Below are 56,687 nucleotides of genomic sequence, written 5' to 3'. Positions count from 1 at the left end.
TCGGTGATGTGCGGCAGGGTCAGCACCCGGTCGCGGTAGACCTGCTGGTAATGCGGCATGTCCCGCGCGATCACCGACAGGCGCACATCGACCTGGCCCAGGAAGGTCTGGATCTCGATCACTTCGGGCACCGCGCGCGCGCCTTCGATGAAATCGTCGAAGGCGCGGCCCTGGGTCTTGTCGAGCGTGATGCGCAAGGACACCTCGACCTCGTAGCCGAGCGCGGGCCAGTTGATCACCCCGCGCACCCCGCGCAGGACACCCGCAGAGCGCATCCGGTCCAGCCGCCGCGCCAGGGTCGACGACGTGACCCCGGCCCGTTCGGCCAGGTCCGCCGCAGGCATCTCGGGTTCCGCCTGCATGTGCCGCAGAATGCGCCTGTCGCTGTCATCGAGCATGAAATTTTCCTTCTTTCGGCTCTGAGCGAATGATTTCACCGCAATTAGCCGAAATATCCTGAAGAACGCAAACATTCTCCGGATGCTGCGGCTATGGTGCCGCCAGAACAAGAACCCAAGGAAGGATCCGACCATGCGCGTGTATTACGACCGCGATTGCGACATCAACCTCATCAAGGACAAGAAGGTGGCCATCCTCGGCTACGGCAGCCAGGGCCATGCCCATGCGCTGAACCTGCGCGACTCCGGCGCCAAGAACGTCGTCGTGGCGCTGCGCGACGGCTCCCCCTCTGCCGCCAAGGCCGAAGGCGAGGGCCTCAAGGTCATGGGCATCGCCGAAGCGGCGGCCTGGTGCGACCTGATCATGTTCACCATGCCCGACGAGTTGCAGGCCGAGACCTACAAGAAATACGTGCACGACAACCTGCGCGAAGGGTCGGCCATCGCCTTTGCCCACGGTCTCAACGTGCACTTCGGCCTGATCGAGCCCAAGCCCGGCGTCGACGTGCTGATGATGGCGCCCAAGGGTCCGGGCCACACCGTGCGCGGCGAATACACCAAGGGCGGCGGCGTGCCCTGCCTCGTGGCGGTCGAGAACGACGCGTCGGGCAAGGCGCTGGAAATCGGCCTGTCCTACTGCTCCGCCATCGGCGGCGGCCGCTCGGGCATCATCAAGACCAACTTCCGTCAGGAATGTGAAACCGACCTCTTCGGCGAACAGGCCGTGCTCTGCGGCGGTCTCGTCGAACTCATCCGCATGGGCTTCGAAACCCTGGTCGAGGCCGGCTACGAGCCCGAGATGGCCTATTTCGAATGCCTTCACGAGGTGAAGCTGATCGTGGACCTGATCTACGAAGGCGGCATCGCGAACATGAACTACTCGATCTCGAACACCGCCGAATACGGCGAATACGTCAGCGGCCCGCGCATCCTGCCCTACGACGAAACCAAGAAGCGCATGAAAGAAGTGCTGTCGGACATCCAGACCGGCAAGTTCGTGCGCGATTTCATGCAGGAAAACGCCGTCGGCCAGCCGATGTTCAAGGCCACACGCCGTCTGAACGACGAGCACCAGATCGAGCAGGTCGGGGAAAAGCTGCGCGGCATGATGCCGTGGATCTCGGCCGGCAAGATGGTCGACAAAGCAAAGAACTGAGCCAAAAAGAAGGACCCCGGCGCTGCGCCGGGGTCCTTTGCATTTCCAACATCACTTACTTCGAAGGGCCGTCCGCAGCCAGGCTGCTTTTCGGTGCCTCGGCGCTCGCCAGACGCTTTTCGGTGTCGTGCTTGCTTTTGATCGCCATCACGATGACGGCGAACATGGTCATGAGTGCCAGAACCGGCACGATGAAAAAGAAATCCATGGGTGTCTCCTCTCGCGTTTCAGCAACGGAAACACCCCGCGAGAGCCCCGGTTCCCCAAGGTCACGCGAACGTGGTCAAAGACGCAGGCGTTACATGTCGTCCTTGAGTTGCAGCACGCACCATGCGAGCAGGGCCAGAAGAATGACGATCGGCAGAATATAGAACATCGGAAGCTCTCCCTTATTATGAAATCAAATCTAGCGGAAAGCCCCGGCGGCGCAAGTCGCGGTGCCGCTTGTGAAGCCCGCCGTTTCGGCATCTGCCGAATGTCTGCTGAATGACCGGGCAAACAGCACCCGAGATCACGGCCCGCAGCTGGCTGATGGTGCTCACCCTCGGGCTTGTCTGGGGGGCGACCTTTCTCGTCATCGAACTGGCGCTTGCGGGCGTGACGCCGCTCTGGCTTGCGGCCTTCCGCATCACCTTTGCCATGCTGTTGACGCTGGCGATCTGGGGGCTGCGCGGCTTTCGCCTCTTTCTGACCGACGCCCGCCCCTGGGGCACGCTTGCGGCCATCGGCGCGCTCAGTTCTGCGGTGCCGTTCATGGCACTGAGCTGGGGGCAGCAATACGTGACCAGCGGTTTCGCCGGGGTGTCCATGGCGGCGGTGGCGCTGATGGTGCTGCCGCTTGCGCATTTTTTCGTGCCAGGGGAGCGGATGCACCTGCGCCGCGCTGTGGGGTTCGCCATCGGCTTTGTTGGCGTGGTGGTGCTGATCGGCGGCCAGGCCTTCGTGTCCTCGGGCGCGGTGCAGGAGCCGTTGGGCCGTCTGGCCTGCCTGTCTGCGGCGGCCTGCTACGCGGTGAGCTCTGTAACCATGCGCCGCCTGCCGCCCATCGACCCGATCGGCCTTGCCGCAATGCCACTGATTTTCGGCGCGGCGATCGTGCTCCCTGCCGCCTGGGCAGTCGAAGGTCCGCCGCCCCTGCCCGGCCCGCAGACACTGGCGGTGCTGGCATTTCTCGGGCTGGTCCCCACGGCGGGTGCGAACCTGTTGCGGGTGCTGGTGATCCGGTCAGCGGGGCCGGTGTTCATGTCGCTGACAAATTACCAGGTGCCGCTCTGGTCGGTGCTGCTGGGCGTGGTGTTCCTGGGCGAACCGGCGGGCGCGAGCCTGCTGGTCGCGCTGGTGCTGATTCTGGCGGGCGTCCTGCTCAGCCAGTGGGGCGCGCTGATGCGGCTCTTCGGCCGCGGTTGACGCGCCGCGGTCTCCCGCGGCGCGCCGCCGCGCTTATTCCCAGCAGCTCACCAGCACCGTCATGCCGGAGGCCACCGCGGTCAGGTCCTCGGGTGCCATGACGCCGATGCTTTCGGTGGCATCCGCCGTGATCCCCGCCCGGCTCAGCACCGCGCGGATATCCTCGGCCTTGGCGGCAAAGCTGACCTCTTCGGGCAGTTGCCGTCCGCCCTCTTCACGCGGCAGCAGCATCCCCAGCACGGCGCCACCGGCATCCAAAACCGGTCCGCCAGCATCGCCGGGCAAGGAGGCCAGCGCCAGCCGCTTGACGTTCTCTTCACCGCCGAGGCCACGCAGATCCTCCAGCGTGCCGAAGGTCATGCTCGGCTTGCTGAGCACGCCGCCGAAGGAATAACCCGCGACCGCCACTTCGGACTGCAGGCGCGGACGCCCGTTGCGGAAGGCCGCCACCGATTGCGGCGCCAGCCGGGTCGTGGGCCGCAGCACCGCGATGCCCGAGGCGGCGTCGCTGGCGGTCACCTGCGCATCGTGCACACCGTCGAGCGTGATGCGCCCGCAAGCCTCCACCGCCTCGGCCGATGTCACCACGTCGCCCGCCGCATTCACGTAGAAACCCGAGGCGGTCAGCTTGGGCCGGCGCACCTGCAGGCCCGACAACAGGTCGACCGACGGCATCTCTTCGGAAACGGCTGCGGGGTCCAGCACCGGCGCCGTCGTGTCGAAGCTGCTTTGCATGAGGCCCAGCACACGGGTGCGTCGTTCCTCGTCCCCGGCGGGCCAGATCAGGGTAAAGCCCTTGATCGCCCCACCCTCGAGCCGCGCCTCGGTATGCGAAACGATCCGGGCGTTGGCCCCTGTCAGGGTAAACCCGTTCGCGCGCCGCTCGCGGTCGCCCTCCAGCGGCACGATCTCCAGCGTCTGCATGATCTCGTAAAGACCGTAGAGCGTGTCCTGATCGCCCGGCTGGCTGATCAGCAGGACGCGCGCGCCAAGGTCGGTGCTGGCGTCGTAATGCACGAAGGGCGATTCGTACTTGGCGAATTCCACCACGCCCATGGGCATCTGCATGACGACACCGGCGCGCGGTTCGCTCACCACCTCCATGCCCATCCCGTCGAGCACGGCGTTGTACTGCCGCAGCAGTTCGGAGCGCTGCATCGTCGTCAGGATGCCGGTCGCCTCGAAGCCGTTGGCGGCCTGCCAGTCGGCCATCGACCCGCGGGTGCCGCGGCCGAAGGCGCCGTCGATGGCGGCGTTGTAGTAGCCGGCCCACCGCAGCGCGATCTGCAACTGCTCGCGTTCGGCGCGGTTGAGCCGCGCCTCGCTCGCCCGCGCCTCGCGCGGGGTTTCGTCGATCACCGGCGCGGGCGCGGGATCGGTCTGCGCTGGATCGGCCTGCGCCGGGTCTTCGACTGCGGCCAAAGCCTGCTCAAGGTCGGTGTCGGGCGCCTCGAGCGCGCGGTCGATCACCACCGGCCCGGCACCCACCGGCCAGAAACGGCGCTGGAAATCGTCGGGTGCGGCCAGATAGCTGTCGCGCGGCACCTGCCCCTGCGCCCGCAAGCGCTGCAACAGCGCCTGCGCCTCGTCGGGGTCGTAAGGCCCCAGCGCGATGCTGTACCAGCCGCCGCCCAGGGCAAATCCGTTCACATCCTGCAAATACGAGGCATAGTCGCGCGCCCGTTCCTCGGCCCGGCGCAGCGACGGCTGCGCCTCCACCTGGATAAAGGCCACATCCTGGGCGACCGCCGCCCCCGCCGCCCAAAGCAGCGCCGCACATCCAATCCAAAAATTCCGCATCATACCTGCAATTGTCCCCGAACCGCTTCGGTCTCTGGTGTTATCAGGGCAATGTTTAGCAAAGACTGCAGGCTCTGCACCCCAAATCCGCGTGACACCATGGTCAATTTACCCATCGTGGCCTAATTGACCCCCGGCCCCCCGCATCCTAAGCAGGCAGGATATTCAGACAGGCCGGGCCGGATCGACATGACAGCAGACAAACCCCGCAGTTTCCAGGACATCATCCTGCGCCTCCAGACCTACTGGGCGGACAAGGGCTGTGCCGTGCTGCAACCCTACGACATGGAGGTCGGCGCCGGCACCTTCCACCCGGCCACCACGCTGCGCAGCCTCGGGCCCACGCCCTGGGCCGCAGCCTATGTGCAGCCGTCGCGGCGGCCCACCGACGGGCGCTACGGAGACAGTCCGAACCGCTGGCAGCACTACTACCAGTACCAGGTCATCATCAAACCCTCGCCGCCGGACCTGCAGGCGCTCTACCTCGGCTCTCTCGAAGCCATCGGCATCGACATGGAGATGCACGACATCCGCTTTGTCGAGGACGACTGGGAAAGCCCGACGCTGGGCGCCTGGGGCCTGGGCTGGGAGGTCTGGTGCGACGGCATGGAAGTGTCGCAGTTCACCTATTTCCAGCAGGTCGGCGGCCATGACTGCGCCCCGGTGTCGGGCGAGCTGACCTACGGGCTCGAACGACTGGCGATGTACGTGCTGGGGCACGACGACGGCAACGAGATGCCGTTCAACGCACCCGATGCGCCGATCCCGCTGACCTACGGCGACGTCTTCCGCGAGGCCGAGGCGCAATACGCGCGCTGGAATTTCGACGTGGCGGATACCGACATGCTGTTGCAGCATTTCGTCGACGCCGAACGCGAATGCCAGCGCATCCTCGACCAGCCCGAGGTCGATCCCAAGACCGGACGCCGCATCGTCATGGCGCAGCCTGCCTACGACCAGTGCATCAAGGCCAGCCATCTCTTCAACCTGCTGGATGCGCGCGGCGTGATCTCGGTCACCGAGCGGCAGGCCTATATCGGCCGCGTCCGGGCGCTCGCCAAGCTTTGCGCCGACGCGGTCGTCGCAAGCCAGCAAGACGGGGCGGCGGCGTGACCGGAAAGGTCCTCGTCCTCCTCATTGTCGTCGCTGCCGTTCTGGCGGGCGCAGGCATGTATTATCTGCAGGTCTACGCCTATTACGAAGAGGTCGTGCCCACCGGCAGCGACGACGTGCAGCTCACGCCTCTGAACGGCGACACGCCCGAAACCATCCTTTACGAGGATTTCCGCGCCATCGACGCCGACAGCTCTCCGATCCGCTACCGCGCCTGTTTCACCACGCCCACCGGGCTCGGCACGCTCGAGGACATCTATGCGCCCTATACCGGCGCGGCGCCGCGTGTCGCGCCGGGCTGGTTCGACTGTTTCGACGCCGAGGCCATCGGCGAAGATCTGGCAGAGGGGCGCGCCAAGGTGTTCCTGAGCCAGCGCAACCTCGAATACGGCATCGACCGCGTCGTGGCCGTGACCCAGGACGGACGCGGCTACGTCTGGCACGAGGTAAACGACTGCGGCGACAAGAGTTATGACGGCTCGCCGCTCGACCCGACCTGCCCGCCGCGCGAGAACTGATCGCCGGACCGGTCGCCGCCGCCCGCCGAATTTCGCCCTTGGCGGGAACTCCGCCCGCCGCTCATGCGCTTCTTTGCGAAGGAGCGTCCGTCATGTCCGCAGACACACCCCCGTCCTTCGTCATCCCGGTGATGCGCCTGGGCTATGCCGCCCGCGGGATCACCTACGCCATCACCGGCAGCCTTGCCCTGACCGCCGCTCTCTGGAGCGGCAATGCCGAGGGCACCACCGGGGCGCTCGCGACCCTGCGGGCGGCGCCCTGGGGCACGGCGCTGCTCTGGGTGATCGCGGCGGGGCTGATCTGCTACTGCCTCTGGCGGCTGATCTGCGCGGCCTATGACCTCGAAGACGAAGGCACCGACGCCAAGGGCCTCGTCGCCCGCGCCGGGCAGACCATCACCGGGCTGCTCCACGCCGGTATCGGCCTCTCCGTCGCGGGCCTGGCCATGGGCGGCGGCAGCGGTGGCAGCGGCGCGCAGGACTGGACCCAGCGCCTGATGTCCTTGCCCTATGGCAAGGCAGTGGTCATCGCGGTCGGCCTCATTACCATCGCCGCCGGCATCTACTACGCCCATAAGGGACTGAGCGAAAAATACAAATCCGCGCTGCGCCTGACGCCGACGACGCAGAAGCTGAATCCGGTGATGAAATTCGGATTCGTCGCGCAGGGCGTCGTCATCGGCATCATCGGCGCGCTGATCGTGCTGGCGGGCTGGACCGCGGACGCCTCCGAAGCGGGCGGCGTCGGCGCCGCGCTGGAGCAGCTGCGCAGCGTCGCCTACGGTCGTATCCTGCTTGGCGTGACGGCGCTTGGCCTCATTGCCTTCGCCGTCGAGAACTTCGTCGAGGCCGCCTACCGGATCGTGCCGCGCTGCGCCGATCCGGACATCAAGACGCTGGCCACCCGCGCCAAGGACAAGGCCCGCGAAGCCGCCGCCTGACCGCCCGGCCGGCGGTCGGGGTAATCGCTGGACGCCAGCGACAGGGAAGGCTATCCACCCGGGCAAATGACGAGGCTCGCGGCTGCGGGCCAAAGCCCTGGTGACCCGATGCCCGACCTCCTGATCGAACTCTTTTCCGAAGAGATCCCCGCCCGCATGCAAACCCGCGCCGCCGACGACCTGCGCCAGCGCGTGACCGACGGGCTGGTCGAGGCTGGGCTGACCTATGCCCATGCTGCCGCCTTTTCCACACCGCGCCGCCTGACCCTCGCGATCGAAGGCCTGCTGGAGCGCAGCCCCGACCTGCGCGAGGAGCGCAAGGGCCCCCGCACCGACGCACCGGAAAAGGCCATCGAAGGTTTCCTGCGCGGTGCGGGCGTGGCGCGCGAGGACCTGGTCGAGCGCGAGGAAAAGAAGGGCACGGTCTTCTACGCGGTGATCGACAAGCCCGGCCGCCCGGCGCCCGAAATCGTGGCGGAAGTGCTGGAACAGGTGATCCGCACCTTCCCTTGGCCCAAGTCGATGCGCTGGGGCGCCGGTTCCTTGCGCTGGGTGCGCCCGCTGCATGGGATCCTCTGCATCCTGACCACCGAAGCGGGGGCCGAGGTCGTGCCCATGTCGGTGGACGGGATCGAGGCTTCGGACACCACCCGCGGCCACCGCTTCATGGCGCCGGAGCCGTTTTCCGTCACGTCCTTCGAGGATTACGCGGCGAAGCTGAAGCGCGCCAAGGTGATCCTGTCGACCGAGGAACGGGCCGAGACGATCTGGAACGACGCCACCCAGGCCGCCTTTGCGCTGGGGCTCGAGGTGGTCGAGGATCGCGGCCTGCTGGCCGAGGTCGCAGGGCTCGTGGAATACCCCGTGGTGCTGCTGGGCGAGATCGGGGCGGAGTTCCTCGACCTGCCGCCCGAGGTGCTGCAAACCTCGATGAAGGAGCACCAGAAGTTCTTTTCGGTGAAGAACCCCAAGACGGGCCGCATCGAACGCTTCGTCACCGTCGCCAACATCGCCGCGCCGGATGACGGCGCGACGATCCTTGCAGGCAACCGGAAGGTGCTGTCGGCGCGGCTGGCGGATGCCAAGTTCTTCTGGGAAAACGACCTGCGCGTGGCGCAGAGCGTGGGCATGACTGCCTGGACCGACCAGCTGTCCAATGTCACGTTTCATAACAAACTGGGCTCGCAGCGCGACCGCATCGAGCGCATCGCGGCCCTCGCGCGCGAATTGGCCCCGGTGGTCGGCGCGGATGCCGACCTTGCCGAACAGGCGGCGCGCGTCGCCAAGGCCGACCTCTCGTCGGAAATGGTCTACGAATTCCCGGAACTTCAGGGGCTTATGGGCCGCTATTACAGCGATGCCTCAGGCCTGCCGCCCGAAGTGGGGGCGGCCTGTCAGGACCACTACTCCCCCCTCGGCCCCTCTGACGCCGTGCCGACGGCGCCGGTCTCCGTCGCCGTGGCGCTGGCCGACAAGTTGGACACCCTGACCGGGTTCTGGGCCATCGACGAGAAACCCACCGGGTCGAAGGACCCCTTCGCCCTGCGGCGGGCGGCGTTGGGGGTCATTCGGTTGGTACTCGAGAACGGAATCCGGATCTCAATGGACCGCCCGGTCGATGCGCAAATTCTGCGCCACCAAATCGGCGTCAACGCCCAACACTCCGAGACGCTGGAGGCCATCCTGTCGGCCTCGGTGGCCGAAGGCGTCTTCGGCGCTCGCACCCGGACACTGATCGAGGCCGCCGAAGCGGAGGCCCCCGGCTGGCTGCCGCTGGTGCGCGATCACGATCCGTCGGTCAGCGACGATCTTCGCAGCTTTCTCCATGACCGGCTCAAGGTCTACCTGCGGGACAAGGGCATCACTCACGACGTTATCGACGCCTGCCTCGCAATGCCGGAGAACTGCGACTTCGCCCTGTTGGCCAAGCGCGCCGAGGCTCTGGCCGCCTTCCGTCTCACCGAGGACGGCGAAAACCTCGTGCAGGGCTTCAAGCGGGCCAACAACATCCTCACCCAGGCCGAGGAGAAGGACGGCGTGGAATATTCCTTCGGCGCCGATCCGAAATTCGCCGAAAGCCCCGAGGAAACCGCGCTTTTCGACGCCCTGGACATGGCAGAGGCGAAGATCAAGCCCGCCATGCAGGCCGAGGATTTCGCCACCGCCATGGCCGCCATGGCGGGCCTGCGCCCCGCGGTCGATGCCTTCTTCGAGGCGGTGCAGGTCAATGCCGAGAACCCGGTGCTGCGGCGCAACCGCTTGAACCTGCTGAGCCGCATCCGCCAGACCTGCGGCCAGGTGGCCGACCTTACCCGGCTCGACGGCTGATCCGGGCGCAGCGGGACGGGACCATCCCGAAGTTTCCGATGGGCGGCATCTTTCGTTCCGGGGTGCCGTCAACCGCCGCAGCGGCGCGCGTAGGCCGCAATGCCCAGCTTGCCATGGCTCGCGACGGCGGTATTGTCTTGCCATGTCACGCGGGTCCACCCTTCTCAGCACGCAGATTCCCGATCAGCGGGTGACCCTGATCGGCAACACCGCGTCCATCGCCACCCAGACCCATGGCGGGCGGGCCAAGTGCCTGCAACGGCTGGTACGGCTCAACCTGCCGGTGCCGCGGACCGTGGCGCTGTCTTTCGACACCGTGCATGCGCTGGCCACCGGCGCCCTGCCCGACATCGCCAAGATCTTCCGCTTCTTCGACGGCGATCCGCTGCTTTGCGTGCGGCCTTCGTCGATGGACCCGGACTGGGGCGGCCCCGGCGCGATCCTCAACATCGGCATGAACGACGTGCGGCACATGCACCTGTGCCAGAGCCTTGGCAAGGAGGCGGCGACCGCGCTCTACCTGCGTTTCATCCAGGCCTACGCCGTGCACGTGGCGCGGCTCGATCCCGACATCTTCGACACGCTCGACGAAACCGCGCCGGACGTGCTGGCCGACGCGCTGACGATCTACGAGGACGAGGCGGAAGAGGGCTTTCCGCAGGACCGCGAACGGCAGTTGTCCGAAGTGCTGCGGTCCATGGCGCGGGCCTGGGAGGGCACGACGGCACGGCTCCTGCGGCAGGCCAAGGGCGCGCCGGTGGATGCGGGGCTGGGCCTTGTGGTGCAGGCGATGGCGTTGGGGCTGGGCACGGGCGAATGCGGATCGGGCGTGCTGCAGCTGGTCAATTCCGACACCGGCCTGCCGCAGATCACCGGCCGCTACCTGAGCCAGAGCCAGGGCCGCGATGCGCTCCAGGGTGGCGCGAAATCCGTGTTTCTCGAACGCGACCCGCGCGGCCCGTCGCTGGAAGAGCTGGCGCCCGAGGCCTTTGCCGATCTCAAGGCGCATGCGGCGCTGATGCGCAAGAAGCTGCGCGCAGAAATGCAGATCGAATTCACCATCGAGAACGGCAATGTCCATATCCTCGACGGGGTGCGTGTGCGGCGGTCGTCGCGCGCCGCGGTGCGGATCGCCGTCAGCCTCGCCCAGGACGGGATCATCACCCCGCAAGAGGCAGTGATGCGCGTCGATCCGCACGCCCTGTCGGAGCTGCTGCACCGGCAGGTGGCCGAGGATGCGCCGCGCGACCGCATCGCCACCGGCATCGCGGCAAGCCCCGGCGCCGCCACCGGGCGCATCGTCTTTTCCGCCGCCGACGCCCAGGCCAGTGCGGCGCGCAGCGAACCCTGCATCCTGGTGCGGCGCGAAACCACGCCCGAGGACGTGCGCGGCATGCATGCCGCCATTGGCGTGCTGACCGAACGCGGCGGCATCACCAGCCACGCGGCGGTGATCGGGCGCGGTCTGGGCCTGCCCTGCGTCGTGGGCGCCGCCGACCTGCGCTTCAACCTCAGCCGCAAGACCCTGACCACCCGCGACGGGCGGGTCTTCCGCGACGGCGATACGATCACCGTCGACGGCACCAACGGCGAGGTGCTGGCCGGCAGCCCGGCCACGGTCGAAGCCGCCCTCGACGACAGTTTCCAGACGCTGATGGCCTGGGCCGATGCGGAGCGCGACATCGGCATCCGCGCCAATGCCGACACCCCCGCCGATGCCCAGACCGCGCGCAACTTCGCCGCGCAGGGCATCGGGCTCTGCCGCACAGAGCACATGTTCTTCGAGGCCGACCGGCTCACCGTCATGCGCGAAATGATCTTTGCCGAAAGCTCGGAGGACCGGCGCGCGGCGCTCGATCTGCTGCTGCCGATGCAGCGCGCCGATTTTACCGAACTGTTTCGCATCATGCAGGGGCTTCCGGTCTGCATCCGCCTTTTCGATCCGCCGCTGCACGAATTCCTGCCCGCCGACCGCGCCGGGCAGCGCGACCTGGCCGAAGCACTGGACCTGCCGGTGAGCGACGTGACCCGCCGGGTGGAGACGCTGGGTGAATACAATCCCATGCTGGGGATGCGTGGCGTGCGTCTGGGCGTGACCGTGCCCGAGATCTACGACATGCAGGCCCGCGCCATCTTTGAAGCGACGATCGACGGCAGCCGCGACGGCGATCCCGTGGTGCCCGAGATCATGATCCCGCTGGTCTCGGCCCGGCGCGAGGTCGAGCTTGTGAAGGGCCGCATCGACGCCGTCGCCACCGCCGTGCGCAACGAGCGCGGACGCGACTTCACCTACCGGCTGGGGGTGATGGTGGAGACGCCGCGCGCCTGCCTGCGCGCCGAAGAGATCGCCCAGCACGCGCATTTCCTCAGCTTCGGCACCAACGACCTCACGCAGATGACCTACGGGCTGAGCCGCGACGACGCCGGTCGCTTCATGTCCGATTACGTGCGCCAGGGCGTCTTTGCCGAAGATCCGTTCCACGTGCTCGACACCGAGGGAGTCGGAGAGCTTTTGCGCATCGGCGCAGAGCGCGGACGCGCGGGCCGTCCCGCCGTCACGCTTTCGGTCTGCGGCGAACACGGCGGCAACCCCGAATCGATTGCCTTTTGCCGCGCGGCCGGGATCGACTACGTGAGCTGCTCTCCGTTTCGCGTTCCGGTTGCACGGCTTGCGGCTGCTCAACTGGCGATCAGGGACAAGATCGGGTAGGCCCGGCCGCACAATCCACCCTATCTTCCATTCGGAGGCCCCGAACAGCGGATTCTCGCCGGTTCCATTTTCGGCCAACTTTACCGATTGTGTCTTTTTGTCTATGCGACGCGGAATTTGCCGGACGGGTGCGCTGCTGCACCGATCCGGCGAATATCCGATCCGTTCGTTCCGAGAAGGTAGACAAAATGACGTTCAGACTGCTCGCCCTGGCCCTTTGGGCCGCCCTTGCCGCATCCTCCGTTCACGCCGAACGCGCCGCCAATGCCGCCAGTTCCCTGCTCGCGGCAGAGAAACAAGGGCTGCAAACCGCCTCTGCGCAGCATCTGCAACAGCTGGTCACCCCAACCGCCCGCGGCATGGCGAAGGTCAACTACGACCGCGCCTGGCTGGCGTCGGTGCCGGAACCCGCCGGTGGCGAACAGTGGCGCTGCCTGGCCGAGGCGCTGTATTTCGAAGCCCGCGGCGAAACCGTGAAAGGCCAGTTCGCCGTGGCCGAAGTGATCCTAAACCGCGTCGACAACCCCAACTATCCCAGCTCGGTCTGCGGCGTGATCAACCAGGGCACCGGGCAGAAATACGCCTGCCAGTTCACCTATACCTGCGACGGCCACCCTGAGCATATCTCGGAAAAAGGTGCCTTCGACCAGGTCGGAAAGGTCGCCAAGGTGATGCTCTCCGGTGCGCCGCGCAAGCTGACCGACGGCGCTACCCACTACCACACCACCGCCGTCCGCCCCCGCTGGGCGCGCAAGTTCCCGATGACCGCCGAGATCGGCGTGCATCGCTTCTACCGCCAGCCGACCCGCATCAGCATGAACTGATGCGGCGCGGCCCGCGGCACCGGCGGAGCCGACACCCCCTTTTGGCGCGGTGGCATTGCACCGGCGCGCGTTGCTAGTCTACCTAGACCCGTCACCACCGCGGAGCCGCGCCATGAGCACAGAAATCCACCTTGCCTTCGCGCATCCCTCGGAACGGGCCATCGCCACCGCCGGCGACGATCCCCGCGACCGGATTTCCCTGCGCGACCACATCCGCGAGGTCGAGATCGGCGCCTTTCAGGCCGAACGCGGCATCACTCAGCGCATCTGCTTCAATGTCGTGGTCGAGGTGCTGCCCTTCACCGGGCCGCTCGACGACGATGTTGACCGCATCCTCAGCTACGACCGCGTGACCGAGGCGATCTCGCATGAGCTGGCCGCCGAACGGGTGAACCTGCTGGAAACCCTGGCCGAACGCATCGCCGAACGCATCCTGCTGGAGCCGCAGGCGCTGCGCGCCTTCGTCCGCATCGAAAAGCTCGACCGCGGGCCCGGCGCGCTGGGGGTCGAGATCGTGCGCTCGCGCGCGGACCTGCGCGACCGGCTGAACGACGCCGCGCAGGAGCGCCCGCATCCCCGCGTCGTCTACCTCAGCAATGCCGCCATCGCCGACCCCCGCCTGCCGGGCTGGCTCGATGCGCTGCAGGCCTCGGGCGATCCGCTGATCTTCTGCGTTGGCGCGCCTGACACCGCCTCGCCGCAACCGCAAAATCCGCACCGCATGGTACAGCGGCGCATCGACCTGCTGGCCATCGAACAGAACGGCTGGGTGCTGGCGGCGCGCGACGATCGCTGCAAGGTGGTGGCCACGCGGACGGAACTCGACTGGGCGATGAAGAACGGCCAGGTCTGCGTCTGGGCGCCGTCGAAGATCGTGCTCGACGCCACCGACGGCCCGACGGTGCCGCCGCGCGACGGGCTGGCGCTTTCGGCGTGGTTCGCGCAGGCCATGAGCGCGCGCGAGTTGCTTGTGATCGGCGGCGCCGCGCCGACCGGCGCTTCCCTGCCGGTGCGGGCGCTTGGCCTCGGCGATCCGGTCGGCTGAGCGCTTGCAAGCATCGCCCCGATCCCCCATGCAGAGCCCATGACAGCCTATTTCCGCCCGCTCGTCCGTTCCGAGCCGACCCGGCCCGGGGATGCCCTGCCCGTCGCCGGAACCCGGCGCTGGTTCAGTCACGCGCTGCGTCTCGAACGCGGGCAGCCGCAACGGATCGTGCCGATATCCCAGATGCCGCCCGAGGCGCGCGAATCCATCTCGGCCCCGCGGGCGCCGATCTGCGGCCTGACGCTCGATCGGCCGCGGATCATGGGCATCCTCAACGTCACCCCCGACAGCTTTTCCGACGGCGGGCTGCGCAGCGGCGCGGCACAGGCCATCGCCTTTGGCCGGCAGATGGCAGAGGATGGCGCCGACCTGATCGACGTCGGCGGCGAATCCACCCGGCCGGGGGCCGAAACCGTCCCCCACCAGGCCGAGATCGCGCGGATCGAGCCGGTCATCCGGGCGCTGCACCACGACATCGACGTGCCGATTTCCATCGACACGCGCAAAAGCGCCGTGGCCGAGGCGGCGGTCGAGGCCGGGGCGCGGCTGGTCAATGACGTGTCGGGCTTCACCTATGACAAGATGCTGGCCCATTACTGCGCCCGCGAAGGCCTTCCGGTCTGCGTCATGCATGCCCGGGGCGATCCGGAAACCATGCAGGACAATCCGCGCTACGACGATGTGCTGCTCGATATCTACGATTTCCTCGCCGCGCAGGTCGCCATGCTCACCCGTGCGGGCATCCGGCGCGAGAATATCGTGATCGACCCGGGCATCGGCTTCGGCAAGACCGTGGCGCATAATCTCGCGCTGATCCGGGACATTGCCCTGTTTCATGCCATCGGCTGCCCGATCCTGCTCGGCGCCTCGCGCAAGGGGTTCATCGGCAAGCTGTCGAACGCGCCCGACGCCAGCCGCCGCGCGCCGGGGTCGATTGCCGTGGCGCTTGCGGCGGTGGCGCAGGGGGTGCAGGTTCTGCGCGTACACGACGTGGCCGAAACACGCGCGGCGCTGGCGCTGTGGCAGGCCGTGGAAACAGGAGAGACAGATGGCGCGTAAGCTTTTCGGCACCGACGGGGTGCGCGGCACTGCCAATATCCATCCGATGACCGCCTCCATGGCGCTGTCAATCGGCGCCGCGGCCGGGCGCTATTTCCGCCGGGAGAAAGGCGGCGTGCATCGGGTGGTGATCGGCAAGGACACGCGGCTCTCGGGCTACATGTTCGAGAACGCCCTGACCGCAGGGCTGACCTCCACTGGGATGAACGTGCTGCTGCTGGGTCCGGTGCCGACCCCCGCCGTGGGCCTGCTGACGCCGTCGATGCGCGCGGATCTGGGCATCATGATCTCGGCCAGCCACAACCCGAGCCACGACAACGGCATCAAGTTCTTCGGTCCCGACGGCTACAAGCTCAGCGACGAGGCCGAAGCCGAGATCGAGGCGCTGATCGACGCCGGCGTCGATCCCGCCCCGGCCACCGAAATCGGTCGGGCGCAGCGGATCGACGATGGTCGCTTCCGCTACCAGGAACGGGTCAAGTCGACCTTCCCGAGCGGTATGCGGCTCGACGGGATGAAGGTCGTGGTGGATTGCGCCAACGGCGCGGCCTACCGCGCCGCCCCCGAGGTGCTGTGGGAACTGGGCGCCGAGGTGATCCCGGTGGGGGTGTCGCCCAACGGCACCAACATCAACGAAAAATGCGGCTCGACCGCCCCCGGCACCGCGGCCGAGGCGGTGGTGGCCCATGGCGCGCACATCGGCATTTGCCTGGATGGCGATGCCGACCGGGTGATGATCATCGACGAGACCGGTGCGGTGGCGGACGGCGACCAGATCATGGCGCTGATGGCGGCCCGCTGGTCCGAGGAAGGCCGGCTGCGCGACGGCACCCTGGTCGCCACCGTGATGTCCAACCTCGGGCTCGAGCGGTTCCTCGATGCGCGCGGCCTGCGGCTCGAACGGACCGGCGTCGGAGACCGCTACGTGGTCGAGGCGATGCGACGCGGCGGCTGGAACCTGGGCGGCGAACAGTCGGGACATATCGTGATGACAGACTACGCCACCACCGGCGACGGGTTGATGGCGGGGCTGCAATACCTGGCCGAGATGGTGCGCACCGGCCAGCCCGCTTCGGCGCTGGCGCACAGTTTCGAACCGGTGCCGCAACTGCTCAGGAACGTTCGTTTCGCCGCCGGGCAGACGCCGCTTGAAACCCTGTCGGTGCAGCAGGCCATCGCGGAAGGCGAAGCCCGGATGAACGGCAAGGGACGCCTGCTGATCCGGAAATCCGGCACCGAGCCGCTGATCCGGGTGATGGCGGAATGCGAAGACGAGACGCTGCTGTCACAGGTGGTCGACAGCATCGTGACCGAGATCAGCGCCGCGGTCTGACCGGATCGCCAGGGCCGGAAAACACGCGTTTTCCGGATCGGAATTCTCGAGAATTCCGATGCGCCCGCTGTATGGCGTCTGTGCCGTGCCCGGACATCATGGGTATTTCGGACACGACGCCTCAGCCCCTCAACGGGGCGCCCTGCACCCCGTCTGGCCAAAGCCGGAAAGACCTCTTATCCGATTCGGAATTCTCAGGAATTTCTTGCCGCCATGGCCGGCTGTCGCGAAAGGCGCCGAACGGGCCGGCGGATGAGCCCGCCCAGAAGCCCCGCGAGCATCGACACCAGCGCCCACCCGCCGACGAATCCGGTGCCTGCGAACACCGCCCCTTCGAACGTCGCGGGCACGGAGGGCTCGAACGCTTCCCAGGCGCGGGCTGCGATGTCCCTGTCGCCCAGGTGCCCGGCCAGCCGCGCCCGCATGAACGGCCCCGCGCCTTCGAGCGCGGCAAGGTCGGCCTGCAGCCGCACGTGGCGCGCGATGGTTTGTGACATGCTGGCCGCACGCGCGGCCCCGAAGGCGCCGCCGCTGTCCAGCTCGCTCAGCGCGCTGGCGCGGTCGAGACCGACGCTGGCGGCATCGCGGTCGAACTGCGCGACCACGCGCGTAAGCTCATCGACGGCGCCGCCAAGGCGTTGCTGGTACTGCTGCGAAAACGCCGGGAATTGCGACAACCCAATGGCCCCGGTCAGCCCGGCGGCCAGGGTCAGAACCCTGAGGATCATCTGCCTCTCCTGCTCTTGTTTTTGGGCAGTGTACCGGATCGCGCGCCCGGCGTCAGCCGAATTGAAGGGGGGCCGCTGCCCCCGTCGCCGCAAGCGGCGACTCCGCCGGGCGTTTAACCGCGCGTTTTGCAGCGCAAAACGTGCGGGTGGCAAGATGAAGCCGGGGGATCGCGCCCCGGGTCAGGCGTTGGCGGAATAGATCTGCGAAATCCTCTGCACCGCCTCTTCGGGGGGCATCTCTTCGCTTTCGCCGGTGCGGCGCGAGGTCAGTTCGACCACGCCGTTCTTGAGGCCCCGCGGGCCGACGGTGATCCGCCACGGCAGGCCGATCAGGTCCATCGTGGCGAACTTGCCGCCGGCGCGTTCATTGCGGTCGTCATAGAGCGGATCGAGCCCCAGCGCCGTCAGGCTGGAATAGAGCGCGTCGCAGGCCGCATCCGCCTCTGCGTCGCCCTGCTTGAGGTTGACGATCCCGCAATGGAACGGCGTCACACCCTCGGGCCAGATGATGCCCTTGTCGTCGTGGCTCGCCTCGATGATGGCGCCCACCAGGCGGCTTACGCCGATGCCATGGCTGCCCATGTGCACCGGCACCTTGTTGCCTTCGCCGTCGCTGACCGTGGCGCCCATGGCCTCGGAATACTTGGTACCGAAGTAGAAGATCTGCCCGACCTCGATGCCGCGCGCCACGCGCTGGCGGTCTTCGGGGATCTTGGCGAACATCTCCGCGTCGTGGGTTTCGTCCGTGCGGGCGTAGCGCGAGGTGAACTCCTCGAGAACCGCCTGGCACTGCTCGACCGAATCGTAGTCGATTTCGCGGTCGCCGAATTTCAGCTCGGTGATCTCGGCATCGTAGAACACTTCCGATTCGCCGGTCTCCGCCAGCACCAGGAATTCATGCGTGTCGTCGCCGCCGATGGGGCCGCTGTCGGCGCGCATCGGGATCGCCTGAAGCCCCATGCGTTCGTAGGTGCGAAGGTAGCTCACCAGGTGGCGGTTGTAGGCGTGCAGCGCGTCGGCCTTGGTCAGGTCGAAGTTGTAGCCGTCCTTCATCAGGAACTCGCGGCCCCGCATCACGCCGAAGCGCGGGCGCATCTCGTCACGGAACTTCCACTGGATGTGGTAAAGCGTCAGCGGCAGGTCCTTGTAGCTGCCCACGTGGCTGCGGAAGATGTCGGTGATCATCTCCTCGTTGGTGGGGCCATAGAGCATGTCGCGGTCCTGCCGGTCGCGGATGCGCAGCATCTCGGGGCCGTAGGCGTCGTACCGCCCGCTTTCGCGCCAGAGGTCCGCCGATTGCAGGGTCGGCATCAGCATCGGGATATGCCCGGCCCGCGCCTGTTCCCCGTGTACGATCCGTTCGATGTTGCGCAGCACCTTGAAGCCCAGCGGCAGCCAGGAATAGATGCCCGCGCTGGCCTGTTTGATCATGCCAGCGCGCAGCATCAGCCGGTGCGACACGATCTGTGCCTCGGAAGGCGTTTCCTTGAGAACGGGCAGAAAGTATCGGCTCAGGCGCATGGGAGACCCCTTGTTCGTCGTGGTGGCCCGGTTGTGAGCCAACGCGGCAGGCTTGGCAAGGGCAAGGCGGTGCCGATCGGCGATGCGCAATTCCCGCTCTCACCGGCGCGCGCCCTTGAAAACGGCGCGGTGACAGGCGATGTAGGGCCGAGCCACGCAAGGATGAAACCCATGTCGCTGACGGCGCGCGAGCAGTTCAAGTACTGGGGCTTTGCCCTTGTGGTTTTTGCCGTGCTGCTATGGTTCCTGGGCGACGTACTGCTGCCGTTCATCCTTGGCGGTGCGGTGGCCTATTTCCTTGATCCCGTGGCCGACCGGCTGGAAAAGCTGGGCGCCAGCCGGGTCATGGCCACGGCGATCATCACCGTCGTTGCGATCCTGATCTTCGTGCTGCTGGCGCTGCTGGTCATCCCGACGCTGATCCAGCAGTCGGTGCAGCTTTTCGAGACCGCGCCGCAGCTTTTCCGCGACCTGCAGGCCTTTCTGACCGAACGCTTTCCGACGCTGATGGAGCAGGACGACGCGCTGCGCGAGACACTGGCGTCGCTGGGCGAGACGATCCGCGACCGCGGCGGAGAGCTTTTGCAGACGGCGCTGACCTCGGCCCGGTCGCTGATCAGCGTGGCGATGCTGTTTGTCATCGTGCCGGTGGTGGCGGTCTATCTGCTGCTCGACTGGGACAACATGGTGGCGCGCGTCGACGAGATGCTGCCGCGCGACCATGCGCCGACCATCCGCAAGCTGGCATCGGACATCGACCGGACGCTCGCCAGCTTCATCCGCGGCATGGGCACGGTCTGCCTCATCCTCGGCACCTACTATGCCGTGGCGCTGATGCTGGTGGGGCTGCAATTCGGACTGGTCGTGGGGTTCGTCGCCGGGCTCATCACCTTCATTCCCTATCTCGGCGCGCTGATCGGCGGGGCGCTGGCCATCGGGCTCGGCCTCTTCCAGTTCTGGGGCGACTGGCTGTCGCTGGGCCTGGTGGCGGGTGTCTTCGTGCTGGGCCAGGTGATCGAAGGCAACGTGCTAACGCCCAAGCTGGTCGGCGACTCCGTGGGTCTGCACCCGGTCTGGCTGCTCTTTGCGCTGTCGGTCTTCGGGTCGCTCTTCGGCTTCGTCGGCATGCTGGTGGCGGTGCCGATCGCCGCCGCCCTTGGCGTCGTGGCGCGCTTTGCCGTGGCGCAGTACAAGCACAGCCGGCTTTACCGCGGCACGTTCGAGGCGGACCAAGACGACGCGGACCAGGTGTGACCATGATACGGCAACTGCGGTTCGACCTGCCCGTGCGGCCAGCGCTGGGGCGCGGCGATTTCATCGTCACCGAAGCCAATGCCATGGCCGTGGCGATGATCGACGATTGGGCACATTGGCCCGGCGGCAAGCTGGTGCTGACCGGGCCGCGCGGTGCGGGCAAGACGCACCTGGCCCATGTCTGGCGCGATCTGTCGGGCGCATCGCTTGTCGCCGCCCGCGACCTCGCGCAGGCCGACATCCCGGCGCTGGCGTCGGGCCATGTCTGCGTCGAGGACGCGCAGCAGGTGGCGGGCGAGCCCGAGGCCGAAGCGGCGCTCTTTCACCTGCACAACCTCGTGCTGTCGCAGGGCGGGGCGCTGCTGGTCACCGCCGATGCACCGCCGCAGAGCTGGGGCCTGGCGCTGCCCGACCTCGCCAGCCGCATGTCCGGGACCACGCTCACGGCGCTGCTGCCCCCCGACGACATGCTGCTGACAGTGGTGCTTGCCAAGCTCTTTGCCGACCGGCAGATCGTGCCGGCGCCGAATGTGCTGCCCTACCTGGTGCGCCGCATGCCGCGCAGCTTCGACATGGCCGGGCAGCTGGTCGAGGCCATCGACGATGCCGCCTTGGGCACACCCAAGGGGGTGAACCTGCCGCTGGCCCGCCGCATCCTGGCAGAGCTTGCGCCCGGCTCGGATGCGCCGCAGGATTGATGTCATACCGCCGTTACAGTCCCGCTCCAAAAGGCGCCCATGACCCAAGCCGATTTTCTCACCGCACCGCTGCCTGACCCGGTCACGCTGGACGACATGGACCTCACCGGACCGGGCCGGTTCTACAACCGCGAGCTCAGCTGGCTGGGCTTCAACTGGCGCGTGCTGGAAGAGGCCGAGAACGCCCGCGTGCCGCTGCTCGAGCGGCTGCGTTTCCTGTCGATCTCGGCGGCGAACCTCGACGAATTCTACACCGTCCGCGTCGCGGGCCTGCGCGAACTGGCACAGGCGGGCAACACCACGCCCGCCGCCGACGGGCTGACCCCGGCGGAACAGCTGGTGCTGATCAACGACAATGCCCGCAAGCTCATGGCCTCGCAGCAGCGCGTCTGGATCGCCCTGCGCGCCGAAATGGCGGAGCGCGGCATCTCGATCCTCAGCCGCGAGGCGCTGAGCAAGGCCGACATGGCCTACCTGGCAGAGACCTTCCTCGAACAGGTCTTCCCGGTGCTGTCGCCGCTGGCCATCGACCCGGCGCATCCCTTCCCCTTCATCGCCAACATGGGCTATTGCCTGGCGCTGCAACTGGAGCGCGGGCGCGACAAGCGCACGCTGCAGGCGTTGTTGCCGATCCCGGCGCAGATCGACCGGTTCATCGCCCTGCCCGCGGGTGACGGCGGCCATCGCTTCATCCTGCTCGAAGAGCTGCTGCTGATGCATATCGACAGCCTCTTTCCCGGCTACTCGGTAAAGAACCACTTCGGCTTCCGCGTGCTGCGCGACAGCGATCTCGAGGTCGAGGAAGAGGCCGAGGACCTGGTGCGCGGATTCGAAGTGGCGCTGAAGCGCCGCCGCCGCGGCCAGGTGGTGCGTCTGACGATCACCGCAGGCGCCCCCGCCGCCCTGCGCGGCGTGGTGATGCGCGAATTGCACGTCAACGAGGACGAGGTGATCGCGCTTGACGGCATGATCGGCGCGGCCGACCTCAAGGAACTGGTGATCGACGCCCGGCCCGACCTGCTCTGGCCCACCTTCACCCCGCGCGTGCCCGAGCGGGTGCAGGATTTCGAAGGCGACATGTTCGCGGCGATCCGGCAGAAGGACATGCTGCTGCACCATCCCTACGAGACCTTCGAGATGGTGACGCGCTTTCTGATGCAGGCGGCGCGCGATCCGGATGTGGTGGCGATCAAGCAGACGCTCTACCGCACCTCGCGCAATTCCCCCATCGTGGAGGCGCTCTGCGAGGCCGCCGAGGACGGCAAGTCGGTGACCGCGCTGGTCGAGCTCAAGGCCCGCTTCGACGAGGCCGCCAACATCCGCCAGTCGCGGCGGCTGGAACGGGCGGGCGCGCATGTGGTCTACGGCTTCCTCGACTGGAAAACCCATGCCAAGATTTCCACGGTGGTGCGCCGCGAGGGGTCGAAGCTGGTCACCTACACCCATTACGGCACCGGCAACTACCACCCGATCACCGCCAAGATCTACACCGACCTGAGCTTCTTCACCTGCGATCCGGCGCTGGGGCGCGACGCCACCAAGGTGTTCAACTACCTCTCGGGCTATGCGCAGCCGTCGGAGCTCGAAAACCTCGCCATCTCGCCGCATACGCTGAAATCGCGGATGCTGGAGCTCATCGCCGCCGAGGCCGAGCATGCCCGGAACGGCAAGCCCGCGCAGATCTGGGTCAAGATGAACTCGCTGATCGAACCGGACATGATCGACGCGCTCTATGCGGCGTCGCAGGCGGGCGTGCGCATCGACCTCGTCATTCGGGGCATCTGCGGCATCCGTCCCGGGATCGAGGGCCTGTCCGACAACATCAGGGTGAAATCCATCGTCGGCCGGTTCCTCGAACATTCGCGGATCGTCTGCTTCGGCAACGGCCACGGGTTGCCGCACAAGAAGGCGCGGGTCTTCATGTCCTCCGCCGACTGGATGGGCCGCAATCTGTCGCGCCGGGTGGAGACGCTGGTCGAGGTGCAGAACGCCACGGTGAAGGCGCAGATCGTGAGCCAGATCATGGCCGCGAACCTCGCCGACACGGCGCAAAGCTGGGTGATGTCGCCGGACGGGTCGTTCCACCGTGATCCGGTGCCCGAAGGGACCTTTGCCTTCAACTGCCACCGGTTCTTCATGGAGAACCCGTCCCTGTCGGGCCGCGGCTCCGCCGGGGCCGCCGACGTGCCAGACCTCACCCACGCGGATGATACCTGAGGACAGGTTTCGGCGCGTTCCAGAAAGACCACCCCTTGGCACCGAGGCGCGGACTCAAGGCGGGCTTGCCCGCCGCCGCGCCCCTCACCCGAGATAAATCTGCCCCTCCGGGTACCGCACCCGCGGCGCGCTGCGGGTGGCGAGGAAGAACCCCAGCGCCAGCGGGCCGACCCGGCCCACGAACATCACCAGCATGACGAAGGCGAGCCCCGCCCCGTCCAGCTCGCCCGTCGCCCCGCGCGACAGGCCGACCGTGCCAAAGGCCGAGGTCACCTCGAAGGCGAGGTCGAGGAAGTCTCCGTCATGGCTGATCGACACCACGAAGATGCCCGTCAGCACCAGCAGCAGGGAGATCGTTGTCAGGGCCATGACCTTCAGCACTTCCTCGAGCCCAAGCGACCGGCCGAAGGCATGCAGCGCCTTCTGGCGCCGGAAGAAGGCCACCGTCGCCAGCAGCAGAACCGCCAGCGTCGTCACCTTGATCCCGCCAGCGGTCGAGGTGCTGCCTCCGCCCACCAGCATCAGCGTCATCATCAAGAGCGCCGTGCTGTCGTGCATGCCGCCGATATCGACGGTGTTGAACCCGGCGGTGCGCGGCGTCACCCCCTGGAACCACGCGGCCCAGAGCTTGTCGCCGGCGGTCAGCCCGCCCAGCGTCGCCGGGTTGGTCCATTCCAGCACCGCGAAGGCCCCGCAGCCCCAGACGATCAGCACCGCCGTCCCCGCCAGCATCAGCTTCGAATGCAGCGTCAGTTTGTGCCAGCGGCGCTTCTGGTAGATGTCGCCCACCACGATGAACCCCAGCCCGCCCAGGATGAAGAGCGCCGGCACCACGAGGTTCACCAGCGGATGCCCGACCCATTGCGACAGGCTGTCGGGATAGAGCGCGAAACCGGCGTTGTTGAACGCCGACACCGAGTGGAACACCGCTTGCCACAGCCCCTGCCCCCAGCCGTGTTCCGGCACGAAGACGAAAGCCAGCAGCAGCGCCCCCACAGCCTCGCAGGACAGGGCAACCACGAAGATCACCCGCACCAGCACGTTGAGATTGGACAGCGAGGTCTGGTTCAGGTCCTCGCGCAGGATCATCCGCTGCGGCATGCCCACGGGAATGCCGAGCGCGCTCAGCACCAGCACGGCAAAGGTCATCAGCCCCAGCCCGCCCAGCTGGATCAGCACCGCGATCACCGCCTGCCCGAAACCGGTGAAGGTGGCGCCGGTATCCGACAGCACCAGCCCGGTCACGGTCACGGCGGAGGTCGACGTGAACAGCGCCTCGACCGGGCCGATATCGCCGTTATGCGCGATGGGCAGCCACAGGAGCGCCCCGCCCAGCACGATCGACACCAGGTAAAGGATCGCCAGCGTTGCGGGCGGCGGGATGCGCAGCCGCCGCTGCCCGCCGATCCTGCGGCCGGTCAGAAGCCGCGCCATGGCTCAGAGGCTCGCGGCAAAGGCGCGCAGATGCTTGCGCTGACCCAGCAGGAGCAGCAGGTCGTCGCGCTCCAGCGTGCAGCCCGACCGGTCGTCGCCGACATATTCGGTGCCGCGCATCACGCCGATGCAGCGCAGGTTGTAGGTCTCGTTATGCGGCAGGTCGGCGAGTTTCCTGCCCTCGAGGCTTTCGGGAATGCGGAAATTCACGACGTGAAATCCGTTGCCCAGGCTCACATAGTCGCGCACCAGCGGGTTGTGCATCACCTGCGCGATGTGCTGGCCCACTTCGACCTCGGGGTGCACCACGCGGTCGACGCCAAGGCGACTCAGGATGCGGTGGTGGGTCTTGGTCTTGGCCTTGGCCCAGATCACCGGCACGCCCAGAAGCTTGAGGTTCATCGCCGACAGGATGCTGGCCTCGAGATCCGAGCCCATGGCAATGAGCCCGACATTGCACTCGCCCAGCCCCGCCTCGCGCAGCGCCGCGTCGTCGCGGGCGTCGACGATCATCGCCTGGCTCAACGCCTCGGCGTGGTTGGCGACCCGCTGGTCGTCGATATCGATCCCGATGACGCTGTTGCCGAAGCGCTGCAATTCGGTGGCGACGGTGCTGCCGAAATTCCCCAGGCCGATCACGCCGAACACCCGGCCGTTCTTCTGTGCCATTTTAGCCGCCCCCGTTCCGTCTGCGGCAGACGGTGAACCAAGCCGCGCGATCCACGCGATCGCGTCAGTGATATATCGCAGCACCGGGCGGTGAAAACCCCCCGCTGCGCGCACCGCAAAAGCGCCGCGTCATGTCGGGGCTTTCTTGACCCTTCCGCGCCGGTCCGGCATGGTCTGCCCAGCCACGGGGGAGCGGATCATGGACGGCACATCCGACACCACTCAGACCGATTGGGGCCCGTTCGGCCGCCCGCTCTTCGAAGATGCACGGGCGCGCGGCCTGTCCCGCGTGGGCGTGATCGACGTCGGGTCGAACTCGGTCCGGCTGGTGGTCTTCGACGGGGCGGCGCGCTCTCCGGCCTATTTCTACAACGAAAAGATCATGTGCGGCCTGGGCGCCGGCATGGCCGAATCCGGCCGCTTGAACCCAGAGGGCCGCAAACGCGCGCTGGCCGCGATCCGGCGTTTCCAGATGCTGGCGCAGGGCATGGACCTGCCGCCGCTCACCGCCGTGGCCACGGCCGCGGTGCGCGAGGCCACCGACGGGCCGGACTTCCGCGCCGAGATCGAGCGCGAGACCGGCATCAAGCTCTGGGTCATCGACGGGCGCGAAGAGGCGCGGCTGTCGGCGCAGGGCGTGCTGCTTGGCTGGCCCGGCAGCTATGGCCTTGTCTGCGATATCGGCGGCTCGTCGATGGAGCTCGCGGCGATTTCCGGCGGCAAGGTGGGCACGCGCGTCACCTCGGACCTGGGCCCACTCAAGCTGCGCGACCTCAAGGGCGGCAAGAAGGCCCGCGCGGCGGTCATCAAGGACACGCTCGACAGGTTGGCCCAGACCATGGGCGCGCAACGCGACAGGCTCTTTCTCGTGGGCGGGTCCTGGCGCGCCATCGCCCGGATCGACATGCACCGGCAAGGCTATCCGCTGCACGTGCTGCACGAATACCGGATGACGGCCAAGACCGTGCAAGCCACGGTGAAATATATCGAAAAGGCCGATCTCGAGGCGCTGCGCAGCCAATGCGGCCTGTCCTCGGCGCGCATGGCGCTGGTGCCGTATGCGGCCGAAGTCCTGAGCCGCCTGGTTCGGGTCGTCAAGCCCAAGGACATCGCTATTTCCAGCTACGGCATCCGCGAGGGTCTGCTCTACGAACAGATGCCGCAGGCCCTGCGCGACCGCGACCCGCTGATCGAATCCTGCCGCTTTGCCGAATACAAGGACGCCCGCCTGCCGGGGTTCGGCAAGAAACTCTTCCGCTTCATCGAACCGCTCTACAAGAACGTGCCCGAGGCCCGGTTGCGGCTGGTGAAGGCCGCCTGCCTGCTGCATGACGTAAGCTGGCGCGCGCACCCGGACTATCGCGCGGAGACCTGTTTCGACAACGCCACCCGCGCCAACCTCGGCGGTCTGAAACACGCCGAACGCATCTTCCTCGGCCTCGCCCTGCTGCACCGCTACCGCAACAAGCGCGAAGGCACGCGGTTCGAGGATCTCTACCAGCTGATCGACGATACCGAAAAGCTGAACGCCGAGATCCTCGGCAAGGCACTGCGATTCGGCGCGATGCTGTGGATGTCCGACACGTCGCAGGGCGGTGCCACCCTGTCCTGGCAGCCCAAGAAGAAGCATCTGGTGCTGACGCTGAGACGCGATATCGAACCGCTCTTCGGCGAGGTCGCGCAATCGCGGTTCCAGTCGCTCGCCTCGTCCCTGTCGGCCACCACCGAAGTTGCGGTGATCGACTGATGTTTCATAACAATCAGACAGTTACGCTGAATACCTAAAGCTCTACTTCACCTTCAGGAGCCGCCGGGTCTTCGCCCATTTCATCGGGCGTCTTGCGCCGCAGGATGATGTCGCCGTTGGGCATCATCTCGGGCGGGTGATAGACCGACCAGTCCTCGACCTCGGCCAGCAGGTCACGCATTGCCGGCCCCATTTCGGCGGCGAAGTCGCGCAAGGCGGGGCGCATCTCGTCCGCGAGACCCTGAAGCTCTTCCAAAGCCGGTTCCATTTCCTGCATCATGCCGCGAAAGAACATTTTCGCGCCTTCTTCGATCAGGTCGAACCCCTCTTCCTCTTCGGTTTCCGGAAGCGGCTCGGGCGTCTCCTGCGCCGCCAGCGGGCTGAGCGGCAGGGCAAGGGCAAGAATGAGGGCTGCGCGTGTCATGCCCCTAATATAGGCACACCGCGCCCGTCTGAGAAGGGTCAGAGCGCGATGTCCAGCGTGACCGGGAAATGATCCGACGCGATCAGCAGCGCGTGGCGCAGCTCCGGCACTTCCCAGCAGCGCGGATCGTCGAAGGGATGCCAGATGCGCCAGACGGGATCGCGTGCGCGCAGGTCAGGCGACACCATGATGTAGTCCAGAAGCGCCTGCAGATAGCGTTTCTGGTGCCCGAGGTAAAAGCGCGCCGTGGTCGGCTGCAATCCCAGCCGCCGCTGCAAGGCCTGCGCGGCATTGGGGTCGTAAAGCTTCGGGTCGGCGTCCCCCAGCACGATCTCGACAGACGACCGGCCGAAAAGGTTCTCATATTCATCGAGCCCCGGCCCGTCGTTGAGGTCGCCCAGCACGATCAGGCTTTCGCCCGCGCTCAGCTGGTCTTCGATCCGGGCGCGCAGCCAGATCGCCTGGGCCAGCTGCTTGCGGCGGTTGGCGATCGACAGGCGCATCACCGCGTCGCGCCCCTGCGCGCCGTGCGGCGCCTTGGATTTCAGATGCGCGCCGATCAGCCGGAACGCGGTGCCGCCCGCCGAGACCGCCGCCAGTTCCAGCGGCGGCTTGGAAAAGCGCACCACATCGCGGGTGCGGTCGACATCGAGGTCGATGTGAAACGTCCCGTCGAAGCGCGGCGCGGCGTCGTTCTGCCCCGGATCGTGCCGCACCTCCAGCCGCTCCGGGTCGTACATCAGGGCGATTTCCTGTTGGGTGCCGTTCACGAACCCCATGACCGCCGCCCGTGCCCGCAGATCGAAGGCGCGCGCAAAGCTTTCCAGCGCCGGGATCGTGCTGCGGCGGCGGTGGGTGTCGGGCGCCTCGATCACCATGACCGCGTCCGCATCGAGCGCCGCAAAAACAACCCCCAGGGCCTCGGTCTGCTGCGCGCGGGTCACGTTGTGCCGCGCCGACCAGCCGTCGTTCATCAGAAGCTGCCCGCCGTCGTCGAACAGCGCGTCGAACCATTCGACGTTGTAGGTGGCGATGCGCATCTCAGGCGGCGGTGCGCGCCTGGATCTCTTCCCAGGCCCGGTTGATCGCCACCAGGCGCTTTTCGCTCATCTTCACCGCCTCTTGCGGAAGGCCGCGCGCGACCATGCGGTCGGGGTGGCTTTCGCGGACCAGCCCGCGCCAGACCTTGCGGATCTGCGGCAGCGGCATGTCCGGGCTGACGCCAAGCACAGTGTAGGGATCGGGCGCCGCATCTGGCACAAATCGCGCCCGCAGCTTGCGGAACTCGGCTTCGGGCAGGTCGAAAATCTCGGCCACCCGCGCGAGGAAGGCATCCTCTTTCGGATGGTAGGTGCCGTCGGCGATGGCGATGTGAAACAGCCCCTCGAGCAGATCGCAGAGCGTGCCGCTGGTCTCGCGGAACATGGCGCGGATGCGCTGCGCGTATTCCTCGAATCCCGCAACATCCTGCCGCGCGAGGTTGAAGACCCGCGCCGCCCCCGCCTCGTCCTCGGGCGCGATGTGGAACACCTCGCGGAAGGCCATGACCTCGGCGCGCGTCACCAACCCATCGGCCTTGGCCATCTTGGCCGAGAGCGCGATCACAGCGATGGTGAAGGCGACCGAGCGTTCCGGCGGCGTGCGCAGCCGTTCGAAGACAGCCGACAGCCCCTCGCCCTTGGCAAGGGCGGAGACGGCCTGGGTGATGCGGGACCAAATTGACATTGTGTCACTCTAAAGCGCCGCCGGGCCGTTGTCAGTGCGACAATCAGAGAATTTTCTGCATCAGCACAAGGTCGATCCAGCGCCCGAACTTGTGGCCCACTTCCGGAAGCCTCGCGATCTCCTTGAACCCCAGCGCGGCGTGGAATTTCACGCCTGCCGGGTTCTCCGCGCTGACCCCGGCCCAGAGCGAATGCACCTCTTCGGCCCGCGCCGCATCCATCAGCGCGCCCATCAGCGCACGGCCCGCGCCCTGCCCCCAGGCCGCTGGCGCGAGCACGATGGAATGCTCCTTTGTACGGGCATAGCCCGGACCCCCGCGAAACGGGAAATAGGTGGCGAAGCCCGCCACCGCGCCGTCCATCTCCACCACCTGGAAGGCGGGGCCGCGCGCAGCGATATCCTCGGCGATGCCTTCGGGCGTCTTCAGCAGCGTGGTGAAAGTGATGGCGGTGGATTCGATCACCGGGTTCTGGATCGCGGCGATGGCGGCGGCATCGCCTGCCGCGGCGGGCCGGACGATCATGTCAGCACCTTTTCGCCCTCGGGCGTGGCGAATCGTGCCCGCAGGCCCGCCGCTCCGGTCTCGAATCCGACGCGCGGATCGGCAATGTACGGCGCCAGCAGGTCCTGCAGTGCCCCGGCCTCGGGATGTGTGACGGTCAGCCGGTCGAGCCGCAGGCCGGGTTCCGAGAGGGTGTCGCCGGGGATGGGCGCGGTCTGCCATTCGATCAGCGCCGGAAAGAGCCCGCCCCAGGGAAGACGCCCATCCTCGGGCACCGCCATGCGCCAGCGCAGGTCGCCGCGCGACAGCGCCACCGGCTGGCCCGCCATCGGCAAGGCCTGCAGCGCGGCGTCGAGGTCGTCCACCCGGCAAATCCACTTGTCGAGCCGCGGCGCGCCGGTGAAGTCATCCAGCCCGAACCAGCGCGGGTATCCCGGCGCCTTGGCATCGGGGTCGATGGCGATGGCTTCAAGGTAGAGCCCCGCCTCGAGCCCCAGCAGCGCATTATGGGTGGCGAAATGCGGATGACGCCCGCCCGGGCGCAAGACGCGGCCCAGCGCAGCCTCTGCATGGGCCTGTGCCGCCGCCAGCGACGTGCCCAGCACCGCCAGGTGATCGAGCGTCAGCATGGGCTCAGCCGCGCGCCTCGCGGATCAGCCGCAGGATGTCCTGCGCCGCCTCGGGGATGTTGGTGCCGGGGCCGAAGATCGCCTTGACGCCCGCATCCTGCAGGAACGTGTAATCCTGCTGCGGAATGACCCCGCCGCAGATCACCAGGATATCCTCGGCGCCGGCCTCTTTCAGCGCGCGCACCAGCTGCGGCGCCAGCGTCCGGTGCCCCGCCGCCTGCGAGGAAATTCCCACCACGTGCACGTCGTTGTCGACCGCATCCTGCGCCGCCTCTTCCGGCGTCTGGAACAGCGGCCCCACGTCGACGTCGAAGCCGATGTCGGCAAATGCGGTGGCGATCACCTTGGCGCCGCGGTCGTGGCCGTCCTGTCCCATCTTGACCACCAGCATGCGCGGGCGGCGGCCTTCCTCCTCGGCGAAGTCCTCGACCGATTTCTGGATCGCGGCGAACCCCTCGTCGCCCTCGTAGGCGGCGCCATACACCCCTGCCAATGTCTTCACCTCCGCGCGGTGCCGTCCGAACACCTTTTCCATCGCCATGCTGATCTCTCCGACCGAGGCCCGGGCGCGGGCCGCTTCGACCGCCGCTTCGAGCAGGTTGCCGCCGTCCGCCGCGCGGCGGGACAGCTCTTCGAGCGCTGCGGTGCAGGCGCCGTCATCGCGGCTCGACCGGATGCGCTCCAGCCGCCGCACCTGGGATTCGCGCACCTCGTCGTTGTCGATGTCGCGGATGTCGATCGGGTCTTCCTTGTCCTTGCGATACTTGTTGACCCCGACGATCACCTCGGTGCCGCGGTCGATATCGGCCTGGCGCCGCGCTGCCGTCTCCTCGATCCGAAGCTTCGGCATACCGCTGGCCACGGCCTTGGTCATGCCGCCCATCTCGTCCACTTCCTCGATGATCGCCCAGGCGGCTTCGGCCAGATCATGGGTCAGCTTTTCGACGTAGTAGGAGCCTGCCAGTGGGTCGACCACGTTGGTGACGCCGGTTTCCTCCTGCAGCACCAGCTGGGTGTTGCGGGCGATGCGGGCGCTGAAATCGGTGGGCAGGGCGATGGCCTCGTCCAGCGCGTTGGTGTGCAGCGATTGCGTGCCGCCCAGCACCGCGCTCATCGCCTCGTAGGCGGTGCGGATGACGTTGTTGTAAGGATCTTGTTCCGACAGCGTCACGCCGCTGGTCTGGCAATGGGTGCGCAGCATCTTGGACTTGGGGTTCTGCGCGCCCAGTTCGGTCATGATCCGGTGCCAGAGCATCCGCGCCGCGCGCAGCTTGGCCGCCTCCATGAAGAAGTTCTTGCCGATGGCGAAGAAGAACGACAACCGCCCCGCGAATTTGTCGATGTCCATGCCGCGGGCCATCGCGGTTTTCACGTATTCCTTGCCGTCGGCGAGCGTGAAGGCCAGTTCCTGCACAAGGTTCGCGCCGGCCTCCTGCATGTGGTAGCCGGAAATGCTGATCGAGTTGAAGCGCGGCATCTCGGTGCTGGTGTATTCGATGATGTCCGCGATGATCCGCATCGACGGTTCGGGCGGGTAGACATAGGTGTTGCGGACCATGAACTCCTTGAGAATGTCGTTCTGGATCGTCCCCGACAGCACCGACTTGTCGTGTCCCTGCTCTTCGCCTGCGACGATGAAGTTGGCGAGGATCGGGATGACCGCGCCGTTCATCGTCATCGACACCGACACCTGGTCGAGCGGGATGCCATCGAAGAGGATCTTCATGTCCTCGACGGAATCGATGGCGACGCCCGCCTTGCCCACGTCGCCCACCACGCGAGGGTGGTCGCTGTCGTAGCCGCGGTGGGTGGCGAGGTCGAAGGCCACGCTGACCCCCTGCTGACCGGCGGCGAGGTTGCGGCGGTAGAAGGCGTTGCTTTCCTCGGCGGTGGAAAAGCCCGCATATTGCCGGATCGTCCAGGGCCGTCCCGCGTACATCGTGGCCTTCACGCCGCGGGTGAAGGGCTCCGCCCCCGGCAGGCTGCCCATGTGCGGCAGGCCCTCGACGTCCTCGGCGGTGTAGATCGGCTTGACGGCGATCCCTTCCAGCGTCTGCCAGGTCAGGTCGTCGACGCTGCGCCCGCGCAGCTCTTTCTCAGCGATCTTGCGCCACTCTTCGGGTGTCTGTGTCATCAGCGGTTGGTCCTCTTTCCAGCAGATCCGGCGGCCAGGTGGTCCTGGTCTTGTCCGGTTCCGGTTCCTCGATGTAGCGCGCGAGCCCGTCGGCCCCGGCGCGCAGCCAGTAAAGATCGTCCGCATAGGCCGCGCGCAGGTGCAGGGCTTGAAGCGGCGAAAACGGCATCCAGCGGCCCGACCGGGCGCCCAGTCGCGCCGGGTCCTCGCCGCGCGCCGCCATGACCTCGGCCAGGGTGGGAACGTCCGGCGCCCGGTTGCACCAGGGTCCGTCCGCCGGCGCGGCAGGGGGAAAGAGCATCCCCGTCGCCCGTTGCAGCAGCCGGTCGGGATGCGCGGCGAAGCGTTCGAAAGGGGTCACCAGCAGTTCGGTCCCGGGCATGGCGCAGGACAGGTCGGTCACGACCTGCCGCCAGCTGCGGGGCGCCGCGGCCAGCGCCGCCAGCGTTTCGGCATCCGGACACGGCAAGCCGCGCGGCAGCAGGTAGGCCAACAGGGACGCCCAGTAGCTGTCGAGCGAACGGATCTGCAGCAGCGCGCGGCGCGGCCGGCCGCCGAAGGCATGGTGGAACCGCGCCACCCGTTCCCCGACCTGCGGATAAAGCGACCGCGCGCGCAGGTTCCGGCGCGGCGTGCCGAGCATGTTCTCGTCGCTGACCAGCAGCACCGCGACCCCGCGCCGGGCCGTCGCCGCGCAGGACAGCGCCACCCGCCCCGCCGCGCGCCGCCCGCGGACGGAGTTGCTGGGCTGCTCGGGCAAATCGTGAAACAGACCCTTGCGGGTGCGCTGCGGCCCCCAGAACCCGATCCCCTGTCCCGAAAGGGCCGCGCCCGATTGCCGCATGTAGGTCTGAAAGCTGGTCGAGGCGCAGCGGTGCGCCCCGAGGTGCAGAATGATGTCCAAGGCCGTGTCCGCCGTTGTTGCAAGTCACGGCGATCATGACGCGGCACCCCTGACAAAGCCCTTAACGTTAAAATTTTCACGGGTCCCGGTCACTTGGCCGTTCGCAAAGCCGCGCGGGCTGCCTATATTCGCGGGTATGAAAACATGCTTAACACTTGCGCTTGCCCTCGGTCTTGCCAGTGCCGCGTCCGGCGTGTCCGCACAGTCCGCCGGCAGCAGCGCCGCACCGATCCAAGCGCCGGTCCAGACCGAAGAGATGATTCTCGATGCCGCGGAGGTCGATCTGAACGACCTGCTCTGGCTCAAGCGTCCGCTGGTGGTCTTCGCCGACAGCCCCGCCGATCCACGGTACGTGCAGCAGATGCAGCTGCTGACCGAACGGCTGGACGTGCTCGACGAACGCGACGTGGTGATCGTGACCGACACCGACCCCGATGCACGCAGCCAGCCGCGGCGGCAGCTGCGTCCGCGCGGCTTCATGACGGTGGTGCTGGCCAAGGACGGATCGGTGGTGCTGCGCAAGCCCGAACCCTGGGCGGTGCGCGAGCTTACGCGCAACATCGACAAGCTGCCGCTGCGCCAGCAAGAGGTCCGCGACCGGCGCGATGCCTTGCGCCAGTAGCGCCGCACACCTATATACAGTATAGCGCAAGGAGGCGTGATCATGGAAAAAGACCCCAACATCCCGTTCACTCCGATCCCGATAACCGGCCGGACCGGCCCGCGTCCGGGCTACTGAGCCGCGCGGCCTCTTCGGCTCCGGCGCGGTCGCCTTCGGAGTAGAGCTTGATCAGCCGCAGCGCATGCTGACCCGACAGAAACGCCTGTTTCCGCATCTCCAGGTAATCCGAATACATCGCGATCCGGCGCGACTGGTCGAATTCCTCTGACCGGAACCTGTCCCCGCGCATGTCGTCGCACAGCGCGGAAATCGCCTTGATCAGGCTGTAGTAGGACACCACGGCGTCGATGGTGACGCGCGGCAGCACCTCGATCTCGTCCAGCACGGCGTTGTAGATGTGATCGTCATGTTCGCGCGGAACCAGCGGAATGAAGCCCGGTTCGACCCGCATCCGCGCCAGCGTCTGGTTGCCGTGCGCCTCGCCCTCGCCCGCGTCATACAGATTGTTGAGCGCATTGCCGATCTCGGCGTAAAGCGCCTTGTGATAGTCGCGGGTCTTTTCCGCCTTGTCGCGCTGCTGGGCATTGGCCGCGAAGATCGCCGTGGTGAGCCAGCCGGTGGCGATGAAAAGCCCCGCGATCAGCGCCTGCCAGACCCTTTCGTCGAGGTCGAGGAACCGCGCCACCAGCAGCAGCATCAGCCCCATCGCCGCGGCCACCGGCAGCCCGATGGTGACGAAGAACTGGAAGATCAGCCGGCCCGCCAGCCGCTCCTCCGACCCGCCGCGCCAGACATAGAGCCCCCACAGCGCCAGAAGCGCCGCGAGGCCGGCCATCGCCGTGGTCTGGGCGGTGTCGGACATGCGTTATTCGAACTCCATGATCACGTCGTCCACCGCCAGGCTGTCGCCCTCGCCAGCGTTGATCTTGCTCACCGTGCCCTTGCGCTCGGCGCGCAGGATGTTCTCCATCTTCATCGCCTCGATGGTGCAGAGCGCCTGGCCCTCCTGCACCTCGTCGCCCACCGCGACGTTGAGCTTGACCATCAGCCCGGGCATCGGACAGAGAAGCATTTTCGAGGTATCCGCGGCCTCTTTCTCGGGCATCCGCCGCGCCAGTTCGGCCTGCCGCGGCGTGCGCACGTGCACCTTGAGGTCGGCACCGCGCGACCGGATGCGGAAACCGCCCGAGATCTTGCCGACCTTGAGCACCAGCGGGAGGCCGTCGACCTCCATGCTGGCCAGCTGGTCGCCCGGTGTCCAGTCGCCCGCGACGCGCATTTCGGTGCCGTCGTCGAAACGGACGGTGGCGGCGCCCTTCTCGGCGGCGATGCTCAGGTCGAAACTCTCGCCCTGCAAGGCCACGTTCCAGCGGTCGCCGACCCGGCGTTCGTGGTTGTCGAGCGTGCCGGACACCCGCGCGCGCCGGATCTCGGCCACGCGGTTCATCGCCGCCGTCGCCGCCGCGATACGGCGCAGGTCCGCCGCGGGCAGTTCAACGCCCTGAAAACCCTCGGGATATTCCTCGGCGATGAAGGCCGTGGTCATGTCGCCGCACGCGAATTTCGGGTGGTCCATCACCGCGCTCAGGAACGGCAGGTTGTGGCCGATGCCCTCGACCTCGAAGGCATCCAGCGCGTTGCGCATGCCTTCGATGGCGGCGTCCCGGTCCGGCCCCCAGGTGCAGAGCTTGGCGATCATCGGATCGTAGTACATGCTGATCTCGCCGCCCTCGTAGACGCCGGTATCGTTGCGCACCTTGGCGCCCTCGACCGCCAGTTCCGCAGGCGGACGGTAGCGCGTCAGACGCCCGATGGAGGGCAGGAAGCCGCGATAGGGGTCTTCTGCATAAAGGCGGCTCTCGATGGCCCAGCCGTCGATCTTCACGTCGCCCTGGGTGATGGACAGCTTTTCGCCGTCCGCCACGCGGATCATCTGCTCCACCAGGTCGATGCCGGTGATCAGCTCGGTCACGGGATGTTCGACCTGCAAACGGGTGTTCATCTCGAGGAAATAGAAGTTCTTGTCGCCGTCGACGATGAATTCCACCGTGCCCGCGCTTGTATACCCAACCGCCGCGGCCAAGGCGCAGGCCTGTTCGCCCATCGCCTTGCGCGTTTCGGGATCGAGAAAGGGCGACGGCGCCTCTTCGATGACCTTCTGGTTCCGGCGCTGGATCGAGCATTCGCGCTCGTTGAGGTAGATCGTGTTGCCGTGGCTGTCGGCCAGCACCTGGATCTCGATATGGCGCGGCTGCGTCACGAATTTCTCGATGAAGATGCGGTCGTCGCCAAAGCTGTTCGCCGCTTCGTTCTTGGAACTCTGGAAGCCCTCTCGCGCCTCCTCGTCATTCCAGGCGATGCGCATGCCCTTGCCGCCGCCCCCGGCGCTGGCCTTGATCATCACCGGGTAGCCAATCTCTCCCGAGATCTTCACGGCCTCCTCGGCATCCTCAATGAGGCCCATGTAGCCCGGCACGGTGCTGACCCCGGCCTCCTGAGCCAGCTTCTTCGAGGTGATCTTGTCGCCCATCGCCTCGATGGCCTTTTTCGGCGGCCCGATGAACGCTACGCCCTCGGCCTCGAGTGCCTCGGCGAATTTCGGGTTCTCGGACAGGAAGCCATATCCCGGATGCACCGCCTGCGCGCCGCTATCGCGGATCGCCTGCATGATCTTTTCGATCACGATGTAGGACTGGTTCGCGGGCGCCGGGCCGATATGCACCGCCTCGTCGGCCATTTCGACATGCAGGGCGTTTTTGTCCGCATCCGAATAGACCGCAACGGTCTTGATCCCCATGCGCCGGGCGGTCTTGATGACGCGGCAGGCGATCTCTCCTCGGTTGGCGATCAGTATCTTTTCGAACATGTCCGTTCCTTCCAGATCTTCGTTCTTGGGTCCGCGCGGCGCCGCGGCGCCAACGCAAAAAGCCACCGGACCGCGGGGGTCCGATGGCTTTTGCATGAGGGTGCAGAGCGTGCCACTCTGCGGGTGTATGCAGGTGCGGAGCTTGTCACCCCGCCGTCGAGTGCCTTAGCGGCAGACGCCCGGCGTGACGTCGTCGCAGGCCACGCCCGCCGCGATGCCGGCTGCCGCACCGATGGTGCCGTCGCCGCCGAGTGCGCGGTCGGCTGCATAGCCTCCAACACCGCCGAGCGCGCCGCGTTCGAGGTCGGAACCTTCGCAGGCGGCAAGGCCGGTGAGCGCCAGGATGGCGGTGATTTTCGCGATGCTGTGCATTGGGTCGTCTCCGTCGTGATTATGACTGTGTATGACACATCAACACCACGGCGGAGGGTTTCGTTCCAGCCTATTTTCGACATCCGCGAAAAAGCGGCAAAGCTTTGCTCTTTAAGCGAAAATCCGCCTATCCCGCCCAAAAAAACGGGCGGCTGCTCGGGGGAAGAGCCAAGCCGCCCGAAAGGGGAAGGGTAACGGTAAAAACCCGCGTTCCGCCGCTGCTGACAGAGGAGACGGGATGCGATTATGCTGGCATCGAAACCGCCACCTGCCAAGCGGCGCGCGAGAGGCGCGCGTCCGTCGGCCTCTTCTTGCTGAAATCCGCGAAGCGCTGGCGAAATCATGCCCAGATGTTCCCCTTGAAAGCATCCGGAAAGGCCGCGCGCGCCGCGTTTTCGTCGATCACCAGCTGCGCGTCGTAGCTCGTGGGATCGAAAGGATCGTCATAGGGAAGCACCTCGCGGCCGAAGAGCCAGCTCAGCCGGCCAGCGTCGAGATTGCCGCGCTCAAAAGGCTGATCTTCGAAATGGAACCAAAGCGCGGCCATGAACCACAGGTCGGCGCGCTTGTCGGGCGCACGCCGGTCAGCGTAGCGGTCCCTGCGGATCAGGGGTGTGGCGCCTTTCGGGTTGGCGCGGCGGATTGTGAATTGGAAATCCGTGCCGGGCAGCCGGCCCGGAAATCCGCGATGCTTCAGCATGATGCTCTCCCTGCGAATGCGGGGCCAGCGGTGCCGGAAATCGCGCGGTGGTTTGAGGCGGGCCCAAGGACCCGCCTCAGAGACCGGTTACTTGTACTTGCCGGTGTAGACGGGCTCGACGGTGACCGGCTCGGGATCGACCACGACGAACTCTTCCTGCTGCTGCTGCTGGCACGCGGCCACAACTGCAACGAAACCGAAAAGCGTAAGCAGCTTGATGCTCTTGGACATGTATAACTCCTGTCAGATTCGACGATACGGACAAAACCTGACGGTCCTGCCTGCCCTCGTCTAGAGGTAACGGTCACTTGGGTGCAACCGTTCCCCAAAATACCGGAAAGATTTTCCGAAAGATATGCACCGCAAGCGCATAGTTCCACCTGTGGTACGAAAGCCTCATCCCGCACACGGGATGAACTTTGCCTCGCAAGATATTGTGCAGGCATCAAAAAGGCTCCCAAATACAGAGATCGTCCTGCACCGAGAATGCCTCGAACACCTGGCGCACATCGGGGGTCGGAACCCCGAATTCAGTGGGTTCAGAGGCCAGGCTGATGACGATACGTTGCGGATTGGCATCTATTTCGCGCAATTTCGGCAGTGCAAAGCCTTGGCAGAGGTACTCCATATCGGCGGTATTCTGCTCAATGTCGCCCATTTCCTGTGCAATCGACGGAGCGACAAAGCGGAAACGGAACAGCGACCCGGCGTCTGCGTCGTCGGTCAGCACCTCTTGCAGGGTCAGGGCCCGCCCCGAAGGCGCGGTGATTCCAATAGGTTCGGGGTCTTGGGCCGCGGCGGCGGCGGTCCAGAGCGCCAGAGCGGCCCCCAGCCAGAGACAATCCCGACCCCGTTTCCGGGCTCCTCCCGCCGGGATTGTCTGGCACACGGGCGCACCCGGTGCCGTGTTCTGGCATGAGCGGCGGATCATGTCCGCCCTCCGATGCGGGCCCAACGGGCCCATCGACGCCGCACTGCCGGATCCTCCAGCAGAGCGGTGATGCGGTCGCCTGTCGTGGCCGGCGCGCGCAGGCCCTCGGCAATGCGCCCTCCGGCGGTCACGTACAGGCCGCTTTCCGTAGCGGCAACCATTACCACAGGAGAGAAACCACGCAAGTCCTGTAATGCCCGCCACAGATCCTGGCGAATCTGCCGCGCCAGCCGCCCACGCCGCAGCACCGGGAACGCCGCCTGCCCTGTCACGTCGAACCGCGGCGGCCATTGCCGGGCCAGCACGTAACGCGCAGCGCTGCGCGTCTCGAACCAGCCGCCACGCCGCACGGGCCGCGCTTCGGCCTGATCGGTCGCAGTCATCGTCATATGGGTCTCCTCCACGCCCGTGCGCAGCCTGCTCGGGCGCTCACAGCGGAATGTTGTCGTGCTTTTTCCACGGGGTCTGCAGCTTCTTGCCCCGCAGCGCGGCGAAGGCGCGGCTGACCCGGCGGCGGGTAGAGCGCGGCTGGATCACCTCGTCGATGAACCCGCGCTCGGCGGCGACGAACGGGTTGGCAAAGCGGTCCTCGTAACTCTTGGTATGCGCCGCCGTCTTCTCCGCATCGCCGAGGTCGCCGCGATGGATGATCTCGGTCGCGCCCTTGGCGCCCATCACCGCGATCTCGGACGTGGGCCAGGCGTAGTTGACGTCGCCGCGCAGGTGCTTGGACGACATCACCACATAGGCCCCGCCATAGGCCTTGCGTGTGATGACCGTGACCTTTGGCACCGTCGCCTCGGCATAGGCATAAAGCAGCTTGGCGCCATGCTTGATGACGCCGGCATATTCCTGGCCGGTGCCGGGCAGGAAGCCGGGCACGTCCACGAAGGTCAGAAGCGGGATCTCGAAGCAATCGCAGAACCGCACGAAGCGCGCCGCCTTGCGGCTGCTGTCGATATCGAGGCATCCGGCCAGCACCATCGGCTGGTTCGCCACCACGCCCACGGTCTGCCCTTCGAGCCGGATGAAGCCGGTGATGATGTTCTTGGCGAAGTTCTCCTGGATCTCGTAGAAATCGCCCTCGTCCGCGACCTTCAGGATCAGTTCCTTCATGTCATAGGGCGTGTTGGCATTCTCGGGCACCAGCGTGTCGAGGCTGTCCTCGATCCGGCCCGGTTCGTCGAAGAAGGGCCGGACGGGCGGTTTCTCGCGGTTGTTGAGCGGCAGGAAATCCACCAGCCGCCGCACTTCGGCAATCGCCTCCACGTCGTTCTCGAAGGCGCCGTCGGCGACCGAGCTCTTGCGGGTGTGGGTGGTGGCGCCGCCCAGTTCCTCGGCCGTTACCACCTCGTTCGTGACGGTCTTGACCACGTCGGGGCCGGTCACGAACATGTAGGAACTGTCCTTCACCATGAAGATGAAGTCGGTCATCGCCGGGCTGTAGACCGCGCCGCCGGCGCAGGGCCCCATAATCAGGCTGATCTGCGGCACCACGCCCGAAGCCATGACGTTGCGCTCGAACACCTCGCCGTAGCCCGCGAGCGAATCCACGCCCTCCTGGATGCGCGCGCCGCCCGAGTCGTTGATGCCGATCACCGGCGCGCCGTTCTGCACGGCCATGTCCATGATCTTGCAGATCTTCTGCGCATGGGTGGCCGAGACCGACCCGCCCAGAACGGTGAAATCCTGGCTGAACACATAGACGATACGGCCGTTGATCGTGCCCCAGCCCGTCACCACGCCATCGCCGTAGGGGCGCTGCTTTTCCATGCCGAAATCGGTGCAGCGATGGGCGACGAACATGTCGTATTCTTCGAAACTGTCCTCGTCGAGCAAAAGCTCGATGCGTTCGCGCGCGGTAAGCTTGCCCTTCTCGTGCTGTGCGTCGATGCGCTTTTGCCCGCCACCCAGCCGCGCCTCGGTGCGGCGGTGCTCCAGTTCTGCCAGAATATCTTTCATCGCAGCTCCCCTTGTTTGCGGCGGAGCCTAGGGGCGCCGCATCGCAGCATCAACTTGTTTTCGGCAAATTTGCAATGTTTGGATAGACTCCGTACGGAATATCGCAAATCTGCAAACTCATACCGCTTGGTTCATTTTTACTTGGACAACACCGGGGTGCAGTCCTACCACCTCAGGATGGCCACCGCTCCGACTGTCCGCTTCCTGGACCGCACCACACCGCCGCACATCTTCACCCTGATCCTGCTTGCGGGCCTGTCGGCGCTGGCGATGAACATCTTCCTGCCCAGCCTGCCCAACATGACCGATTATTTCCAGACCGAATACCGGCTGATGCAGCTGTCGGTGGCGGTCTACCTTGCCGTGAACGCGGTGTTGCAGGTGATCATCGGCCCGATCTCGGACAAGTTCGGCCGCCGGCCGGTCATCCTCTGGGGAATCGCCGGGTTCATGCTGGCGACGCTCGGCTGCCTGATGGCCACCGACCCGTATGTCTTCCTCACCTTCCGAATGCTGCAGGCGGTGATCGTCACCTCGATGGTACTGAGCCGCGCGGTGGTGCGCGACATGGTCCCGCAGGACCAGGCGGCGTCGATGATCGGCTATGTCACCATGGGCATGGCGGTGGTGCCGATGATCGGCCCGGCCATCGGCGGCGTGCTGGACGAAATCTGGGGCTGGCACGCGAATTTCTGGCTGCTTTTCGCGCTTGGCGGCCTGCTGTTCTGGCTGACCTGGACCGACCTGGGCGAGACCGCGCAGAAAAGCGGCCTGACCCTGGGCCAGCAGTTCCGCGAATATCCCGAGCTTCTGACCGCGCCGCGGTTCTGGGGCTATGCGCTGGCCGCGGCGCTCGCGTCGGGCGCGTTCTTTGCCTACCTCGGCGGCGCGCCCTTCGTGGGCTCCGAGGTCTTCAGCCTCAGCCCCTCCGAGCTTGGCCTTTATTTCGGCGCCCCGGCCATCGGCTATTTTCTCGGCAACTTCGCCTCGGGCCGCTATTCGGCGCGGGTCGGGGTCAACCGGATGGTCTGCTGGGGCGCGCTGATCAACTCCACCGGGATCGCCGTGTCGATGCTGGTCTTCGCCACAGGCTACGGCACCGTCCTGACATTTTTCGGCTTCATGACGCTGGTGGGTCTGGGCAACGGCATGACCATCCCCAACGCCACCGCCGGGATGCTGTCGGTGCGCCCGCATCTCGCCGGAACCGCGTCGGGTCTTGGCGGGGCGATCATGATCGGCGGGGGGGCTGCGCTGTCGGCGCTTGCGGGCGCGTTGTTGCAGCCGGGCACCGGGGTCTGGCCGCTCTTGTGGATCATGTTCCTGACCTCGGTGGGCGGGGTCGTGGCGATCCTCTTCGTCATCTGGCGCGAAGCGCAGCTGAATCGGCTGGACGCCGCCTGACGACTTTGCAAAATTGCGCGTGACGCAAGGCTAAGGTGCAAAGCGACATGGCGATCCAGAAACTCTATGCCGGGGCAAAGCTGCGCGAGATCCGCACCCGGCTGGGCCTCACGCAGAAGGATTTCGCCGCCAAGCTGGGCGTGTCCCTGCCCTACCTGAACCAGATGGAGAACAACAATCGGCCGCTCAGCACCACCGTGGTGCTGGCGCTGGCGCAGGAGTTCGGCTTCGACGTGACCGAGCTGGGCCAGGGCGATGCCGAACGGCTGGTGACGGACATGCGCGAGGCGCTGGCCGACCCGGTCTTTGCCGACGGTTCGCCGCCGCTCGCAGACCTGCGGCTCACCGCCTCGAACGCCCCCGCCCTCGCCCGCGCCTTTCTCGAGCTGCACAGCGCCTACCGCCAGACCCACGAGCGGCTGGCGTCGCTCGACGAGGCGCTGGGGCGCGAGGGCGCGCAACTGCAGCCCAGCCCTTGGGAAGAGGTGCGCGATTTCTTCCACTACTGCGACAACTACATCGACGCGGTCGACCGCGCCGCCGAGCACTTCGCCCAGCTTCTGGGCGACGAGGGCGACATCCGCGCCGCGGCGATCCGGCGGCTGGCGAACAAGGGCGTCACCGTGCGCTTTGCAGAGGACGCAGCACTGCGCCAGTTCGACTCCGACACCGGAACCCTGACCCTGTCGCGGCTCGCCCCGCCCGAGACCCAGACCTTCCAGCTGCTGCTGCAGGTGGCCCTGTTGCGCCAGAACGCGCTTCTGGAGGCGACGCTGGACCTCGCGCGCTTCCAGTCCGACGCCGCCCGCGCCATCGCCAAGATCGGTCTTGCCAACTACTTCGCCGGCGCCGCGATGATGCCCTACCGGGCCTTCCTCGAAGCGGCCACGCGCACGCGGCACGACCTGGAGCGCCTGGCTGTGCAGTTCGGCGCCTCGATCGAACAGGTGGCGCACCGGCTCTCGACCCTGCAGCGCCCGGGCGCCAAGGGCGTGCCGTTCTTTTTCGTGCGCGTCGACCAGGCCGGAACGATCACCAAGCGACACTCCGCCACGCGGCTGCAATTCGCCCGCTTCGGCGGCGCCTGCCCGCTCTGGAACGTGCACCGCGCCTTCGAGAACCCCGGCCAGTTCCTGCGCCAGCTGGCCGAGACGCCGGACGGGGTGCGCTATATCAGCCTGGCGCGGGATGTCAGCAAACCCGCGGGGCATTTCGGCGCCCCGGTGCGGCGCTATGCCATCGCCCTTGGCTGCGAGGTGCGGCACGCCGGCGCTCTGGTCTATGCCGACGGGCTCGACCTTGCCCGCGCCGGGGCGTTCGAGCCGATCGGCATTTCCTGCCGGATCTGCGAGCGGGTGGCCTGTCATCAACGCTCGGTCCCGCCGCTCGAGCGCAAGCTGCGGATCGCGCCGGACCGGCGCGGGGTGCTGCCTTACGAACTGGAGTGAAGCGTGGGCGCAGGAGGATCGCCCGTACCGGGCGATACGAGAGACGTCGTCCGATGCGCTTGCACATCGGCGCAGCAGTATCGCCCGTACCGGGCGATACGAGAGACGCTGTCTCTCGTGCTCTCTGGAGGTTTATCGGCAAGATGAAGATCAGCGGGCCGGGAAGCGCTGCGCGAGATCGGCAATGAGGGCGCGGTCGGTGTCGTCGCGGGCGCCGGTGGCGCCGGGGCGGAAGCGGTCGCGGAAGCTTTGCAACAGTGCCGCGTGCTGGCTGTCGTCGAAAGCATAGCCGACTTTGGCGGCGTCGGCGTGGAAATCGCCCGGGACGGCAACCTGCGGCCAGACCGACAGGCCGCGGCGTGCGAGGCGGCGCCAGTCGAAGCGCGGGCCGGGGTCGATCTTGCGGCCGAGGGCCATGTCCGCGTGGCCGATGACACGTTCAGGGGCGATTTGCCAGCGGTTAACGATGTCTGCGAGCAGCGTTTCCAGCGTTGCGAATTGCGGCTCCGGAAAGGGCTGCGCGCCGGTATTGGCCAGTTCGATGCCGATGGACCGGGAATTGACGTCGGTGACGCCGCCCCAGCGGCCCGCGCCCGCGTGCCAGGCGCGCTGGTCCTCGTCCACCAGCTGCCAGCAGCGGCCCCGTTCGCAGATCAGGTAATGGGCAGACACCTCGGCCTCGGGATCGCAAAGCCGGTCGCGGGCGGCTTCGGCGGTCTGCATGGCGGTGTAATGGATCACGACCAAGTCGGGCACCGCGCCATCGCGGCGCGGACCGAAATTCGGGGACGGATGCCGGCCGGGGGTCAGTTCCGGCGCACCGCGCGGAAGGGCGCAGGGTTCCAGCCGCAGGCAAAACCGTCGCCGTCCGGGTCGAGGTTCTGGCGGTCGCGTTCGGGTCCGCCGGCGGCGAGGAAGGCCTCTTGCGCCAGATCCGAGGATGCATAGCCGGCGCAGGCGCGCTGTGCCTTCTCGGCGCTGGCAAAGCGCGAGCGGCTGTAGAGCGGCGTGCCGACAGGATTGTCGGTGCGCAGGGCATAGGCCACGATGTTCGGCCCGTCGCTGCCGCTGCGGCTGGGCAGCGCGGTGGGCTGGATCACCTGGTACTGGGCGCGGTTCTGGGCGATGAGCTGCGCATCGGCCTGGATGTCGCGTTCGCTCGACACCGCGTCGAAGCTGTTCTCGTTCGAGATGCCAGCGGCGTTCTCGACCACCTGCGGCGCCGGATTGGACGGCGAGGCCTGCACCGGGCCGCCGCCGTTCAGCGCCGCCTCGGCCCCGGCGATCACCGGGTCGGGATTGCCGAGCGTGCTGCCTTGCACATCCGACGGTGCGGGCACGGTGGTGCGGCCTTCGAGCTGAGCGTCGCGGGCGGCCTGCTGCGCCTGGTAGCTGTCGTAGTCGCCGAAGCCGACCCCCGCGCCGCTGTCGGGCACCGAGGTCGTGCAGGCGCCCAGGGCCAGGGCCGCCGCGCCGCAGATCAGAAGAATTTTCATGCCAGTCATACCTTCCAGCGCCTGTGTCGTGGGCTTACCACCATTTCCCGGGCTTGGCCACAAAACCCGCCGCGCGTTCGAGCGCATAGGCGGTGTTGAGCAGATCGCCCTCTTCCCAGGGCCGCCCGATCAGCTGCAGACCCAACGGCAGGCCGTCCTTGTCGGTTCCGGCGGGCACGGAAATGCCCGGCAGCCCGGCGAGGTTCACCGTAACCGTGAAAACGTCGTTGAGGTACATCTGCACCGGGTCGTCCATCTCCATCCCCAGCGGGAAGGCGGCCGAGGGCGTGGCGGGGGTCAGGATCGCGTCGACGCCCTGGTCGAAAGCCTGTTCGAAGTCGCGCTTGATCAGGGTGCGGACCTTGCGGGCGCGATTGTAATAGGCGTCATAAAAGCCCGCCGACAGCACGTAGGTGCCGACCATGACACGGCGCTGCACCTCGGGCCCGAAGCCTTCGGCGCGGGTCTTTTCGTACATTTCGGTGATGCCGTCGCCCTGGGACAGCTTTGCCCGGCGGCCATAGCGCACGCCGTCGTAGCGGGCGAGGTTCGAGGACGCTTCGGCGGGGGCGATAACGTAATAGGCGGGCAGTGCGTATTTGGTGTGCGGCAAGGAGATATCGACGATCTTCGCTCCGGCGTCGCGCAGCATGTCGGCGCCGTCGGACCAGAGCTTTTCGATCTCGGCGGGCATGCCGTCCATGCGGTATTCGCGCGGGATGCCGATGGTCTTGCCCTTGATGTCGCCGGTCAGCGCCGCCTCGAAATCCGGCACGGCGAGGTCGGCGGAGGTGCTGTCCTTCGGGTCGTGCCCGCACATGGCGCGCAGCACGATGGCGGCGTCGCGCACGTCCTTGGTCATCGGCCCGGCCTGGTCCAGCGACGAGGCGAAGGCAACGATGCCCCAGCGCGAGCAGCGGCCGTAGGTGGGCTTGATGCCGGTGATGCCGGTAAAGGCGGCGGGCTGGCGGATCGAGCCGCCGGTGTCTGTGCCGGTCGCGGCGAGGCAGAGGTCGGCGGCCACGGCGCTGGCGGACCCGCCCGAGGATCCGCCGGGGGTCAGGGCCGCGTCGTCGTTGCCGCGCCGCCAGGGGTTCACGGCGTTGCCGTAGACGCTGGTTTCGTTGCTGCTGCCCATGGCGAATTCGTCCATGTTGAGCTTGCCCAGCATCACCGCGCCCGCGTCCTGCAACTGCTGCGACACGGTGGATTCATATTCGGGGCGGAAGCCTTCGAGGATGCGGCTCGCGGCCTGGCTCGGCACGCCCCTGGTGCAGAAGAGGTCCTTGATCCCCATCGGGATGCCGCAGAGGTCGGGCGCGTCCCCCGCTTTCAGACGCGCATCGGCGGCGGCGGCACGCTCGCGGGCGATCTCGGGCGTCTTGTGCACGAAGGCGCCCAGCGCATCGGCGGCGTCAATCGCCGTGAGGCAGGCCTCGGTCAGCTCGGCGCTGGTCACCTCGCCCGCGCGCAGGGCGTCGCGGGCCGCGGCCACGGTCATCTTGGTCAGGTCGGTCATCATTCCACCACTTTCGGAACGGCGAAAAAGCCCTCGCGGGCGTCGGGAGCGTTCGACAGGACGCGGTCCTGCTGGTCGCCGTCGGTCACCGCGTCGTCGCGGCGCTTGAGCCGCATCGGCGTCACCGACACCATCGGCTCCACGCCGTCGACATCCACTTCCTGCAGCTGCTCGATGAAGCCGAGGATGGTGTTGAATTCAGATGCGAGCGCCGGCAGCGCGTCGTCTTCGACCTTGATGCGGGCCAGTTTCGCCACGCGGGCGGCGGTCTCTGTGTCGATGGACATGGGGGCCTCTTGCGATGCGGTGTCGGGATTGCGTTTACCGGCCCGTGCGGCGGGTCGCAAGGTGGTGACGGCGGAAAGGGCGATGTTGGCGGACGCCCTTCGCAGGATTGATCTTTCGGGCGGCGCGCCGCACCGAACGCCTATCCCGCCAGCAGCGCGCGGGCGGCGGCGCGGGCCTCGTCGGTCACCGTGTCGCCCGAAAGCATCCGGGCGATCTCGCCTTCGCGGGCGGGCGGATCGAGGGCAACCACGGTCGAGGTCGTGACCTCTCCGGCGACCTGCTTTTCGACGCGCCAGTGATGCGCCCCCAGCGCTGCCACCTGCGGCGAATGGGTGACGACCAGCACCTGCCCTTCGGCCGCGAGCGCCGAGAGGCGGCGGCCGACCGCGTCGGCAGTGGCTCCGCCGACGCCGCGGTCGATCTCGTCGAAGATCATCGTGACGCCACGACCCTGCTCTTGCGAGAGGCACACCTTGAGTGCCAGCAGGAAGCGCGACAGCTCGCCGCCCGAGGCGATCTTGTTGAGCGCGCCGGCGGGCGCGCCCGGGTTCGTGGCGACGGTAAACTGCACCGCATCGACGCCCTCGGGGCCCGGGGCGGCATCCTCGATCCGGGTGGTGAAGACTGCGCGCTCCATCTTCAGCGGCGCGAGCTCTGCCGCGACGGCGGCGTCGAGCCGGGCGGCGGCCTCTTGCCGCGCTTTGGTCAGTGCGGCGGCGGCGGCGTCGTATCCGGCATCGGCCTCGGTCACTGCGCATTCGCAGTCGGCCAGCTTCGCCTCGCCCGCGTCCAGCGCCTCGAGTCGGGCGGCGAGCGCCGCCGTATGCTCTGCCAGGTCGTCGGGCAGCACGGCATGCTTGCGCGCGAGGCCGCGCAGGGCAAAGAGCCGCTCTTCGGTGTCCTCGAGATCGCGCGGATCGAAGGCCATGGATTCGAGGCAATCGGCCACCCCGTGCGACGCCTCGTCCAGTTCCGCCATGGCGCGCGCCAGCGCCGCCACCGGCGCATCGAGCCGCCCGTCGGCCCGGTCCGCTGCCCCTTCGAGCCAGCGCAGCGCGCGGGCCATGGCGCCCTCGGCGCCTTCGTATCCCAAGGCTGCAGAGGCCTGGGCGATATCGTCGCGGACCTTCTCTGCGGCCTGCATCGACCGGCGGCGGGCGTCGAGTTCCGCATCCTCGCCGGTCTGCGGGTCGAGTTTCTGCAATTCGGCCACCGAATGGCGTAGGAAATCCTCTTCGGCGCGCACCGCATCGAGCGCGGCGCGGGCCTCGGTCAGCGTCTTGCGCGCCTTCGCCCGCAAGGTCCAGCGGTGGCGCACCTCGGCGCGGGCCGCGTCGAGCGCGCCGTAGGCATCGAGGATGTCGCGGTGGCCCTTGGGGTCCAGAAGGCCGCGGTCGTCGTGCTGGCCGTGCAGTTCCACCAGCGTGTCCGACAGCCGCCGCAGCACCTCGCCCGACACGCGCCGGTCGTTGACCCAGCCGGTCTTGCGCCCGTCGGCGGTGTTGACCCGGCGCAGGATCAGCTCGTCGCCGCCGGGCAGGCCCGCCTCCTCTAGCACCGCGCGGGCGGGATGGCCCTTTGGCAGGTCGAAGACCGCCATGACCTCGCCCTGCTCGGCCCCCTGCCGCACCAGTTCGGCCCGTCCCCGCCAGCCCAGCACGAAGCCCAGCGAGTCCAGCAGGATCGACTTGCCCGCGCCGGTTTCGCCGGTCAGCACGTTGAGCCCGGGCTGGAAGGCAAGTTCCAGCCGGTCGATGATCAGCATGTCGCGAATATCAAGCGCGCGCAGCATGGGTGCGGCCTTTGGCAGTTGGCGGGATCCGTCGAGATGACGAAGGTCTCGCCGCAGCGCTACTAAGTGTCAAGGTCGCTTGGGATGCCCAACGGGTCGCCCCGTGCGGTCTCACTGAACACCGACCTGCGGCCGCGCGGCGCCTCTGGGCCACCGCCGGCCCTTCACGCCAGGCCGGCGTCGCACTCCTCAGAGCCACTCCCCGCGGACCATCTGGCGGTAGATCTGCGCCAGCCAGTTGTCGCCCGCGGCCTCGAGCGTCAGCCCCCGCCCGGTCAGCAGCGCATAGCTGTCCTCGTACCACTCCGTGGACTGGTAGTTGAAGCCCAGGATCGCCCCTGCGGTCTGGGCCTCGTCTGTCAGGCCCAGCGACAGGTACGATTCCACCAGCCGGTGCAACGCCTCGGGCGTATGCGTCGTGGTCTGGAAATCCTCCACGACGACGCGGAAGCGGTTGATCGCCGCGCCGAAATGTTCGCGCTTGAGGTAGTAGCGCCCGATCTCCATCTCCTTGCCGGCAAGGTGATCGAAGGCAAGGTCGAACTTCAGCACCGAGGACCGCGCATATTCGCTCTCGGGATAGCGTTCGATCACGGTGCGCAGGCTTTGCAGCGCCTGGAAGGTCAGGCCCTGGTCGCGGCCCACTTCCTCGATCTGGTCGTAATAGCTGAGCGCCAGGAGGTACTGCGCATAGGCCGCATCGTCCTCGAGCGGATAGAAGTCGATGTAGCGCTGTGCCGCGGCGCGGCTGTTCTCGTAATCGCGGTCCTGATGATAGGCATAGGCCTGCATGATCAGCGCGCGCTTGGCCCATTCCGAATAGGGGTACAGCCGCTCGATCTCTCCGAAATAGAAGGCGGCATCCTCGGGGTCGCGGCTTTCCAGCTCGAATTCGCCACGTTCAAAGATCTGCTCTGCCGTGAACCGTTCGAGGTTCTGCTCGTCCCTGTCGTCCCGCGAAAGTATCCCCGATAGCCCGTTTCCGCCGCACCCCGCAAGAAGCGTGGCCACCAGTAACGCCCCGATCACACCGCTTCGCGACCCGCCGCCTGACATGCTTGCTACCCTCAATCTTCCGGTTGCGAGGCCATGGGCCGCGCCGTTGCGAACGGTCCTAGCACAGAAAATTCGGGTGCAAAACGCCTTTGCGGCGTTTTGTGGATCGCAGATGCGCGAGGGTGTCAGGCGACCGCCGGAATCTCGTCGCGCACCACCCCGGCCCCGGGCAAACGCGCGGCGGTGTGGCCATCGACTTCGATCATGCGGAAAGCCTCCGGCATGCTGAAAATCTCGCGCAGCAGCATGTTGGTCATCGAGTGCCCAGCCTTGTGCCCGGTGTAATGCCCGAGGATCGGCACCCCCGCCAGCGACAGGTCGCCCAGCGCATCCAGCATCTTGTGGCGCACGGCCTCGTCGGCATGGCGCAGGCCGCCGGGGCTCAGCACCCGGTCGCCATCGACCACCACGGCGTTTTCCATGTTGCCGCCCAGCGCGAGCCCGTTGGCGCGCATCGTGTCCACGTCCGCCTGCCGGCAGAAGGTCCGGCTGTCGCACAACTCGCGCACGAATGTGCCGTTGGCGAGGTTCAGGGTCTTGTCCTGCACGCCGATGGCCGCATCGTCGAAATCGATGTGGAAATCCATGCTCAGACCGCCCTGCCCCGGGCTCAGCCGCGCCCAGCCGTGGGCGGTGTGCACTTCGACCGGGGTCAGCACTTCCATCACCCGCAGCGGCATCGGCAGAACCCGCGCGCCACGCGACAGGATGCCACGCACGAAGGGGGCACTCGATCCGTCGAGGATCGGCACTTCGGGCCCGTCGATCTCGATGAGCGCATTGTGCACGCCGCAACCGGCCAGAGCCGCCATGACGTGTTCGACGGTCGATATTTCGACACCGGCGCGGTTCTTGATACGGGTGCAGAGCGGCGACAGCTCCACCGCGTCCCAGCGCGCCGGAACCATGTTGTCGCCCAGCAGGATGTCGACACGCTTGAACCACACCCCGTGATTGGCCGAGGCGGGACGGATGGTCAGCCGGGCGGGTTTGCCCGAATGCAGGCCGATGCCCTCGAAGCTGATCGCTGTACGTATGGTTGTCTGCACGTGACTACCCCCAAATGTCGAACGGATGACCTCCGTTGCGCTTTGGGAGAGGAAATAATGGACGCCCCCTGTGCTCTCAAATCAAGTATTGCAACGGTCTGAAACATCCGCCGCCGCAAACCGGCGCCGTCCCGCGCATGTCCAGACTTCGCTGCATAACACTCTGTTAACGGTGAATTAAATGACGATTTTCGACAGGCCGGCGGGTCCCGTCACATCACCAGGAAAATCGCGGCGACCCGAGTTTTGCGCCATGTTTGTCACGAATTGACTGCCGCAAACCACCTTCGGACCGCCGCCCTGCGGCACATGAAGAGGTCCCAAGCCGGGCCGGCTCACAACGCTCTGACCTGCGGACGCCGCCATTTTGCGGCGGGGCTGATCATCAGGTCGGTCAGCGCCCAGACCAGCGCATCGACCCGGTCGGGACTGCCACGTCCCTCGTATCCGGTCCGGCTCATCTGGCACATCTGGTCCTCGAGCGCGTCGAGCCCCGGGCGATGCGCGACCCGCCCCTGCTCGTAGAGCGCCGCCACGGGTTCGGCGCGGGCCACCTTGCCGCGCGCCGCATGCACCTTGGTGACCGGCACGAAGGCGTCGATCTGGCGCAGCACCGCCTCGACCATGTCGCCGCCCTGGTTGACCTCGGCCACCAGCCGGTCGGCGCCCCAATGCTCCATCGCCGTGACCGCGCGCTGCGCCCAGGCGAGCGGCCCCACACCCTGCACGCTGGCGTCTTCCAGCACCACGGCGCGCCAGTCCTGTGGCGGGCCGTCCAGCTGCGCGCCCACGACCACGATACCGCATTCGTCCGACCCGGCGCGGCCCGTGACCGGCGGGTCGACCGCCACCACGATCCGGTCGAACGCGGGCAGGTCGTCGCAGCGCCGGGCTTCGAGCTGCGCGCGGGTCCAGAGCGCGCCCTCGATGTCGTCGAGCAGCGTGCCGTCGAGTTCCTGCCGTCCCAGCCGGGTGCCGGCGTAGCGCGCCCTGACCTCGTCGAGGAAGGACTGCGCGAGGTTGGCCCGGTTGGCCTCCGTCCCGGCATGGGTGGTGACCGTGCTCGGGCTGGCCAGCAATTCCTTGAGCACGCCGACGTTGCGCGGCGTGGTGGTGACACAGACCCGCGGCTGGTCGCCCAGGCGCAGGGCGAATTGCAGCATGTCCCAGGTCTCCTTGCCTTTCTTCCACTTGGCCAGCTCGTCGACCCAGGCGCCGTCGAACTGCGGGCCGCGCAAAGCCTCGGGCTCGTGGGCCGAGAATGCCATGGCCTCGGCGCCGTTGGGCCAGACCAGCGTGCGGCGGGTGGCGCTCCAGGTCGGGCGGCGGTCCGGGGGCGAGCAGGCCAGAAGGCCGCTGTCGCCGAAGATCATCACCTCGCGCACCTGGTCCAGGGTTTCGCCGATCAGCGCGAAGCGGCGGCAGCGGCCCGGATCGAGCGGGCGCGCCCCCTCGACCCGGGCGCGCACCCATTCGGCACCGGCGCGGGTCTTGCCCGCGCCGCGCCCGCCCAGGATCACCCAGGACCGCCAGTCGCCCGCGGGGGGCAGCTGGTGCTCCATTGCCCAGAAGTCGAAGAGATAGGGCAGCGCCAGCAACTCTCCGTCCGTCAGGCTCTCGATGAATTCATCCTGAACGGCAACAGGTTCGGAGGCGAGCCAGACGGCACCCGATCTCAGTTCGGGCGTGGTCGAGGTCGATGCCGTATCCTTCTGAAATGCCGTCTCTCTGGCGTTTTGCGGTGTCAAGTTCAGCCTCCGTTTCGCGGGCCGCCTTGAGCCAGTAGCGGACTTCGCCCAGCAGTTTCCCGGCCGCTGCGGGATCTCCCAGATCCTTTTCGGCGACCCGTTCGTTGAGGGCGTTCAACTGGCTTTTGAGCGTGCGCAGGATCAACGCGATATGAACGCGCTCCTCCTCCAGCCCGCCAAGACGGTCTTTCGGTGTGATTAAGCTCATGGTCTGCTCGATGCCTTTTCCCGGGGACCTCCGTCCGATCGGGGACCCGTGACCGACTGCGGTCGTCCGGGCCTTCCGGCAGGCACAACCCTTACGTGTGCAATCCGGAAAAGTCAAGCAAGATGCGCTCCGCGCGGCGCATTAAAGCACTGTTAATAAATGATTTTCTCAGTGAAAGGGCGGCACACCGGTGGTCCGGCGCGCCGCCCTTGTGGCCGTGTCAGGCCGCCGGCAGCCGCCGCTCGACGATCTCCGCCCACCAGGAACAGCCCGCCGGGATCGCCTCGTCCGAGAAGTTGTATTCCGGGTGATGCACCGACGCGGTGTCGCCGTTGCCCACGAGGATATAGGCGCCGGGCCGTTCCTCGAGCATGAAGGCAAAGTCTTCGCCGCCCATGACCAGCGGCGCCTCGTCGCACGCGCCCGACACCGACCTCGCCACCTCGGCGGCGAATTCGGTCTGTTCGTCGTGGTTGGCCATGACCGGGTAGTTGCGGAGGTAGTCGACCGTGGCCTTGGCCCCGAAGGCCTCGGCAACGCCGGTGCAGATCGCGGTGATCCGCTCTTCGGCGAGGTCGCGGTTGTCGTTCGAGAGCGTCCGCACCGTGCCCTTCATGTGGACCCGCTGCGGGATCACGTTGAAGGCCTTCGACGAGGTTTCGAACGAGGTCACGGACACGACAATCTGGCTCACCGGGTCGGCATTGCGGCTGGCGATGGTCTGCAGCGCGGTGACGATATGCGCGGCGACCACGGTGCTGTCCACCGTTTCCTGCGGCTTGGCCGCGTGCCCGCCACGGCCTTCGATGGTGATGTCGAAAAGGTCGGTCGCGGCAAAGAACGGCCCCGGGCGGATGGCGAAGCTGCCGGTCGGACGACCCGGCCAGTTGTGCATGCCGTAGACCTCCTGGATGCCCCAGCGGTCCATCATCCCGTCGGCGCACATCTCGCGCCCGCCGCCGCCGCCCTCTTCGGCGGGCTGGAAGATCACCACCACGGTGCCGTCGAAGTTGCGCGTCTCGGTCAGGTACTGCGCCGCGCCCAGCAGCATGGCGGTGTGCCCGTCATGGCCGCAGGCATGCATGGCGCCATCGGTCTTTGAGGCATAGTCGAGCCCGGTCTGTTCGTGGATCGGCAGCGCATCCATGTCGGCGCGCAGGCCGATGACCTTGCCGGAGCTGTCGCTCTTGCCCTTGATCACGCCCACCACTCCGGTGCGTCCGATGCCCTCGACCACCTCGTCGCAGCCGAAGACGCGCAGCTTCTCGGCGACGACCCCGGCGGTGCGGTGGGTGTCGAAGAGGATCTCGGGGTGTTCGTGAAAGTCCCGCCGCCAGGCGGTGATTTCGGGAAGCAATTCGGCAAAGCGGTTCTTGACCGGCATGGGTCTGTCTCCTGTGTGGATGATTGCCTGCAATCTGGCAGCGCGCGGTGCGGGCTGCAAGGGCAGGTGCGAGGGGCGCTGCTGCGCGTGCCGCGTCGTCGAAGCGAGGGGCGCTGCCCCTCGCGCTCCCCGGAGATTTAATGGCAAGATGAAGGGGGATCGGTCAGCGAGCGCTCAGAGGTTGGGTCCGGGGCGCATCGGGCTACCGTCGGAAAAGCGCGCCAGGCGGAAGCGGGCGAGGTCGTGGCCCGGGTCTTCGCCGGTGGCCAGGCGCGCGGCGATGCGGCCGAAGGCGGGGCCGATGCCGAAGCCGTGGCCGCACATGCCGGTCACCACGGTGAGGCCCGGCAGCTGCGCCGCGCGGTCCACTGCCGGGACCACGTCCGGCAGCGCGTCGATCATTCCGGCCCAGGCGGTGCGCGGGCTGACGGCGCCGAGCTCGGGAAATGTCTCGGCGAACGCACGGGCGGTCTCCGCGACCTTTTTGATGTTGGGTTCGGGATCGAGGATGCGCATCCGCTCGAACGGGCTTTTCGCATCGGCCTCCCAGCGGCGCGGCGTGCCCCAGGCGTCGGGGTAGCCCTTTGGCGCGCGGGTCTTGAGCCGCACGTCGAAGCCGCCCGTGCGCAGCAGGGGCAGGTATTTCGGCAGCGCGCGGATCGCGTCCGGGCCGATGAAAAGCTCGCTCAATGTCGAGGGCGCCAGCGTGTAGCCGCCGTCCGCGCGCGGCCGCCAGGCAACGCGGTCGTCCACCGCGGCGGTACCGCTCACTTGTGGCAGCGGCCCGGTCTCGAACGCGGTGGAGCGCACCGACAGCTGCGGCAGCGCGATCCCGTGACGGCGCAGGAAGAGCGCCGACCAGGCCCCGGCCGCCAGCACCACATCTCCGCAGGCGATGCGGCCCTGTTCGGTCATCACGCCGGTGATCCGGCCCGCCTCGATGTCGAGCGCGCGCACGGCGCAGCGTTCGACGATCTGCGCGCCTTCGGCCTTTGCAAGCCGTGCAAGCTCGGGCACCGCCTGCCACGGCTCGCCGCGCAGGTCCGGCGGCGTGACGAGCGCGCCGGCCCAGCGCCCCCTGGCCCCCGGCAGGTGCGTCGCCAGATCGGTACGGTCCAGCAGGTAGGAGGACAGGCCGAAGGGCGCGGCCTCGTTCAGCCAGCCGGCATAGGCCTGCATGTCGGCATCGGTCCGCGCGAGGTAGGTGACGCCCACGCGCTTGACCCCGAGCCGCCCGCCGCAGTCGGCATTGAGGTCCTGCCAGAGCCTCTGTGCCTCCAGCGCCACGGGGATCTCGGCCATGTCGCGGCCCTGCACGCGAATCCAGCCCCAGTTGCGGCTGGACTGTTCCGCCGCCACCCGGCCCTTTTCCAACAGCACGACGGGCACCCCGGCCCGCGCGAGGTAGAGCGCCGTGGTCACCCCGATCACGCCACCGCCGATCACCACGACCTGTGTCTCCGCCGGCAGGCGTCCGGCGTGTTCCGGCTGCTCCGGCAGCGTGAAGGGAAAGCTCATGCCAGGTCGTCCAGCAGCTTTTCCATGAAGGCGTGGCCGGCTTCGAACTGCGCCACGGTGATGAACTCGTCGGGCTGGTGCGCCACGGCGATGTCGCCGGGGCCGCAGACCACCGCCGAATAGCCCGCCGCCTGGAAATGGCTGGCCTCGGTGCCGTAGCTCACGTGCTTGGTGCCGTTGTCGCCGGTGAGGCGGCGCACCAGCGTTTCGGCAGCGCCCCCCTCTTCGGGCTCGAAGATCGGCAGGGCGAAGGTGTCGGTGACCTCGATCCAGGCCTCGGGACGGACGGCCTTCATCTCGGCCTCGACCTCGGCGACCTTGGCGAGGAAGCGTGCCTTCCAGTCCTGCGGGTCCTCGCCGGGCACGACGCGGAACCCGAGGCCGAAGGCGCAATCCTTGGCGGTGATGTTGTGCGCGGTGCCGCCCGAGATCATGCCCACGTGCACGTTGGTGAAGGGCGGGTTGAAGAGCCGCGCCAGCGGTCCCGGTTCTGCGGCCATGTTCTCGGCGTTCACGGTGTTTGCCCAGTCGATCAGCTTGGCCCCGTACATGATGGCGCTGACGCCCTCGTGCAGGATCGAGGAATGTACTTCGAAGCCGTGCAGATGCACCCAGAAGCTGACCCCGCCCTTGTGGGCCGTGACCGCCTTCATGCCCGTGGGTTCGCCGACGATCACCGCCTCGGCGCGGGGCAGATGCGCCATCGCCTCGATCAGCGGCGGCGCGCCGACGCAGCCGACCTCCTCGTCGTAGCTGAGCGCGATCTGCAGGGGGCGCGTGACGCCGCGATGCTGCGCCTCGACCAAGGCCCAGATCGCCAGCGCGTCGAAGCCTTTCATGTCGGTGGTGCCGCGGCCATAGAGCTTGCCGTCGCGTTCGTTCACGGTGAAAGGGTCGGAGGTCCAGGGCTGGCCATCGACCGGCACCACGTCGGTATGGCCCGACAGCACCACGCCGCCCGGCGCCTCGGGCCCGACATGAGCGTAGAGCGCGGCCTTCTCGCCTTCCTCATGGTAGTGTCGGTGACAAACGATGCCGTGGCTGCCGAGGTACTCTTCGACCCAGTCGATCAGCGGCAGGTTGCTGTCGCGGCTGACGGTGGGAAA

The 56,687-nt window shown here is 67.2% G+C and carries 52 protein-coding genes (2 of these 52 cut by a window edge); 18 read left to right on the top strand and 34 right to left on the bottom strand.

Annotation, left to right across the window (positions count from 1 at the left end):
- Positions 1–398, bottom strand: the 5' portion of a protein-coding gene (locus DU478_RS05075; protein WP_114509863.1) for an Lrp/AsnC family transcriptional regulator. It extends 58 nt beyond the left edge of the window; the window shows 398 of its 456 coding nt (coding positions 1–398); the start codon lies at positions 396–398; its stop codon lies off the left edge, out of view.
- A 133-nt stretch (positions 399–531) separates the two neighbouring features.
- Between DU478_RS05075 and ilvC the strand changes: the two genes are divergently transcribed.
- Positions 532–1,554, top strand: a complete 1,023-nt coding sequence (gene ilvC, locus DU478_RS05070; protein WP_114509862.1) for a ketol-acid reductoisomerase — start codon at positions 532–534, stop codon at positions 1,552–1,554.
- Positions 1,555–1,609: 55 nt separating this feature from the next.
- On the opposite strand, the gene DU478_RS23095 is transcribed toward ilvC, so the two are convergent.
- Complete coding sequence (locus DU478_RS23095) at positions 1,610–1,762, bottom strand: hypothetical protein (RefSeq protein WP_199488289.1); 153 nt, start codon at positions 1,760–1,762, stop codon at positions 1,610–1,612.
- A 278-nt stretch (positions 1,763–2,040) separates the two neighbouring features.
- Between DU478_RS23095 and DU478_RS05065 the strand changes: the two genes are divergently transcribed.
- Entirely contained in the window at positions 2,041–2,961 is a 921-nt protein-coding gene (locus DU478_RS05065) for a DMT family transporter (protein WP_233501116.1), read from the top strand.
- A gap of 33 nt (positions 2,962–2,994) precedes the next feature.
- Here the strand turns inward: DU478_RS05065 and DU478_RS05060 are convergent, their stop codons facing one another.
- On the bottom strand, positions 2,995–4,764 hold the full coding sequence (locus tag DU478_RS05060; protein ID WP_114509861.1) for a trypsin-like peptidase domain-containing protein: 1,770 nt from the start codon (positions 4,762–4,764) through the stop codon (positions 2,995–2,997).
- A gap of 186 nt (positions 4,765–4,950) precedes the next feature.
- Here DU478_RS05060 and DU478_RS05055 point away from each other — a divergent pair, with 186 nt between their 5' ends.
- From DU478_RS05055 to glmM, 9 genes are all read left to right on the top strand, one after another.
- Entirely contained in the window at positions 4,951–5,874 is a 924-nt protein-coding gene (locus DU478_RS05055) for a glycine--tRNA ligase subunit alpha (RefSeq protein ID WP_114509860.1), read from the top strand.
- Positions 5,871–6,392 carry a DUF6446 family protein gene (locus tag DU478_RS05050; RefSeq protein ID WP_114509859.1) on the top strand — a complete coding sequence of 174 codons (522 nt, stop codon included), beginning with the start codon at positions 5,871–5,873 and terminating at the stop codon, positions 6,390–6,392. The genes DU478_RS05055 and DU478_RS05050 overlap by 4 nt, the downstream gene beginning before the upstream one ends.
- A 92-nt stretch (positions 6,393–6,484) precedes the next feature.
- Positions 6,485–7,333 carry a DUF1206 domain-containing protein gene (locus tag DU478_RS05045; protein WP_233501115.1) on the top strand — a complete coding sequence of 283 codons (849 nt, stop codon included), beginning with the start codon at positions 6,485–6,487 and terminating at the stop codon, positions 7,331–7,333.
- 108 nt (positions 7,334–7,441) lie between these two features.
- Positions 7,442–9,661 (top strand): glycine--tRNA ligase subunit beta, encoded by a 2,220-nt coding sequence (glyS, locus tag DU478_RS05040; protein WP_114509858.1) that lies wholly within the window; start codon positions 7,442–7,444, stop codon positions 9,659–9,661.
- Between the two features lie 142 nt (positions 9,662–9,803).
- Complete coding sequence (locus tag DU478_RS05035; protein WP_114509857.1) at positions 9,804–12,371, top strand: putative PEP-binding protein; 2,568 nt, start codon at positions 9,804–9,806, stop codon at positions 12,369–12,371.
- A gap of 188 nt (positions 12,372–12,559) precedes the next feature.
- A complete protein-coding gene (locus DU478_RS05030) occupies positions 12,560–13,195 on the top strand; it encodes a cell wall hydrolase (RefSeq protein WP_114509856.1) in 636 nt (211 codons plus the stop codon).
- Between the two features lie 112 nt (positions 13,196–13,307).
- Entirely contained in the window at positions 13,308–14,240 is a 933-nt protein-coding gene (locus tag DU478_RS05025; RefSeq protein WP_114509855.1) for a dihydroneopterin aldolase, read from the top strand.
- 39 nt (positions 14,241–14,279) lie between these two features.
- Positions 14,280–15,299: a dihydropteroate synthase gene (folP, locus tag DU478_RS05020; RefSeq protein ID WP_114509854.1), complete on the top strand. Its 1,020-nt coding sequence runs from the start codon at positions 14,280–14,282 to the stop codon at positions 15,297–15,299.
- Positions 15,289–16,632 (top strand): phosphoglucosamine mutase, encoded by a 1,344-nt coding sequence (gene glmM, locus DU478_RS05015; RefSeq protein ID WP_114509853.1) that lies wholly within the window; start codon positions 15,289–15,291, stop codon positions 16,630–16,632. Before folP ends, glmM begins: the two co-directional genes overlap by 11 nt.
- Positions 16,633–16,826: 194 nt before the next feature.
- Here glmM and DU478_RS05010 read toward each other — a convergent pair whose 3' ends face one another.
- Positions 16,827–17,360, bottom strand: coding sequence for a DUF2937 family protein (locus DU478_RS05010; RefSeq protein ID WP_114509852.1), 534 nt, complete (start codon positions 17,358–17,360; stop codon positions 16,827–16,829).
- Positions 17,361–17,540: 180 nt separating this feature from the next.
- Positions 17,541–18,881, bottom strand: a complete 1,341-nt coding sequence (gene proS / locus DU478_RS05005; protein ID WP_114509851.1) for a proline--tRNA ligase — start codon at positions 18,879–18,881, stop codon at positions 17,541–17,543.
- Positions 18,882–19,052: 171 nt separating this feature from the next.
- On the opposite strand from proS, the gene DU478_RS05000 reads away from it, so the two are divergent.
- Genes DU478_RS05000 through DU478_RS04990 form a run of 3 tightly spaced genes read left to right on the top strand, consistent with a single transcriptional unit; the run spans position 19,053 to position 23,050 of the window.
- On the top strand, positions 19,053–20,135 hold the full coding sequence (locus DU478_RS05000; RefSeq protein ID WP_114509850.1) for an AI-2E family transporter: 1,083 nt from the start codon (positions 19,053–19,055) through the stop codon (positions 20,133–20,135).
- A 2-nt stretch (positions 20,136–20,137) separates the two neighbouring features.
- Positions 20,138–20,833, top strand: coding sequence for a P-loop NTPase family protein (locus DU478_RS04995; RefSeq protein ID WP_114509849.1), 696 nt, complete (start codon positions 20,138–20,140; stop codon positions 20,831–20,833).
- Between the two features lie 39 nt (positions 20,834–20,872).
- Positions 20,873–23,050: an RNA degradosome polyphosphate kinase gene (locus DU478_RS04990; RefSeq protein WP_114509848.1), complete on the top strand. Its 2,178-nt coding sequence runs from the start codon at positions 20,873–20,875 to the stop codon at positions 23,048–23,050.
- Between the two features lie 84 nt (positions 23,051–23,134).
- Here DU478_RS04990 and DU478_RS04985 read toward each other — a convergent pair whose 3' ends face one another.
- Both DU478_RS04985 and DU478_RS04980 read right to left on the bottom strand, forming a co-directional pair.
- Positions 23,135–24,484, bottom strand: coding sequence for a TrkH family potassium uptake protein (locus tag DU478_RS04985; RefSeq protein WP_114509847.1), 1,350 nt, complete (start codon positions 24,482–24,484; stop codon positions 23,135–23,137).
- A 3-nt stretch (positions 24,485–24,487) separates the two neighbouring features.
- Positions 24,488–25,153, bottom strand: a complete 666-nt coding sequence (locus tag DU478_RS04980) for a potassium channel family protein (protein WP_114509846.1) — start codon at positions 25,151–25,153, stop codon at positions 24,488–24,490.
- 199 nt (positions 25,154–25,352) lie between these two features.
- Here DU478_RS04980 and DU478_RS04975 point away from each other — a divergent pair, with 199 nt between their 5' ends.
- Positions 25,353–26,900 carry a Ppx/GppA family phosphatase gene (locus DU478_RS04975; protein ID WP_114509845.1) on the top strand — a complete coding sequence of 516 codons (1,548 nt, stop codon included), beginning with the start codon at positions 25,353–25,355 and terminating at the stop codon, positions 26,898–26,900.
- Positions 26,901–26,934: 34 nt separating this feature from the next.
- On the opposite strand, the gene DU478_RS04970 is transcribed toward DU478_RS04975, so the two are convergent.
- From DU478_RS04970 to DU478_RS04940, 7 genes are read right to left on the bottom strand one after another with little or no spacing between them, the layout of a single operon-like run.
- Positions 26,935–27,324, bottom strand: a complete 390-nt coding sequence (locus tag DU478_RS04970; protein ID WP_114509844.1) for a hypothetical protein — start codon at positions 27,322–27,324, stop codon at positions 26,935–26,937.
- 38 nt (positions 27,325–27,362) lie between these two features.
- Positions 27,363–28,364, bottom strand: a complete 1,002-nt coding sequence (locus DU478_RS04965; RefSeq protein ID WP_114509843.1) for an endonuclease/exonuclease/phosphatase family protein — start codon at positions 28,362–28,364, stop codon at positions 27,363–27,365.
- A gap of 1 nt (position 28,365) precedes the next feature.
- Positions 28,366–29,049: a molecular chaperone DjiA gene (locus DU478_RS04960; protein WP_114509842.1), complete on the bottom strand. Its 684-nt coding sequence runs from the start codon at positions 29,047–29,049 to the stop codon at positions 28,366–28,368.
- 43 nt (positions 29,050–29,092) lie between these two features.
- Positions 29,093–29,572, bottom strand: a complete 480-nt coding sequence (locus DU478_RS04955; RefSeq protein ID WP_114509841.1) for a GNAT family N-acetyltransferase — start codon at positions 29,570–29,572, stop codon at positions 29,093–29,095.
- Positions 29,569–30,180, bottom strand: coding sequence for a VOC family protein (locus tag DU478_RS04950; protein WP_114509840.1), 612 nt, complete (start codon positions 30,178–30,180; stop codon positions 29,569–29,571). The genes DU478_RS04955 and DU478_RS04950 overlap by 4 nt, the downstream gene beginning before the upstream one ends.
- Positions 30,181–30,184: 4 nt before the next feature.
- Entirely contained in the window at positions 30,185–32,314 is a 2,130-nt protein-coding gene (gene scpA, locus DU478_RS04945) for a methylmalonyl-CoA mutase (protein WP_114509839.1), read from the bottom strand.
- Positions 32,277–33,218 (bottom strand): hypothetical protein, encoded by a 942-nt coding sequence (locus DU478_RS04940; RefSeq protein ID WP_114509838.1) that lies wholly within the window; start codon positions 33,216–33,218, stop codon positions 32,277–32,279. Before DU478_RS04940 ends, scpA begins: the two co-directional genes overlap by 38 nt.
- 193 nt (positions 33,219–33,411) lie before the next feature.
- Here DU478_RS04940 and DU478_RS04935 point away from each other — a divergent pair, with 193 nt between their 5' ends.
- Complete coding sequence (locus tag DU478_RS04935) at positions 33,412–33,840, top strand: DUF4174 domain-containing protein (protein ID WP_407703149.1); 429 nt, start codon at positions 33,412–33,414, stop codon at positions 33,838–33,840.
- Positions 33,841–33,907: 67 nt separating this feature from the next.
- On the opposite strand, the gene DU478_RS04930 is transcribed toward DU478_RS04935, so the two are convergent.
- The 8 genes from DU478_RS04930 to DU478_RS04900 all read right to left on the bottom strand — a co-directional run bounded on the left by DU478_RS04930 (position 33,908) and on the right by DU478_RS04900 (position 40,671).
- Positions 33,908–34,702, bottom strand: coding sequence for a hypothetical protein (locus DU478_RS04930; protein ID WP_114509836.1), 795 nt, complete (start codon positions 34,700–34,702; stop codon positions 33,908–33,910).
- Between the two features lie 3 nt (positions 34,703–34,705).
- The gene (locus DU478_RS04925) at positions 34,706–36,706 is read right to left on the bottom strand and encodes an acetyl-CoA carboxylase biotin carboxylase subunit (RefSeq protein ID WP_114509835.1); all 2,001 of its coding nucleotides are present in this window, start codon (positions 36,704–36,706) and stop codon (positions 34,706–34,708) included.
- A 165-nt stretch (positions 36,707–36,871) separates the two neighbouring features.
- Positions 36,872–37,078 carry a hypothetical protein gene (locus DU478_RS04920; protein WP_114509834.1) on the bottom strand — a complete coding sequence of 69 codons (207 nt, stop codon included), beginning with the start codon at positions 37,076–37,078 and terminating at the stop codon, positions 36,872–36,874.
- A 340-nt stretch (positions 37,079–37,418) separates the two neighbouring features.
- Positions 37,419–37,778 carry a hypothetical protein gene (locus DU478_RS04915; protein ID WP_114509833.1) on the bottom strand — a complete coding sequence of 120 codons (360 nt, stop codon included), beginning with the start codon at positions 37,776–37,778 and terminating at the stop codon, positions 37,419–37,421.
- An 87-nt stretch (positions 37,779–37,865) separates the two neighbouring features.
- Positions 37,866–38,009, bottom strand: a complete 144-nt coding sequence (locus tag DU478_RS23090; RefSeq protein WP_199488288.1) for a hypothetical protein — start codon at positions 38,007–38,009, stop codon at positions 37,866–37,868.
- Positions 38,010–38,223: 214 nt separating this feature from the next.
- Positions 38,224–38,709, bottom strand: coding sequence for a DUF6497 family protein (locus DU478_RS04910; RefSeq protein ID WP_147276316.1), 486 nt, complete (start codon positions 38,707–38,709; stop codon positions 38,224–38,226).
- Positions 38,706–39,098, bottom strand: coding sequence for a hypothetical protein (locus DU478_RS04905; RefSeq protein ID WP_233501114.1), 393 nt, complete (start codon positions 39,096–39,098; stop codon positions 38,706–38,708). The genes DU478_RS04910 and DU478_RS04905 overlap by 4 nt, the downstream gene beginning before the upstream one ends.
- Before the next feature lie 40 nt (positions 39,099–39,138).
- Complete coding sequence (locus tag DU478_RS04900) at positions 39,139–40,671, bottom strand: acyl-CoA carboxylase subunit beta (RefSeq protein ID WP_114509831.1); 1,533 nt, start codon at positions 40,669–40,671, stop codon at positions 39,139–39,141.
- Positions 40,672–40,848: 177 nt separating this feature from the next.
- Here DU478_RS04900 and DU478_RS04895 point away from each other — a divergent pair, with 177 nt between their 5' ends.
- Positions 40,849–42,075 (top strand): multidrug effflux MFS transporter, encoded by a 1,227-nt coding sequence (locus DU478_RS04895; RefSeq protein ID WP_114510225.1) that lies wholly within the window; start codon positions 40,849–40,851, stop codon positions 42,073–42,075.
- 47 nt (positions 42,076–42,122) lie between these two features.
- Positions 42,123–43,523: a helix-turn-helix domain-containing protein gene (locus DU478_RS04890; RefSeq protein WP_114509830.1), complete on the top strand. Its 1,401-nt coding sequence runs from the start codon at positions 42,123–42,125 to the stop codon at positions 43,521–43,523.
- 150 nt (positions 43,524–43,673) lie between these two features.
- Here DU478_RS04890 and DU478_RS04885 read toward each other — a convergent pair whose 3' ends face one another.
- The 12 genes from DU478_RS04885 to argE all read right to left on the bottom strand — a co-directional run.
- Positions 43,674–44,279, bottom strand: coding sequence for an N-acetylmuramoyl-L-alanine amidase (locus tag DU478_RS04885; RefSeq protein WP_114509829.1), 606 nt, complete (start codon positions 44,277–44,279; stop codon positions 43,674–43,676).
- 50 nt (positions 44,280–44,329) lie between these two features.
- Positions 44,330–45,019, bottom strand: coding sequence for a hypothetical protein (locus tag DU478_RS04880; protein WP_114509828.1), 690 nt, complete (start codon positions 45,017–45,019; stop codon positions 44,330–44,332).
- Between the two features lie 34 nt (positions 45,020–45,053).
- On the bottom strand, positions 45,054–46,538 hold the full coding sequence (gene gatA, locus DU478_RS04875) for an Asp-tRNA(Asn)/Glu-tRNA(Gln) amidotransferase subunit GatA (protein WP_114510224.1): 1,485 nt from the start codon (positions 46,536–46,538) through the stop codon (positions 45,054–45,056).
- The gene (gatC, locus tag DU478_RS04870; protein WP_114509827.1) at positions 46,538–46,825 is read right to left on the bottom strand and encodes an Asp-tRNA(Asn)/Glu-tRNA(Gln) amidotransferase subunit GatC; all 288 of its coding nucleotides are present in this window, start codon (positions 46,823–46,825) and stop codon (positions 46,538–46,540) included. The genes gatA and gatC overlap by 1 nt, the downstream gene beginning before the upstream one ends.
- Positions 46,826–46,965: 140 nt before the next feature.
- Positions 46,966–48,618, bottom strand: coding sequence for a DNA repair protein RecN (gene recN, locus DU478_RS04865; RefSeq protein WP_114509826.1), 1,653 nt, complete (start codon positions 48,616–48,618; stop codon positions 46,966–46,968).
- Between the two features lie 189 nt (positions 48,619–48,807).
- Entirely contained in the window at positions 48,808–49,674 is an 867-nt protein-coding gene (locus tag DU478_RS04860) for an outer membrane protein assembly factor BamD (protein ID WP_114509825.1), read from the bottom strand.
- 125 nt (positions 49,675–49,799) lie between these two features.
- Positions 49,800–50,723 (bottom strand): UDP-3-O-acyl-N-acetylglucosamine deacetylase, encoded by a 924-nt coding sequence (lpxC, locus tag DU478_RS04855; protein WP_114509824.1) that lies wholly within the window; start codon positions 50,721–50,723, stop codon positions 49,800–49,802.
- A 335-nt stretch (positions 50,724–51,058) separates the two neighbouring features.
- Complete coding sequence (locus DU478_RS04850; RefSeq protein ID WP_199488295.1) at positions 51,059–52,402, bottom strand: terminase large subunit domain-containing protein; 1,344 nt, start codon at positions 52,400–52,402, stop codon at positions 51,059–51,061.
- Positions 52,350–52,679, bottom strand: a complete 330-nt coding sequence (locus DU478_RS04845) for a hypothetical protein (protein WP_114509823.1) — start codon at positions 52,677–52,679, stop codon at positions 52,350–52,352. Before DU478_RS04845 ends, DU478_RS04850 begins: the two co-directional genes overlap by 53 nt.
- A gap of 220 nt (positions 52,680–52,899) precedes the next feature.
- Complete coding sequence (locus tag DU478_RS04840; RefSeq protein ID WP_114509822.1) at positions 52,900–54,063, bottom strand: M20 aminoacylase family protein; 1,164 nt, start codon at positions 54,061–54,063, stop codon at positions 52,900–52,902.
- A gap of 174 nt (positions 54,064–54,237) precedes the next feature.
- Complete coding sequence (locus tag DU478_RS04835; RefSeq protein WP_114509821.1) at positions 54,238–55,581, bottom strand: NAD(P)/FAD-dependent oxidoreductase; 1,344 nt, start codon at positions 55,579–55,581, stop codon at positions 54,238–54,240.
- A protein-coding gene (gene argE, locus DU478_RS04830) for an acetylornithine deacetylase (protein WP_114509820.1) crosses the window boundary here: on the bottom strand, positions 55,578–56,687 show its 3' portion. The gene runs 48 nt beyond the window's last position; 1,110 of the gene's 1,158 nt are visible here — the last part of the coding sequence; its start codon lies off the right edge, out of view; the stop codon is at positions 55,578–55,580. The genes DU478_RS04835 and argE overlap by 4 nt, the downstream gene beginning before the upstream one ends.

This window comes from Thalassococcus profundi, from assembly GCF_003344785.1.
In the GTDB taxonomy this organism is placed as follows: Bacteria; Pseudomonadota; Alphaproteobacteria; order Rhodobacterales; family Rhodobacteraceae; genus Puniceibacterium; species Puniceibacterium profundi.
This window is presented reverse-complemented; position numbering and strand designations above follow the sequence as displayed.

Bases quoted from the DNA above. Each gene is read 5' to 3' on its own strand.
- DU478_RS04920 (WP_114509834.1), bottom strand. From the start codon at position 37,078: ATGCACAGCATCGCGAAAATCACCGCCATCCTGGCGCTCACCGGCCTT.
- folP (WP_114509854.1), top strand. From the start codon at position 14,280: ATGACAGCCTATTTCCGCCCGCTCGTCCGTTCCGAGCCGACCCGGCCC.
- gatA (WP_114510224.1), bottom strand. From the start codon at position 46,538: ATGACCGACCTGACCAAGATGACCGTGGCCGCGGCCCGCGACGCCCTG.
- DU478_RS23095 (WP_199488289.1), bottom strand. From the start codon at position 1,762: ATGGATTTCTTTTTCATCGTGCCGGTTCTGGCACTCATGACCATGTTC.
- scpA (WP_114509839.1), bottom strand. From the start codon at position 32,314: ATGACACAGACACCCGAAGAGTGGCGCAAGATCGCTGAGAAAGAGCTG.
- DU478_RS04985 (WP_114509847.1), bottom strand. From the start codon at position 24,484: ATGGCGCGGCTTCTGACCGGCCGCAGGATCGGCGGGCAGCGGCGGCTG.
- DU478_RS05055 (WP_114509860.1), top strand. From the start codon at position 4,951: ATGACAGCAGACAAACCCCGCAGTTTCCAGGACATCATCCTGCGCCTC.
- DU478_RS04905 (WP_233501114.1), bottom strand. From the start codon at position 39,098: ATGACGATGACTGCGACCGATCAGGCCGAAGCGCGGCCCGTGCGGCGT.
- DU478_RS23090 (WP_199488288.1), bottom strand. From the start codon at position 38,009: ATGTCCAAGAGCATCAAGCTGCTTACGCTTTTCGGTTTCGTTGCAGTT.
- DU478_RS04910 (WP_147276316.1), bottom strand. From the start codon at position 38,709: ATGATCCGCCGCTCATGCCAGAACACGGCACCGGGTGCGCCCGTGTGC.
- DU478_RS04880 (WP_114509828.1), bottom strand. From the start codon at position 45,019: ATGAAAATTCTTCTGATCTGCGGCGCGGCGGCCCTGGCCCTGGGCGCC.
- DU478_RS04845 (WP_114509823.1), bottom strand. From the start codon at position 52,679: ATGAGCTTAATCACACCGAAAGACCGTCTTGGCGGGCTGGAGGAGGAG.
- DU478_RS04980 (WP_114509846.1), bottom strand. From the start codon at position 25,153: ATGGCACAGAAGAACGGCCGGGTGTTCGGCGTGATCGGCCTGGGGAAT.
- DU478_RS05045 (WP_233501115.1), top strand. From the start codon at position 6,485: ATGTCCGCAGACACACCCCCGTCCTTCGTCATCCCGGTGATGCGCCTG.
- DU478_RS04890 (WP_114509830.1), top strand. From the start codon at position 42,123: ATGGCGATCCAGAAACTCTATGCCGGGGCAAAGCTGCGCGAGATCCGC.
- DU478_RS04915 (WP_114509833.1), bottom strand. From the start codon at position 37,778: ATGCTGAAGCATCGCGGATTTCCGGGCCGGCTGCCCGGCACGGATTTC.
- DU478_RS04975 (WP_114509845.1), top strand. From the start codon at position 25,353: ATGGACGGCACATCCGACACCACTCAGACCGATTGGGGCCCGTTCGGC.
- DU478_RS04955 (WP_114509841.1), bottom strand. From the start codon at position 29,572: ATGATCGTCCGGCCCGCCGCGGCAGGCGATGCCGCCGCCATCGCCGCG.
- DU478_RS05065 (WP_233501116.1), top strand. From the start codon at position 2,041: ATGACCGGGCAAACAGCACCCGAGATCACGGCCCGCAGCTGGCTGATG.
- DU478_RS04930 (WP_114509836.1), bottom strand. From the start codon at position 34,702: ATGTCCGACACCGCCCAGACCACGGCGATGGCCGGCCTCGCGGCGCTT.
- ilvC (WP_114509862.1), top strand. From the start codon at position 532: ATGCGCGTGTATTACGACCGCGATTGCGACATCAACCTCATCAAGGAC.
- DU478_RS04895 (WP_114510225.1), top strand. From the start codon at position 40,849: ATGGCCACCGCTCCGACTGTCCGCTTCCTGGACCGCACCACACCGCCG.
- DU478_RS04835 (WP_114509821.1), bottom strand. From the start codon at position 55,581: ATGAGCTTTCCCTTCACGCTGCCGGAGCAGCCGGAACACGCCGGACGC.
- DU478_RS05000 (WP_114509850.1), top strand. From the start codon at position 19,053: ATGTCGCTGACGGCGCGCGAGCAGTTCAAGTACTGGGGCTTTGCCCTT.
- DU478_RS04960 (WP_114509842.1), bottom strand. From the start codon at position 29,049: ATGTCAATTTGGTCCCGCATCACCCAGGCCGTCTCCGCCCTTGCCAAG.
- recN (WP_114509826.1), bottom strand. From the start codon at position 48,618: ATGCTGCGCGCGCTTGATATTCGCGACATGCTGATCATCGACCGGCTG.
- DU478_RS04925 (WP_114509835.1), bottom strand. From the start codon at position 36,706: ATGTTCGAAAAGATACTGATCGCCAACCGAGGAGAGATCGCCTGCCGC.
- glmM (WP_114509853.1), top strand. From the start codon at position 15,289: ATGGCGCGTAAGCTTTTCGGCACCGACGGGGTGCGCGGCACTGCCAAT.
- DU478_RS04995 (WP_114509849.1), top strand. From the start codon at position 20,138: ATGATACGGCAACTGCGGTTCGACCTGCCCGTGCGGCCAGCGCTGGGG.
- DU478_RS05030 (WP_114509856.1), top strand. From the start codon at position 12,560: ATGACGTTCAGACTGCTCGCCCTGGCCCTTTGGGCCGCCCTTGCCGCA.
- DU478_RS04990 (WP_114509848.1), top strand. From the start codon at position 20,873: ATGACCCAAGCCGATTTTCTCACCGCACCGCTGCCTGACCCGGTCACG.
- DU478_RS05060 (WP_114509861.1), bottom strand. From the start codon at position 4,764: ATGATGCGGAATTTTTGGATTGGATGTGCGGCGCTGCTTTGGGCGGCG.
- DU478_RS05035 (WP_114509857.1), top strand. From the start codon at position 9,804: ATGTCACGCGGGTCCACCCTTCTCAGCACGCAGATTCCCGATCAGCGG.
- proS (WP_114509851.1), bottom strand. From the start codon at position 18,881: ATGCGCCTGAGCCGATACTTTCTGCCCGTTCTCAAGGAAACGCCTTCC.
- glyS (WP_114509858.1), top strand. From the start codon at position 7,442: ATGCCCGACCTCCTGATCGAACTCTTTTCCGAAGAGATCCCCGCCCGC.
- DU478_RS04860 (WP_114509825.1), bottom strand. From the start codon at position 49,674: ATGTCAGGCGGCGGGTCGCGAAGCGGTGTGATCGGGGCGTTACTGGTG.
- DU478_RS04970 (WP_114509844.1), bottom strand. From the start codon at position 27,324: ATGACACGCGCAGCCCTCATTCTTGCCCTTGCCCTGCCGCTCAGCCCG.
- DU478_RS04950 (WP_114509840.1), bottom strand. From the start codon at position 30,180: ATGCTGACGCTCGATCACCTGGCGGTGCTGGGCACGTCGCTGGCGGCG.
- gatC (WP_114509827.1), bottom strand. From the start codon at position 46,825: ATGTCCATCGACACAGAGACCGCCGCCCGCGTGGCGAAACTGGCCCGC.
- DU478_RS04965 (WP_114509843.1), bottom strand. From the start codon at position 28,364: ATGCGCATCGCCACCTACAACGTCGAATGGTTCGACGCGCTGTTCGAC.
- DU478_RS05025 (WP_114509855.1), top strand. From the start codon at position 13,308: ATGAGCACAGAAATCCACCTTGCCTTCGCGCATCCCTCGGAACGGGCC.
- DU478_RS04900 (WP_114509831.1), bottom strand. From the start codon at position 40,671: ATGAAAGATATTCTGGCAGAACTGGAGCACCGCCGCACCGAGGCGCGG.
- DU478_RS04840 (WP_114509822.1), bottom strand. From the start codon at position 54,063: ATGCCGGTCAAGAACCGCTTTGCCGAATTGCTTCCCGAAATCACCGCC.
- DU478_RS05010 (WP_114509852.1), bottom strand. From the start codon at position 17,360: ATGATCCTCAGGGTTCTGACCCTGGCCGCCGGGCTGACCGGGGCCATT.